The following is a 42,478-nucleotide window of genomic DNA, read 5'->3' on the forward strand; positions in this document are numbered from 1 at the left end:
CCAGGAACCTTGAATACCACGCATTTGATTTCAGCAGGCAATGCGGGACGGGAGGTGAACCACTCGGCATCGGCCCAGGATTGCAGCAGTTTCTTGGCCGCAGCATTGCCGGCCTTGGCTTTTTCTTCCACGTCGTGGAAAGCGTCGAACATCAGGATCGTGCTCGACAGCGCCTGAGCGGCTTGATCGGCTAACTCCGTATCAAGCAGCGCGACCAACGCAGGGACGTTATAGCCGCCCAGCATGGTGCCGAGCAGATGTACCGCACGCTCCGGCGAGACCAGCGGGGAATGCGAGTTGCTATTAGCGATATCGGCCAAAAAAGCCGCCTTGACGTACGCAGCTTGGTCCACGCCTGCCGGAATCCGATTTTCCAACAGGTCGATCAGCAGGGCTTCCTGCCCGACCGGCGGGGTTTTGAGCAAGTCCACCAGCTCGGCGGTTTGCTCTGCATTGAGCGGCAACGGCGGCAAGCCAAGCGCAGTGCGTTCGGCAACGTGGTCACGATAGGCGTTCAGCATATTTTCTACGTCAAAAATTTAAGTGATAAAAGTTGAATTATACAGGCACGCGTTCGCTTAAATTCAAGCAAAAGCAATGCCGGGAGTGCTAGCGCAGGCGACCTAGCCTGCATTCGGAAGTTCTCGATAGCATGAAAATGCAGGCGAGGCCGCCTACGTTACATTTCAAGTCAATAAAAGGAGCGGCTGAACGGAGACCCGCAGCTCGTGTTGGCCTTGGTCTCCATTTCAGTGAGCAGCGTCTGCTCGTAGCCCTTACCGTGTTTTGCTTCCAGATAAGCACGGATTTCGCTCACGCTGACCTGGCCGTCGTGGTCGGTGTCGATCAAGCGCAAGCGCTCGTCGACACTCAACTCCTGTGGTTGCACGGCATCGGCAGCCGTTCCCAATGCGGGCCACAAGCAGATCAGCAGGAGCAATCTCACTTTCATCAGCTGTAGACCTTGCGCGCGGCGGCAACCGCCACGCCCTTGTTAATGGATGCACCGAGACGCGACAACACGTCTTCCAACGCACCGAGACAGACCAGCACATTCCGCATATTGCTGGCATGGCCCATGAGACCGATACGCCAGATCTTGCCGGCCATCGCGCCCAAGCCCGCACCTATTTCCAGGCCATAGTCTTCGAGCAGCAAGCGACGTACGGCGGCATCGTCCACGCCTTCGGGAACGTAAATAGAGTTAAGCTGCGGCAGGCGATCCTGTTCCTTCACGACAAAAGATAACCCCATGGCCTCGATGCCGGCCTTAAGCGCCATATGGTTCTGGCGATGGCGCGCCCAGGCGTTTTCCAATCCCTCTTCCTGCAAAATGACGAGCGATTCATGCAGGCCGTAAAGCGCGTTGATCGGCGCAGTATGATGGTAGGCACGCTTGGCGCCAGTGCCCCAGTAACCCATCACCAGGTTGAGGTCCATGAACCAGCTCTGCACCTTGGTCTTGCGATTCTTGATGATCTCAAGCGCTTGCGCACTGAAACTTACGGGCGACAAGCCGGGCGTGCAGGACAGGCACTTTTGCGAGCCGGAATAAATCGCGTCGATGCCCCACTCGTCCACCTTGAGCGGGGAACCGCCGAGCGAGGTCACGGTATCGACCAGCGATAGCGCACCGTAACGATGTGCCAATGCCGAAATCGCTTGCGCGTCGGATTGTGCCCCTGTGGAGGTTTCAGCGTGCACGAAAGCCACGGCCTTCACGCCAGGATTTGCCTTGAGCGCGTCTTCGACCTTATTGGCGTCGACCGCGGCACCCCAATCGTCCATCACCATGATAGGCGTGGCACCACAGCGCTCGACGTTCTCTTTCATGCGTCCGCCGAATACGCCGTTCTGGCACACGATTACCTTGTCGCCAGGTTCCACCAGATTGACGAAACAGGTTTCCATACCCGCCGAGCCGGGGCCGGATACCGGCATGGTCAGTTCGTTCTTGGTCTGGAAAGCGTATTGCAGCAAGCCCTTGAGCTCGTCCATCATGGATACGAACACCGGATCGAGGTGGCCGATAGTCGGGCGTGCCATGGCGGCAAGAACGCGCGGGCTTACGTCGGATGGCCCGGGCCCCATGAGAATACGCTGCGGCGGGTTGAAAGATGCAGTCATTGCTATCTCCTAATTGATTAATTTTAAATTAATTTTGGTGTGAATTGCAGCTAAGGTTCAAGCAACTCTATCCAGTGTTTCACAGGCAGTTCCGCCTTCGTCGCCAAATGCATCTGGCAACCCACATTCGCCGAGACGATCATCTGCGGCTGGCCGCTCATCACGGCTTCCAGCTTCTGGTCGAGCAGGCGTTGCGACAGTTCGGGCTGCAACAGCGAATAAGCCCCTGCCGACCCGCAACATTGGCCGCCGTTGGGAACATGCGTCATCACGTAACCGCAATGGCTCAGGATGCCTTCCACCACGCCGCCCAGCCCGCTACCGTGCTGCAATGTGCATGGACATTGGAAGGCGACGCGCAGTCCGTTGCCGATCTCTGCCAGTGCTTCCAAGTTCTCGGCAGCGACGACTTCGGACAAATCCCTGGTCATCGCACTGATACGTCGGGCCTTATCCGCATAGTCATGATCATCATGCAGCAGTTTGTCGTATTCCTTAACCATAAGCCCGCAGCCGCTCGCCGTCATGACAATGGCTTCAGCCCCCGCTTCGATGTGCGGCCACCAGGCATCGATATTGCGGCGCGCATGGGCTCGGGCTTGCTCGTTGGCCGCCAGATGCAGGCTGATTGCGCCGCAGCAGCCGGCTTCCTCGATCTCCACCATGGAAATACCGAGGCGATCCAACACCCGCGCAGCGGCGGCATTGGTCTGAGGGGTGGCCGTGGGTTGCACACAGCCTGACAAGGCGAGCATGCGGCGCGGATGGATGGAATGGCGGTATTCAACCGCGGGCAGTGTGGCCGGCAGCCGCTGGCGCAAGCGTTCCGGCAGCGCCCATTTGAACGCACGCCCCAATTTCGCGGCCGCTGCGAAACCCGTGCGGCTGCTTACGACATTCAGCAGGAATAGCCGCGCCAGCCGCTCGCGCCATGAGCGCGGCACTCGCGCCTCTACCATTTCCCGCCCGATTTCCAGCAAGCTGCGGTACTGCACACCTGAAGGGCAAGCCGGTTCGCAAGCGCCGCAGGTCAGGCAGCGGTCGAGATGCGTTTGAGTGCGTGCGGTGACCGTTTCGCCCTCCAGCATCTGCTTCATCAGGTAAATACGGCCGCGCGGACCGTCGAGTTCGTTGCCGGTCAGCTGGTAGGTAGGACATGCGGAAGCACAGAAACCGCAATGCACGCAGGCACGCAGTATCTCCTGGGCTTTTTGAGCCTGCGGGTTGCTGTGTAACGTTTCGGCGAGAACGGTTTGCATCAGAGTTCCGGGTAAAGCCTGCCGGGATTGAGAATATTGGCTGGATCGAAAGCCTGCTTGAGCTGTCGATGCAGCGCGAGCAACGCAGGAGGCAGCGGATGGAACACGTCCTCACCGGCTTGGTCGCCTATTAGCGTGGCATGACCGCCGGCATCGGCAACAGTCTGCCTGACAACGTCGATCTCTTGTTCCGTTTTCAGCCAGCGCTGCGCCCCGCCCCACTCGATCAACCACTCGCCGTCCAGCGGCAGCATGGGCGCGGCGGCAGGCAGCGAAAGCCGCCAAAAAGGGCGCTCGTTGAACATCGGCAATTGCCAGTCGCGCAGGTGCTGCCAGAACAGTTCGTCGCCCGCCAGCACTTCGCCGCCGAGCCGGCGTTTGGCGGTTTCAACCGCTTCCGGGCTGCCCGAGAGCCGCAGATAAAGCCGTCCGTCGAGGTGGCAGCTAGCATCCACCGGCCACGGCTTGCCAGCCAGTTCGCGCATGCGCCGCAACGCCTGGTCGACGGGATACTCGCGAACAAGGGTGAGGCTGGCTGCGGGTTTAGGAAGTACTTTCAGACTCACATCGAGCAGCACGCCCAGCGTGCCGTAAGCACCTGTCATTAGTCGTGAGACATCGTAACCCGCCACATTCTTCATGACCTGGCCGCCGAACTTGAGAATTTCGCCCTTGCCGTTGACCACGCGACAGCCCAGCACGAAATCGCGAACAGCCCCGGCATAAGCCCGGCGCGGGCCGGAAAGTCCGCTGGCGATCGCCCCGCCCAATGTGGATTCCGCAGAAAACCTCGGCGGCTCGAAGGCGAGCATCTGGCCGGCGGCGTCTAGCGCGGCCTCGATCTCGGCCAGCGGCGTCCCAGCTCGGGCGGTGATGACCAGTTCCCGAGGTTCATAGTCGATGATGCCGGCATGTTCGGCGATTGATAAGGTTTCGCTCTCGACCGCACGACCGAGAAAGTGCCGGCTATTAGTCCCCTGCACTGCAAGCGGCGTCTTGGCCGCAGCCGCGGCGCGCACCTTTTCCGCGAGGACATCTGCAATATCGGCCATCAGAAACGCTCCAGCTCGGGATGCGCCAATTGGCCTTGATGGACGTGCATCGCGCCCAGTTCGGCACAGCGATGTAATTCAGGAACGGCTTTGCCGGGGTTGAGCAGGCCTTCAGGATCAAAAGCCGCCTTGATCGCGTGGAATTGGGCCAGCTCCAGCGGCGCGAACTGCACACACATCTGGTCGAGCTTTTCGACCCCCACGCCGTGCTCGCCGGTAATAGTGCCGCCTACCTTGACGCAAAGCTCCAGTATCCGGCCGCCCAGTTGCTCCGCGCGATGCAATTCACCGGGTTTTCCGGCATCGTAAAGAATCAGTGGGTGTAGGTTGCCGTCGCCGGCATGGAAAACGTTAGCCACTGGCAGGTTGAATTCCTTAGATAACTCGCTGATCTGGTGCAGCACCTGCGGTAGCGCCTTACGGGGAATCGTCCCGTCCATGCAGTAATAATCAGGCGATAAGCGGCCGATGGCGGGGAACGCCGATTTGCGGCCCTTCCACAATTTCTGGCGATCCGATTCCTCCACCGCGAGACGCACTTCGGTCGCGTCGCTTTGCATCAGCACTCCGCGAACTCGCGCCACCTGGGAAGCCACCTCGTCCAGTCCGCCGTCGATCTCGCAGAGCAAAATCGCAGCGGCATCGGTGGGATAACCGGCATGCGCGAAATCCTCCGCCGCACGAATCGCCGGGTTGTCCATCATCTCCAGCCCCGCCGGCACGATGCCCGCAGCGATGATGTCACCCACCGCCTGCCCGGCTTTCTCCACACTGTCGAATGCCACCAGCAGCACGCGCACCGCTTCGGGCAAGGGCAGCAGCTTGACGGTGACTTCCACCACGATGCCCAGCATGCCTTCGGAACCGTGTATCAGCGCGAGCAAATCGTAGCCGGGGCTGTCGAGGGCATCCGAGCCTATGGTCAGCAGCTCACCCTCGGCGGTTATCACTTCCAGCTTCAATACGTTGTGCACCGTGAGCCCATATTTCAGGCAATGCACTCCGCCGGAATTCTCGGCCACGTTGCCGCCGATGCTGCATGCGACTTGTGAAGATGGATCGGGTGCATAAAACAGCCCATAAGGCACGACGGCCTGGGAAATCGCCAGGTTGCGCACACCGGGCTGGACGCGGGCAGTACAGGCTTGAACATCGATATCGAGAATGCGATTGAATTTTGCGAGACTGAGCAGCACGCCGCCCGAATGCGGCAACGCTCCGGCCGAAAGTCCCGTACCCGCGCCACGAGCAACCACAGGCACTTGGAACTGATGACAGATGCGCATCACCTGCTGCACCTGCGCCACCGTTTCCGGCATCGCCACCAGCAGCGGCAGTTGCTTGAAAGCCGATAACCCATCGCATTCATAAGGCCGCAAGGCTTCCTCATCGGCCAGGATGGCTTCATCAGGAAGGAAGGCCTGCAATGCGCGGATCAGGTCGTGGCGGCTTGGGTTCACAACGGTTAAAGAGGCAATGAAAAGAGGGAAATACTATACCAGATCAGTCGGGTATTCACCTCTTTGCACACTAAGGAATTGCGCCCATGCCGAAATTCGCAGGAATATCTAGCCTTGGTTTTTGATCCTGGCCATGACATTCGCCACGATGCGATCGCAGCGCCAACCGCCGAACTCGTAAAGATCGTGCTGTACCGCCGCAATCTCTCGCGTCAGCGATTTACGCAGCAGGCCACGGGCCCGGAATTGGCGGCTTCGCACCGTCGCCTCGGGAATGCCTAGTAAATGGGCCGTCTCCTCCACGCTCATTTCCTCGACGCTGCGCAGCACGAATACTGTACGGAAATCCTCTGGGAGCTGATCGAGCTTGTGTTCGAGCAGGCTGCGGATTTGGGTACGCGCCAATGACTGTTCGGGAGTATCGGAATCAGAAATTGCCATGGCATCGATCTCCATGTCTGCTGGCAGCGCATCTATAGGCATTAGCCGCTCGCGTCTGGCTTGGCGACGCAGCCTCGCCAGGCATTCATTGATGAGGAGCCGCGCCAGCCAGGTGGAGATCGTTGCCTCTCCACGATACTGACTCATCGCGTCATAGGCGGAAATGTAGGCTTCCTGCAGCGCATCCTCAGCCTCTGCATCGTTGCGCAGCATGGAGCGTGCGAGGCGATAAAGGCGACGGTTGTGGCGACGCATCAACAATTCGAATGCATCTTGATCGCCGGCAGCGATAAGGTGGACAAGCGCCAAGTCCTCGTTTGATGGCGGCTGAGGCTGCGTTGAGACGTTTTGCATGAGCGTTTCCCTTTTTCAACGCACGATCAAGGTCCCATGCATGCCGGGATGCAGCTTGCAACGATAGGGATAGTTTCCCGATTTGCGAAAGACCATGCTCCACGAAGCTTCCGGCGCAATCTGCTGCGAATCGAAAGTTTCATGAGTCACGGTATGCGGCACCAAGTCCTGATTCTTCCAAACGATGCGATCGCCGGATTGCACTGTCAAGCGTTCCGGCACATATCGCATCCCTTCGATCGCTACCGTTTGGATCGCAGCCTCCGCCTCAACCATCCCGCACAGCATGGCAAAAATGAGCGATGCCAGTAAGCAACTTTTCATTGCGCCTGCCCCATGCTGGATTGCAAATGCTGGGCATGCTCCAGATGCGCTATGAAGCTGGGCCGCACCTTGACCAACAACGCTTTCAGCTCGGCATTCTGCGCGTTAGGAATCAACGTTTTGTCGAGCGCATCGATGACAGCCTGATGGTAGGCTACCTCGTGATCGACATAAGCACGATCGAAAGCCCCACCCTGAAGCTTTTTGATATTGGCCATGTTTTCATCGCCGCCCTTCTTGAGGCTATCACTGGTCGCATTGTTCTCGGGCGTGACCTTGAGCTTGTGTACAAGATCGCCGGCCGACTTGTTGACCGCGGTATGGTCGGTCACCATAAGCTTGGCAAACTGCTTGACTTCGGCCGACTGCGCTTTGCTTTCGGCCAATTTACCGGCGTCGATATCCACCTGGTTGGCAGTCACGACAATGGCCGCAATCTGCTGATCGGTAGGTCCCGCAGCCGCATGGACGGACGAAGCCGCGGCCGAGATGAGGATGGCGAAAATAGAAGGTATATGAGAAGTTTTCATGCTGGTCTCCTTTTGGTGAAATCGAAACAGGCTGCTGGCTTATGAAAGTCCGGCCCTGTCATGGAGATAGATGTCACGTCTCGTTTCTGCGTTTCCGATTTTTTGACGATGACATTTGTTCAAGATTTGCTGCCTAAAAGCACTTTAGCGACAGCTAGTTGGGAAGAACGCCGATGTAGCGTAAAATTACGGGTTCGCTCAATCACGTCTTCTGCATTATGGAACTCACTGCGCTTAACGCCTTATCCCCGCTCGACGGCCGCTATCAATCCAAGCTCGACGCTTTGCGTCCCTGCTTCAGCGAATACGCGCTGATTCATCACCGCGCGCTGGTCGAAGTGGAATGGCTGAAAGCGTTGGCCAGCGATCCGGCGATTGCTGAGATTGCCGCCTTCAGTGAATCGACTATCGCAGAACTCGACAAGGCGATTGCCGGCTTTGCCGAATGGGAAGCCTCCGAGGTGAAGGTGATCGAATCGAGCACTAACCACGACGTCAAGGCGCTGGAATACTGGCTCAAGCACAAGTTCGAAGGCAACCCAGAGATCCGCAAGGCGAGCGAGTTCATTCACTTCGCCTGCACTTCCGAAGACATCAACAACCTGTCGCATGCACTGATGCTGAAAAACGCACGCGACAACGTACTACTGCCGATGCTGGACAAGGTGATCGCTCGCTTGACCGAACAGGCACACGACCTGGCCGATGCCGCCATGCTGGCGCACACCCACGGTCAGCCTGCTTCACCCACCACGCTGGGCAAGGAATTGGCCAATGTGGTCTATCGCCTGCGCCGCCAGCGCAAGCAATTGGCCGAGACGGAAATCCTCGGCAAGATCAACGGCGCCGTGGGCAATTTCAACGCTCACCTGTCTGCTTATCCCGATTTCGACTGGGAAGCCTTCGCGCAGAAGTTCGTCACCGGTTTGGGCCTGACCTACAACCCCTACACTATCCAGATCGAGCCGCACGACTACATGGCTGAGCTGTACGATGCCATCGCACGCATCAATACCATCCTCATCGACCTGGACCGCGACGTCTGGGGCTATATCTCGATGGGCTACTTCAAGCAGAAAGTCAAGGAAGGCGAAGTCGGTTCCTCGACCATGCCGCACAAGGTCAATCCGATCGACTTTGAGAACTCCGAAGGCAACCTGGGCATGGCGAACGCCCTCTTGCGCCATCTGGCCGAGAAGCTCCCGATCTCCCGCTGGCAGCGCGACCTTACCGATTCCACAGTACTGCGCAACATGGGCGTGGCCTTCGGCTATGCCTTGCTGGGCTACGACTCCTGCCTCAAGGGCCTGGGCAAGCTGGAAGCCAATCGCGGCCGGTTGGCAGAAGACCTGGACAACTCCTGGGAAGTGCTCGCCGAGCCCATTCAGACCGTCATGCGCCGCTACGGCGTGGAAAACCCCTACGAGCAACTCAAGGCGCTCACCCGTGGCAAGGGCGGCATCACCAAGGAAAGCCTGCACGAATTCATCCGCAGTCTGCTGATCCCGCAGGATGCCAAGGATCGTCTGCTGGCGATGACGCCTGCCAGCTACATCGGCAAGGCGACCGAACTGGCAAAGCGCATTTAATGTAGCGCAGGCGGCCTCGCCTGCATTCGACCACATTCGCAGGCGAAGCTGCCTGCGCCACGAAAACCGGGAATATGGCCGACATCCTCGTCCTCTACTACTCGCAAAACGGCGCCGTGCGCGAAATGGCTCACCTCATCGCGCGCGGCATCGAGATGGTGGAAGGCGCGACGGCTCGGCTGCGCACGGTGCCCAAGGTTTCCACGGTTTGCGAAAGCGTCGAGCCGGATGTTCCCATGAGCGGCGCGCCGTATGTCGAGTTGAAAGACTTGGAAGAATGCGCCGGCATGGCACTGGGCAGCCCTACGCGCTTCGGCAACATGGCGGCATCGCTCAAGTATTTCCTCGATGGCACGACCGAGCTATGGCTCAAGGGCGCGTTGATCGGCAAGCCTGCAGCCGTATTCACCTCTACGGCCTCTATGCACGGCGGGCAGGAAACCACGCTGGTCTCGATGATGATGCCGCTGCTGCACCACGGCATGCTGATCGTCGGCCTGCCTTATTCCGAGCCGGAACTGGCGAGCACGACCTCGGGCGGCACGCCTTACGGCGCCAGCCACACTTCCGGTGCCATGGGCGAACACCCCATCACCGAGGCCGAACGCAAACTGTGCATCGCGTTGGGCAAACGTCTTGCCCAGACTGCGCTCAAACTCAATACCGGAGCCTCCGCATGACCATTACCGCGGCAGAAGAAGCCCGCAAGTTCCTGCGCAGCACTCGTAGCGCAGTGCTATCCACCCATTCGGCGCGTTTCCCAGGATATCCATTCGGGTCGATCGCCCCTTTCGTGCTGGACCACGACGGCAATCCGCTAATCCTGATTTCGACCATCGCGGAGCACACCAAGAACATCCAGACTGACTCGAAAGTTTCGCTGATCGCTTTCGATTCCAGTGTCTCCGACATGCAAGCCGCCGGCCGCTTGACGCTGTTAGGCACGGCAACGCCGACATCCAAAGAAGACGCGGCTGTTCGCGGCCGCTACCTGCGCTACTTTCCGCAGGCCGAGCAGTATTTCGACATGCACGACTTCCTATTCCATCGCATCGAAGTCGTCCAGGCGCGTTATATCGGCGGCTTCGGCAAGATTCACTGGATCGCCGGTGCCGATATCAAGCCGCAACCCAACCAATTGGCTGAGCAGGAGGCAGGCATTCTCGACCACATGAATGCCGACCATACGGACAGCCTCAAGGCTTATTGCCAGCATTGGCATCAGGTTCAGCCGCAAAACGCTGCCATGCTGGGCATCGATGCCGACGGATTCGACGTGCGTGCCGACGACAAAATCCTGCGCTTCGGCTTCGAGTCGCCTGTGACCGATGCCCAATCCGCGCGCATGGCCTTGGTTGCCATGAGCAAGCAATGCCGCCAGGATGCCGTGGGAGCGCCGCCCTCGGCGCGATAGTTCCTATTTATTAAAGCATCGCGCCGGGGCGGCGCTCCCACAGAACACATCCATGATCAAGAACCTGCAACTCGGCGCATCCTTCTGCCTCATCGCGCTCATCGCGCTGTGCCTCGCCTGGGAAGGCTGGCTCGCGCCGCTCCGTCCTGGCGGCTCGCTGCTGATCCTCAAAGCCGTGCCATTGCTGCTGCCGCTCAAGGGCATCCTGCGCGGCAACCGCTATACCTATCAATGGGCGTGCATGTTCATCCTGCTGTATTTCACCGAAGGCGCGGTGCGGGCTTGGGCGGACGGCGGAGTGGCGGCTCGCCTGGCCGGCATCGAGGTTGTGCTGTCGATCGCCTTTTTCGCACTGACGGTCGCCTACGCACGGCAAACTGCGCCGAGTCGCCAAGGTACACCGCACTAGCGGAATTCCATCCAGCCCACTCCTGCGCTGGGGCTTGCCTGGGTTATAATCGGGCTCACTATGCGCATATTGCTTTCCAACGACGACGGCTACTTCGCCCCCGGTTTGACTACTTTGGCAGAGGCCCTCGCTCCATTGGCCGAAATCACCGTCGTCGCACCAGAACGCAACCGCAGCGGCGCCAGCAACTCCCTGACGCTGGATCGCCCGCTGACCGTGCGGCAAGCGCACAACGGTTTCTACTTTGTCAACGGCACGCCAACGGATTGCGTGCACCTCGCCGTGACCGGCCTCATCGATTTCATGCCGGACATGGTGATCTCCGGCATCAACGACGGCGCCAACATGGGCGATGACACCATTTACTCCGGTACAGTCGCGGCCGCCATGGAAGGTTTCCTGCTGGGCGTTCCCTCGATCGCCGTTTCCATGACGCAGCACTCCGCCAAGTATTTCCAAACAGCTGCCCAAGTCATCGTGGACATGGTGAAGCACTATCAGCGCAAGCCTTTGCCGCAGCCTGTGCTGCTCAACGTGAACGTTCCCGATATTCCGCACGACCAGCTCAAGGGGGTGCACGTGACGCGCCTCGGCAAGCGCCATAAGGCAGAACCCGTCATCAAGGCCAACACCCCGCGGGGCGAAACAGTGTATTGGGTAGGTGCGGCCGGTGCAGCGCAAGACGACGGCGAAGGCACCGATTTCCATGCGGTGCGCCACGAGTTCGTCTCGGTCACGCCGTTGCAAATCGACCTGACCCGCTACCAGCAGCTCGACATGCTCAAGGGATGGCTGCCATGAGCGTACATGCAGGCATCGGCATGACTTCGCAACGCACGCGCGAACGCATGATCGGCCGCCTGCGTGAACAAGGCATCACGGACGAAGTCGTGCTCGCCGCCATGCTGGCCGTGCCGCGCCATATCTTCGTCGAAGAGGCGCTGGCCTCGCGCGCCTACGAAGACGTCTCGCTGCCAATCGGCCTCAACCAGACCATTTCGCAACCCTACATTGTGGCGCGTATGACCGAACTGCTGCGCGACAACAAGCCGCTCGGCCGCGTGCTCGAGATCGGCACCGGGTGCGGCTACCAGACCAGCGTGCTGTCGCGCGTCGCTAACGAAGTGTTTTCCATCGAACGCATCGCTCCGCTGCTGACCAAGGCCAAGTCGCATTTTCGCGAATTGCGCCTGCGCAATGTCAAGGTGAAGCACGGCGACGGCCACCAAGGATTGCCCGAAGTCGCGCCCTTCGACGGCATCATCGTCACGGCGGGCGCGACGCACATCCCCGAAGAACTGCTGCGCCAATTGGCCGTAGGCGGACGCCTGGTGATCCCGGTCGGCTCCGGCGGCGCGCAAATGCTGACACTGGTCGAGCGCCTGCCCGAAAGTTATCGCAAGACTGAATTGGAAGCCGTGAAATTCGTCCCTCTATTAAGCGGAGCCGTATGAGAATCGGTCTTTGGCTCATTGTTCTGCTGCTCGCAGCCTGTTCCGAAACCCCAACCCACAAAGCGCCCGTCATCGAGCGCTTGCCCCAAAGCACCAAAAAAACTGCGCCTGCGCCCGCAACCTCGGCAAAACCTGCCACGCCAGCCAAGGCCCCTGTCGCTGGCGAAAAAGATTGGCGGCCTGATACTTATACGGTGAAGAAGGGCGATACGCTTTACAGCATCGGCCTGGAATTCGGCTATGACTACAAGGATCTGGCCCAGCTCAACCACATCGTTCCGCCGTACAAGATTTATGTCGGCCAAACGCTGAAGATCAAGGGTAACGGAGCACCGGCACCCACCGCAGCAGCAGCCTCGCAAACCGATGCCGAAAGCGGTGCTGTCATCACGCCGATGAAGAGCGACGATGCCGTAACGGCCAAGCCACTGGATCAATCCGCCACTACGTCGCCCGCTCCCATCAAAGGCAAAGCGCTCAACGAGCCCCCCCTGATGACCGAACCCAAGGCCATCAAGGAACCCTACTCATTGCAGGCGATGCAAGTGCCGCCGCCAAAGGCGGCGACAGAAGCAAAGACTGACGATACCGCCAAGGCAACAGCTACAGTTGCTCCAAAAGTGGATAGCGCTAAGAGCGACGCCGCCAAATCCAACAGCGCCAAGCCCAAGCAAGAGAGCGCAAAAAACGAACCTGATAAGACTGAAACCGCCAAGACAGAATCCGGAAAGACCGAAACATCTTCCGAAAAACCCAGTCAAATGGCTGGGGATGACGACAGCGTGGACTGGGCCTGGCCGGCGCAAGGCAAGGTACTGGGTGGATTCGGCGAAGCCGGCGGCACCAAGGGCATCGATATCGCAGGCACTTCAGGCCAACCGGTGTATGCCGCGGCGGCGGGCAAGGTGGTCTATAGCGGCTCCGGTCTACGGGGTTACGGCAAGCTGGTCATCATCAAGCACAACAAGACTTATCTCTCGGCCTATGCCCACAACAACCAGATTTTGGTGAAGGAAGGCCAGGAAGTAACCAAGGGCCAGAAAATCGCGGAAATGGGCAATACCGACGCAGACCAGGTGAAACTGCATTTTGAAATACGCAAACTAGGAAAACCGGTAGACCCGACCAAGTACCTGTCTGAAAAACCATAGGCCAATCCGATCGCGAGGTTGAACCATGTTCAAATACCAAAACCAAAAAACCAAGAAACCTGATTCAATCGTCACTACGCTGCTGGCAGTGCTGCAAGCCGCGCTGGTACTCATCGGCATCATCGGCATATCGGTCAAGTTTTTCGACGAACAAAACGGCCTGCTCAGGCAGTGGTTCGACTACGCCATCAGCGCCAAACTTTCCAACCTCGTCGTAATCGGTATCCTGATCGTGGCCGGGGTCTATCTCTTCAATTGGTGGGTCAAGGGGAGCGACCAGAAGCACAGCGCCGTCGGCAATATCTTGATGTACGGCATGATGGCGGTCGGAGCCTACGTCCTGTTCAATTTTCTATCGAACTAGTCGCCCTGCATCCTGAACCAGACCTGGTCTGACCGGGGCCCAGCGCAAGGCCAGGCCCGGCAAAAGGAAGGGATTTACTTCTTGGCTGCGGCCAGCTTTTCCTGGTCGGCATAGTACTGGCGAACGGTGCTCATGTCGTAATCGCGGGCCCACTGGATCAGGGCATCCAGCGCTGGTGCACCGAGTTCGCCGACTTGAGCGTGAATACCGGCCTGCTCGCGGATCACCAGGATGCCCGGAATCTGTTCCACGTTGAAGTATTCGCCGATTTCGTTATCGACTTCGGTATTGACCATGCCGAACACGATATCGGGATTGGCAGCGGCAGCAGCTTCAAAAATCGGCGTGAAGGAAACGCACGGCGTACACCAGGGAGCCCAGAAATCGACGATGACGAAATCGTTGTTTTCGATGGTTTCCTTGAAGTTGGCTTTGGTGAGTTCTACGACGGCCATGACGATCCTTTCAAAAATGGAGCCAGCATTCTATCAGAACCTGTTGTCCCGGTCGGCAATGCGATATTTGGAATGGTACGCGCTAAAATAGCCCAATAAAATCAATCAAGAGGAAATCATGCTGCAAACGAAAAAATGGATGCTGGGCCTTGTTGCCGTCGCTACGGTGCTCGCTGCGCTGTTCGCGCTTTACACCTGGGCCATGCTGAGCTGGTCGTACTCATCGGGGGAACGTGCGGGTTATGTACAAAAGTTTTCGCACAAGGGCTGGGTGTGCAAGACCTGGGAGGGGGAACTGGCAATGGTCAACATGCCGGGCACACTAAGCGAGAAATTCTTCTTTACCGTACGCGACGAAGCCGTCGCCCAACGGATCAATCAATCGCTGGGCAAGCGGGTTTCGCTCACCTACGAACAGCATGTAGGCCTGCCTTCCACTTGTCTGGGAGATACCGAGTATTTCGTCACCGACATCCGGGTCGTCGAGTAATGCCTCTAACGCCCTTCTGTAATGCAGGCGGCCTCGCCTGCATTACGAGCAATTCAATTAGTTTAGATACTTGAGTTGATGCAGGCGGGGCGCCTGCGCTACATAAATCACTTCGCCTCGACTGCCGGGCATTTACTCACAAAATTCTCTTCCAAGGCGTCCAGAAATGCCCGCGTACGCGCCGGCATCAGTCGCCTTCCCGGAAACACGGCCCACGCCGTCACGCTGGGTAGCGTCCAGTCTTCCATGATCTTCACCAATTCTCCGCGACGCACGTGCGATGCGGCAAAGTGATCGACCAACACAGTAATCCCCTGGCCGGCAACAGCCAGGTGCATCAACAATCCTGGTGCATTTGCGGTAGCACGCGCAGGCGGAGCGCCCTCCCACTGCATCTCGCCCTTGGTTAAGCGCCAGGGCCGCGGCTCGCCGAAACGGCTCATCAGATGTAAGGCATCGTGATCCATTAAAGCCTCAGGCTCAGTAGGCGTGCCGCGATGCTTGAGGTAATCCGGGGATGCATAGAGCCCCACGCTGAGCGTCGCGATACGGCGCGCTGCCAGCGATGCATCGTCCGGCAAATCGCCCATGCGAATCGCCAGGTCGAAATTCTCGCCGATCAGGTCCACACGCCGCGGCGAGACATCGACATCAAGGGTAATCGCCGGATATCGAGCGACGAATGCTCCCAGCATATCGCCCAGCACTTCAGTCGCGAAATCCCCCGGCATCGAAATCCGCAAGCGACCGCTCGGCTCGGCCTGTCGATGCTGCATGAGCGCCTGGGCTGCTTCCACTTCGGTGGTCACTTGCTGCGCATGCGCCAGCAGCGCTTGGCCGAAGTCGGTCACGGTAAGTTTTCGGGTCGTGCGCAGTAGCAATCGTTCTCCCAGTTGGGCTTCCAGCATGGAAAGCCGTCGCGAAAGCGTCGATTTTGGAACATTCAGCCGCTCGGCAGCACGGGTAAAGCTGCCTTCCTCGACGACACGGGCAAATAACAGCAGATCGTTGGGGTCCAGGCTCATCCTAATTTTCCAAAAATGGAACAATGTTATCCATCATACCCACTCAATCTATTAATTTGGAATAGATAAAGTACACCCCATCGCAACCACTGATGAGGAGTGACACCATGAACATCCTGCAAATCAATTCCAGCGCACGCTCGCAAGGCTCTTATTCCACCCGTCTTGCAGGCGTTGTTGCAGAGCGCTTGGTAGACCAGCATCCACAAGCCAAGATCACCTTGCGCGACCTCGGCCGCAACCCGCACCCCATGCTGGACGAGCAAACCCTGGGCGCCTTGTTTACTCCCGCCGAGCAGCGGACGCCGGAACAAGCCGCACGCGTGGCGCTCGACGATGCGCTCATTAGCGAGGTGCAAGCAGCCGATGTGCTTGTGATCGGGGTGCCCATGTACAACTTCAGCATTCCTACGTTGCTCAAGAACTGGATAGACGCGATTGCTCGTGTGGGAGTGACCTTTCGTTACACGGAAAACGGCCCCGAAGGTTTGCTCAAGGGCAAGAAAGCGTATGTGGTTCAAGCCAGCGGCGGTGTCCATAGCCATACACCGACGGATACCATCACGCCTTATCTGAAAACCGTGCTGGCATTCCTGGGCATCGTCGATGTCGAATTCGTGTACGCTGAAGGCCTGTCGATGGGGCCGGATGCGGAACAGAACGGACTGGACGCAGCTTACCAACAGATAGAACAAGCGATTAGCGCTTGAAGGAGGTCATCATGACGACAACTATCACCCCGGAAATCGTTACCCGGCCTCGGGTCGTCGAACATGAAGTCATCGGCCAGGCCACTTCGGACGGTGCCGGCGTCAAGCTGACGCGCGTACTGACCCAGCACCTGCAACGCCGTCTCGACCCGTTCCTCATGCTCGATGCATTCGGCACGGACAACCCGGACGATTACATTGCCGGCTTTCCCGATCACCCTCATCGCGGTTTCGAAACCGTGACCTACATGATCGCCGGTAAGATGCGCCATCGCGACAGCGCCGGGCACGAAGGCTTGCTGGAAAACGGCGGCGTGCAATGGATGACCGCAGGCCGCGGAGTGATCCACTCCGAATTGCCGGAACAGGAAGAAGGCCGCATGGAAGGCTTCCAGCTCTGGCTCAACCTGGCTGCCAAGGACAAGATGAACCAGCCGTGGTACCGCGATTTTCAAAGTGCGGATATCCCGGAATTCGTAACGCCGGAAGGCGTAACGGTACGCGTCATCGCCGGTCGTAGCCATGGCGTCGCCGGTGCCGTGGAGCGCGCGGTGACCGAACCCGAGTATCTCGACCTGCATCTGCCGGCCGGGACAAGCTTTGGCCAAGCCTTGCCGCCGGAATTCAACGCCTTCGTCTACGTCTATCGCGGCGAGGTCGAGATCGGCGAGCGGACGATCCCGCAGCAGCGTATGGCGATCCTGCGCAATGCGCCGGACAGCGACGGCGTAGCTCTATCTGCGACGTCGGCCCCAGCCAGGGCCTTGTTGATTGCAGGGCGTCCGCTGGACGAGCCGATCGCGCAGTACGGGCCGTTCGTGATGAATACCCAGGAGGAGATTTTCCAGACCTTGAACGATTTCCGCGAAGGGCGTTTTGCCTCAGCAGAATAAGCAGCACCTATAAAAGCAACACTTATAAGCAGCAATAAACGACTAACGACAACGTCAAAAGGAGCAAAACATGCAAACTATCGAACGCTACGGCCCGCTGGTCGGCCGCATCCTCATCGCCCTCATTTTCGTCTGGTCCGGCTTCGGCAAGATCGTCGGCTTCGAAGCCACGGTAGGCTATATCGCCAGCAAGGGTCTGCCACTGCCGCAATTGGGCACCATCGCGGCCATCCTGGTCGAACTGGGCGGCGGCCTCATGCTGATCTTCGGCTTCAAGGCGCGTTGTGCTGCAGCAGCGATGTTCGTCTTCACCGCCATGGCCGCACTGATCTTCCACGACTTCTGGGCCGTACCGCCTGAGCAGGCGTTGAACCAGATGATCCACTTCATGAAGAACGTCTCCATGATGGGTGGATTGCTGTTCGTAGTGGTGTACGGTAGCGGACCGCTGAGCCTGGAAAACACGAAACGCTAGTCCCCGATTCCACTCGCCGGGCGGCAAACTTTGCCGCCCGCGCCTTTTACCCGCCTCGCCAAGATCAATATCAACATTACAATTCAATAGGTTACAAACAAAACCACAGCCGGAACAGTATTTGCATAGGGTCATCTCCGACCACGACTTTAAAAGCTGCTCGATCAAGCAGCGTGAGGAGACAAACCCATGCCTCTAGAACCTCGCAATATCGCCGGCAGCGAGTATGCCTTCGCGATTCCCAACCATCGCGCGGGACGCGAACAACAGCCGCGTCCATTATCGACCGGCCAGCATCGCTGGAACGCCGCTACGCTGAGCAACATCGACCACCCCTCGCACTGGTCGGTGCCATGGGCCGACCTCATGATGGTGATGATGGTGATGTTCGCCGTGATGTACGCCACCCAATTGCCGCCGCCCAAAGCTTCTCCGGTGTCGATCCATGATTCGGCCCCGCTCACCGCACAACTGCCGCCACCCAAGGCATTTCAGCCCAAGGCCGATGCGACAGCCCCCGCCGGCTTGTCTACGGATGAAATTTTCAAGCTCAGCGAAAAACTCGTGCGCGACGCCAACCTGGGCAACATCGACGTAGCGCTTACGGACGACAAGGCGATCAAGGTCAGTGTGCACGGTAACTTGTTCTTCGATCCGGGCATGGCAGAGCTCAAGCCCGATGCCGTCGCTTTCCTCGACCAACTGGCTGGCATCATCGCCGGCAATCACTTCAAGGTCGAAATCTCCGGCCATACGGACGACGTGCCCATCAGCAACCCAGCCTATCCCACCAACTGGGAGCTTTCTTCGGCGCGTGCTGCCAAGGTGGCGCGTTATCTGATCGAAACCGGCCATCTCGAACCCGGCCGCTTCACCGTCATCGGCCACGCCGCCTACCAACCGACCCTGCCCAACACCACGACCGAGAACAAGGCCAAGAACCGCCGCGTGGAAATCGTGATCAAGCGCGAAGAATACCGCCCATGAAAAAGCACACCCATTCGCTTTGGGGCATCGTGGTTTGCGTGCTGCTGCTGGCGGCTGTATTCATCATGAGCGACGGCCGCAACCTCATGCTCAACCTCGAAGGCCTGGTGGTGGTCGTGGCTGGCACCATCGGCGCGACCTTCATCAGCTATCCCAAGAACGCCATCCAGGCTGCGGTCAAGGTCGCGATCAACAGCTACAAATCGCGTATTCCATCAGGGGAAGAGATTGTCGATTCGCTGCTCGACCTCTCCATCAAATCCCGCATCGACGGCCTTTTAGCGCTGGAAGAAGAAGGCGAGCGCAGCAGCGTGCTGTTCCTGGAGCGTGCGCTTTCCATGCTGGTCGACGGTTTCAGCCAGGAAGACATGCGCGACGCGCTTTATACCGAGATCAACTTCTTTCAGCAGCGCCGCAACCAGCACGAACGCGTGTTCCGCCACATGGCCCTGCTGGCGCCGGCCTTCGGCGTCGCAGGCGGCGTCATCGGGCTGATCGGCATGCTGGGCGGCATCAAGGATAGCGCGGTCATCCTGCACACCATTCCAGTGGCGCTCACCTCGACTTTGTACGGCGTGCTGATGGCATACTTCCTGTGCATTCCCGTCGCCGAGAACATCCACGCCAAGACCGAGGAAGAATTACTCATCCTCAAGCTCATCACCGACGGCGTAACGCTGATCGGCCAGGAATACAACACGTTGCGGTTGCAAACGCGCTTGCAATCGTTCGTCACGCCGCAGCTACGTACCTTGCAGCACAAGAGCCTCAAGGAAATCCGCAGCCGCTACGCCCAGATGAAATCGGACAGCCTCAACCGCTAGCGCTTCCAATCCAGCCGTTCGTCAGCCTAATAAGATACATAAGCGCTTATGTGCGTTACCGCGCTTTTCGCGCATTAGTACTACTGTAACTTGGGTGTTTTCGAAGATGCCGCCCATGCCCTCAGATCCCTTCAACGAAAAGGAACGGCTGAAAACATTGCAGGCGTATCGCATCATGGATACGTCGCCGGATCCCAACCTCGATCGCATCACCCAGCTTGCCGCCACCATCTGCCGTACGCCCATGGCCTTGATTTCGCTGGTGGACGATCGTCGGCAATGGTTCAAATCCAGCGTCGGCGTAGAGGTGAAAGAGACGCCGCGTTGCGATGCGTTTTGCCTTCAAGTCATTCAGAATTGCGATTTCTATTTGATCGAAGACGCGACGGCCTCGGAAATGTTCGCCAACAACCCGCTCGTCACCGGCGGCTTCGGCTTGCGCTTTTATGCGGGTGCCCCGCTAGTCGGTGAACACGGCTACATCCTAGGCACGCTGTGCGTACTCGATACCGTGCCGCGGACGCTGGAACCGCATCAGATCAAGGCTTTGCAATTGCTCGCAGATGAGGTCATGGTGCACCTGGAACTGCACCGAAGACGCCTCCAACTCAAAGAAAAAACCCAACAACAGCAACAATCGGCCAGCGCATTGGAAATGCTCAACCGCGCCATCGCCATGCGCAATGCTTGCAGCGATGCCCTTATCCGGGCAAAAAACGAGCATGACTTGCTCTCGAGTATTTGCGATGTTGCGGTCAAGATCGGCGGCTATGCCATGGCCTGGGTGGGCTATGCGCAGTACGACGCCGAAAGGCGGGTGAAGCCCGCGGCGTTCTCCGGGCGTCCTGAAGACATCGACTTTCTGGAAGAACGATTGATCAGCTGGTCGCCTTTTTCGCCGCTCGGCAACGGCCCCGCGGGCTACACTATCCGCGAATGCAAGCCGATTCATATCAAGAATCTCGCCGAATCCGAACTCTTTCGGCCATGGGTCAAGTCGGCCGTCAAGCGCGGCTTTGTCGACCTCATCACCATTCCACTGCGTCACGAAAGCGAATGCCTGGGCATTTTCGCGCTGTATCGGCGCGAACCTCGCGATGTCTCGGACGACGAACTGGCGTTGTTACAAAAACTGGCCGACGACATGGTGTACGGCATCATGGCGCGTCGTACCGAGGCGGAACGGGAACGCATCTACGGCGCCGTGCTGCGCATTGCGGAGTCCGTCCCCACCAGCGACCTGGACCAATACCTGCAACAGTTGCTCGTGAACATGGTCTCCGCAGTCAATGCTGCCGGCGGGTTTTCTGCGCGGATGAACGAGGATTGCAGCCATCTCGACGTAATCAGGATCACTCCCGGTGGGCCGCCCAACCGCAAGACGCTCGCCGTGCCGGAACCATTGCAGCAACAGGTGTGCAAGGTCGATGGCGATGCGCCTGAAGTCTTGCCTGCACTCATCCAGCGCTTTATCCGATCGGAGTTGGCGCTGGATAAAAACGAAGTCAAGATCGAGGTGGAACTTGCCGGCGAGGAATACTTGTTTATGGGCGCCTACTTCACTGCCCCCCATAACAACAATGCGTTCATCGACACCACCATCAAAATTTTCGCCTCCAAGTGCGTAGCCGAACTCAAGCGTCATCGCTCCGAACGACAAATCCATGAACAGGCTGCACTATTGGACAAAGCCCGCGATGCCATCATCGTGGTCGACCTGGAGCGGCGCATCCAGTTCTGGAACGACGGCGCCACATACTTATACGGCTGGAGCAAGGAAGAAGCTGTCGGACAACCTGTGGCCATGCTGCTCAACGAAACGGATACTGAAATCCTGGCCCATGCCCGGCAAACACTGATCCAAACCGGCGAATGGTCGGGCGAGATCGAACGTCGCCATAAAAGAGGCAAGCTGCTCATGGTGGAATCGCACTGCACGCTGGTCCGGGACGAGCAAGGGAAGCCCGTTTCTGTCATGGCCATCGAAAACGATATCACCGAACGCAAGCGTGCCGAGCGCCAGATACACCGGCTTGCGTTTTACGACACGCTGACCAGCCTGCCCAACCGGCAATTGCTGATGGCGCGGCTGCAACAGGTGCTGTCCATCGAACTGCGCCACCATAACCGCGGCGCGCTGTTTTTTCTCGATCTCGACAATTTCAAGATATTGAACGACACCCTAGGCCACGACATGGGCGACATGCTGCTGCAAAAGGTCGCCTCGCGCTTGAGCGCATGCGTGCGCGAGAGCGACACAGTCGCACGATTCGGCGGCGACGAATTCGTCATCCTGCTGGTCGATCTCAGCGCGGAGGCAACCGAAGCCGTCAACCAGGCACGAACCATTGCCGAAATGGTGTTGGATAAGCTCAACCAACCCTACTTTTTCGGCGGCAAGGAACACCACAGCACGCCCAGTATCGGCATCACGCTGTTCGACGACAGCGGCGCCTCGGTCGAAGACCTGCTGAAGCAGGCTGACCTCGCCATGTACCAGGCCAAGGCCAAGGGCCGCAACCGCATCTGTTTTTTCGACCCGCAGATGCAATCGACCGTCTCCTACCATGCCAAGATCGAGTCGGATATTCGCATCGGCCTGCGCCAACAGCAGTTCGTCTTCCACTACCAGCCGCAGCTGTCCGACGAGCGCCGCGTCATCGGTGCTGAAGCCCTCGCCCGCTGGCAACACCCAAAACACGGCCTGATCCCGCCCAAGGATTTCATCCCCTATGCCGAATCCTCCGGGCTCATACTGTCGCTCTCCGACCAGCTCATCGATACGGCTTGCCGGCAAGTGTCCATCTGGTCAGAGAATCCAGCGACAGCCCACATCGTGCTGGCCCTGAACGTCAGCAGCAAGCAGCTCCGTCAACCGGATTTCGTCCAGGTCATGAAGCAGGCCATCCAACGCCACGGCACCGATCCCACCAAACTCAAACTGGAAATCACCGAATCGCTGCTGGTGGAGAACATCGACGACACCATCGGCAAGATGAAGGAGCTCAAGGCGCTGGGCGTCAGTTTTTCGCTGGACGATTTCGGTACCGGCTACTCTTCGTTGTCCTACCTCAAGCGCCTGCCGCTCGACCAGATCAAGATCGATCAATCGTTCATCAAGGACGCGGCGATCAACGAAAAGGATGCCGCCATCGCACGCACCATCGTTGCGCTAGGCGAAAACCTGGGGCTGGATGTGATCGCAGAGGGCGTGGAAACCGTTGCCCAGCAAGAATTCTTGCAAGATAGCAATTGCCGGCTGTACCAGGGATATCTGTTCAGCCACGCCATCCCGGCAGACGAATTCGAACGCTTCGTAACGCAAATGCTTCACTAAGTATCCCTATCCCAAACTCATTTCCAATCCCAGCCCCGACCCCGGCTGTGTTCGGCAGCAAACACTCTCCCTGGCGCATTCGTGGTATCAAAGCCTATCCAAGTCTTTGGACTTAGCCGGACGATGAAGCGCTTTGAAAATACAGACTTGCTTCAGCGCATGCTCGACGTCGTCCCGGCGGGCATCTCCATCATCGATGCCAAGGGAAACATGATTTTCGCCAATGACGTTTTCGAACGCATCTGGGGCGGGGTAAAGCTGGTCGGCATCGAGCAATATCATGTTTACAAAGGCTGGTGGCGCGACACAGGAGAATTGATCAAACCCCACGAATGGGCAGCGGCACGGGCCATCAAGCAGGGTTTGACCTCCTACGATGAAGAAATCGAGATTGAATGTTTTGACGGCACCCGCAAGGTTATCCTCAACTCTGCCGCTCCAATCCACGACGACTCAGGCGCGATTTTTGGCGCGGTAGTGGTCAATAGCGACATCAGCGATCGTGTGGCATTCGAGGATCACCTCCGCACCCTTTCCGAACAAGATCCCCTTACCCAAGCCTATACAAGACGCAAGTTGTTCGATCTGCTTAAACACGAAGTGCACCGCGCGGATCGCTATCACCACCCGCTATCGTCAATTTTGCTGGACCTGGACCACTTCAAAACCATCAACGACTCGTTCGGCCACAGCGTGGGCGACGAAGTACTGATCGCAGTGAGCCGGACTATCCGCGAGAACATCCGCGACACGGATATCTTCGGCCGCTTGGGCGGAGAGGAATTTTTGCTGGTATTGCCGGAATCAGACACGCAGGAAGCCATCAGCCTCGCCGACAAAATTCGCCACAACCTAGCCGAGCTTTCCATCGGCCCTGTATCGCAAATCACCTGCAGCATGGGCGTTTGCAAGCATATCGACGGTGAGCGGCCGAACGAACTGGTACACCGTGCGGACAAGGCCATGTACCAAGCCAAAATCAACGGGCGCAACCGCATCGAGCTGGACAGCTACTCACTCTAACCCAGCATTTCCTCTAATGTGCGCTGGGTGACATTAAGCTGCCGTTCCCCTTGCCACAATGACAGTATCTGAAAACACACCGGGGGAATCACATGGAATACGCCGAATTCGTCAGGATCTCGTCCGAGCACGATACAACCTCGCTCCTCAACAAGAAACGCCTGGCGGAAACCTACGGAGCCGAAGCCTCATTCGTGGAAGACAACATCCGCCTGGATTTCTTCGGCCAGCAACTCGCCCAGGAATACGACTACGTCAGCGCCGAACTTATGCGCCGCGTCTTCCTCGCCGCCAAGATAGTATTTTCTCGCCATCCCGGCGCGGCGTTCCTCTACGACGCCGCCAACGTCTACGACATGATCAGCACGCCTTACGCGGTCGAATGCAAAACGCCGGAACAATGGCTGCGAATGTACGTCAAGACGTTCCAGGACAAGCAGTGGAATCGGCAGCCTGAACCAGGCTGGGCAATGACCGTATCTGGCAGCGCATTCTGAGAAGCACATCCGACGCAATAGCGACAATCCGTAACGGGTTGATAGCTTTTCCGCCCGCTTTTACACTCCCTACCCTATCTCGCAACCAGCGTGAACGGCTATTGAGCCGCAATCCATAAAACAATTGGAATCCATCGCCAGCGGGCCGCTAGTCGGCATTGCCGCACGCGCCGTAGTCGTGCTCGACCGCGACGATACGGTAAAACACGTGGAATTGGTCAGCGCAATCGAGAACGAACCGGATTACGAAAAAGCGCTGGCTGGATTGAAGTAGTCGCTTGAAATAGTAGTTGTAGTAGGGAAAGTCAAAGGCAGGGTGACCGAGTGGCCAGGTCACGGTGTGCAAAACCGTGCAGGTTGGTTCGATTCCAGCACCTGCCTCCAAACTTCTATCTCAATAGACATCATCACTACCGCAGTCCAGTCGGTAGTTGAGATGGATTCAGGCTAATGCCGGCGGCTCAACTGATGATGATAAGCCTCGCAAGCCTCGTTCATCATCTCCACAAACATCTCGCGCAACTCCGCATCATCCTCAGCAGACTCCGCCAGCTTAGGCGCTACTTGCTCCAAATTCAGCGGAACGCCCACATAGCCGGGCTTGGCATCCACAGTAAGCGGCTGAAACTGCACCACCAGCCCAGAAGGATGCTGGGCAATGGCCTGCTCCAAATCGACTTGCCAGGAAGAAAGCTCGGGTTCGAATAGTGTGTTCATGCCTGAGATATAAGGGTGGGCCACGTTTTTTCAAGCGGTAAGCCCTCATCACCCTTCATCAAACATCACTCCTCGCCACTACAGCCGCCCCATCCCCTGTGCACCCGCCGAGCAGCACAGCCAAGCCGGGGCAGTCGGCGAGGACTGTTTGAGGGCTGCAAGCCCGAGTTCCAAAACCCCTGGATTCCGGATCAAGCCCGTAATGAGCCCCCTCACCCCGTCCCTCTCCCGCAAGGGGTGAGGGAGCCAAAGCACCAAGCCTTATTCCAACTTATCCCGAATTCCTCAGGATAACCCTGTGGACAACCCACAAAAAAGCCCGGCCATCAATAAGATGCCGGGCTGTTCATTTTTTAATGCGCTACTTCAAAACAGCGAACTCAGGCGATAGGCTTATCCCAAGTCCCGTTAAAACAAATCTCGCCTAATGCTTTACGCTTGCGCGGGGCGTTCTCGCGTTCCGCGACTTCCGGGCTGAAGCTAGCCGGGTCGGCCGCATAACCCACGGAAATCATCGCCATCAAGGTGAATTGTTCCGGCACATTGAAATCGGCCCGCGCCTTGGCGGCATCGAACCCGCCCATCTGGTGCGCCATCAATCCCAGAGCCTCGGCTTGCAGGCAAATGTTCTCCGCGGCAGCACCGGTGTCGTATTGAGCAAAGCGGTTAGGCTGGCCGTTGTGGTTGAACAAGGTATCCGCGATGGCAAGGATAAGAACCGGGGAGTCTTGCACCCAGCCTTGATTACCCGGAACCAGGCAGTCGAATCCGCGTTGCCAACTCGCCGCATCGGTGGTTTTATCCCAAACGATGAAGCGCCACGGTTGATCGCCGAAGCAGGACGGCGCCCAGCGCGCAGCTTCCAGCAGGCTGATGATCTGCTCACGGCTTACCGGTCTGGCAGCGTCATAAGCACGTCCGCTCCAGCGGTTGGCGATGACGTCATTGATGGATACTTGGGTCGTTGCAGGTTTTTTCATGCGTTTTCTTTCGTTGTTGTAGGTGGATCTAATCAGTCAAGCGCTCGAGGTCTTCCGGCGTGTCGATGTCCAGCAAGATACCGCGGTCGGTAATTTCGATATGTTGGGTCTGCATCTGGTCGCGCTGCAAAATCCGACGCCCGCCCTCGTCCCCGCTCAAAGCGGTCAGTTCGTCGTAATAGTGCCGGGAAAACCCAATCGGATGCCCACGCCTAGCGTTGAAGTACGGCGCGGCAAGCGCTGCACCGGCGGCTATTGCGGCATCGACCGCAGCAATTGCCGAGACCGGCACGCAAGGCATGTCGGCAAGACCTATCACCCAGCCGTTGGCACTGGCATTGGCAGCAACGCCGGCCCCCAGGCTCGCGCCCATCCCATCGTCGGCGCGTTCGCAGATGACAAACCCCAGGCGCTCCGGTCCATACTCCGCCTCCAGCAAGGCGCGCAGGGCAGCGCCTTGCCGACGCAGCACGATCGTCACGCGTTCGAACACTTCCAGCCATGGCCTGACCGCATGCACGATCAGCGGCGCTTCTCGGCCATCCAGCGAGAGGACGGTCGCGAGTTTTTCGCCGTCAAAGCGGCGGGCAGCGCCTGCAGCAAGGATGACGGCGGCGGGCATGACGTTCAGGCCAAGGTCGTTTTGTCGAACGGCATGCTGCGCAGACGCTTGCCGGTCAGGGCAAACACAGCATTGGCCACAGCAGGCGCAACCGGCGGTGTGCCGGGTTCGCCAATGCCGGTGGGCGCCGCTTCGCTCGGGACGATATGCACCTCGACCGTCGGCATCTCCGTGTACCGCAACGGTGGGTAGTTGTGGAAGTTGGACTGCTGCACGCGCCCCTTGTCCAGCGTGATTTCACCGTGCAACGCTGCCGACAAGCCGTACACCACCGCGCTTTCCAGCTGCTGGCGCACGCCGTCCGGGTTGACCACCCGGCCGCAATCGACAGCACACACCACGCGATGCACCCGCACCTTGCCGTCGTCGATGGAGACTTCCGCAACCTCGGCCACATAGCTTTCAAACGACTTGTGCACAGCAACGCCATAGGCACGCCCTGCAGGCAAGGGCTTGCCCCAACCGGCTTTTTCCGCAGCCAGGCGCAGTACGCCCTGATGACGCGGCGAACCTTCGAGCAAGTCAAGGCGGTAAGCCACCGGGTCTTGGCCGGCGAGATGCGCCATCTCGTCCATCATGGTCTCGACCACGAAAGCGGTATGCGAGTGGCCCACCGAGCGCCACCACAGCACGGGCACCTCATGACGCGGGCTGTGCAGGTCGACCTGCAGGTTGGGAATGGTGTACGGCAGGTCGGCAGCACCTTCGACGGATGTAGCATCGATACCGTCCTTGACCATGAAGCCCTCGAACGGCGTGCCGGTCGTGATGGACTGGCCGACGATGGTATGACGCCAAGCCACCGGTTTGCCGTCGGCACCGATGCCGGCCTCAATGCTGTCTACCCACATCGGGCGGTAGAAGCCCCCGTGGATGTCGTCTTCGCGCGTCCACATCACCTTGACCGGCTGCTTCAAGTGCTTGGCCACATGCATGGCTTCACCCACGAAGTCGGACACCGGATTGGCACGCCGACCGAAGCCGCCGCCCAGGAAAGTGGTATGAATTTGCACCTGCTCGGACTTGAGGCCGACGATCTTGGCCGCAGCCTCGCGGTCCACCGTCTGGAACTGCGTACCGGTCCAGATTTCGCAGCTGTCCTTGCGCAAATCCACCACGCAGTTGAGCGGCTCCATCGGTGCATGGGCGAGGTAAGGCACGGCGTAACTCGCACTGACGGTTTTGCCTGCCTCCTTGAGCGCCGACACCGCATCGCCGTGCTTATTGGCGACCTTGCCCGGCTGTTTTGCCAGGTCGGTGTATTCCGTCATGAGGCCAGCGGTGGACAACTGCCCGCCCGGGCCTTCGTCCCACTCCACTTCCAGCAAGTCGCGCGCCGTCTTGGCCGGCCAGAAACCGGTGGCAGCAACGGCAACGCCGGTCGGCACCTGGAACACCGCCTTCACGCCCGGCACCTTGCGCGCCTCATCGGCGTTGAAGCGTTTGACCTTGCCGCCGAACACAGGGCCGCGCGCAACGACCACGGTCAGCATGTTGGGCAAATACACATCCAGGCCGAACTGCGCCTTGCCGTTGACCTTTTCAGGGCTGTCGAGGCGTTTGGTACTCTTGCCGATCAGCTTGAAATCCTTGGGGTCCTTGAGCGGCACCACGGTCGGCGGCACCAGTTGGTTGGCTGCATCGGCCAGCTCGCCGTAGCTGAGTTTCTTGCCGCTCTTGTGCGTCACCACGCCGTTCTCGGCATGGCATTCGTCCACCGGCACCTGCCATTGGCGGGCTGCGGCTTGCACCAACATGATCCGCGCCGTGGCGCCGATGCGGCGCATCTGTTCCCAACTCGACGCCACGCTGGTACTGCCGCCGGTCAACTGGATGGGAAACACGGTGTGGTTATAGACGGGAGCCACTGGCGCGGATTCCACCTTGACCTTGCTCCAGTCGGCTTCGAGCTCTTCGTTAATAAGCATGGCGAGCGAGGTGTACACGCCCTGCCCCATTTCCGACTTGTTGATGAGCAGCGTCACCGTGTTATTCGGCGCGATTCGGATAAAGGCGTTGGGCGGATACTGAATCTGCTGTGCCGGCGCTTCTGCGGCGATAGCGCGGCCGCGCACGCCGGGTAGATAAAAGCCGATCACCAACCCGGCCGCACTAACGCCCGCAGCCTTGAGGAAACCGCGACGGGAAACGTTGATCTCGCTCATGCCGCACCGCCTTTCTTCAAGTCTTCAGCGGCTTGCTTGATGGCACTGTGAATACGGCCGTAGGTACCGCAACGGCAGATATTGCCGTTCATGGCCGTGGCGATCTGGTCGTCGCTAGGTTGCGGGTTTTGCTTGATCAACGCGGCGGCCGACATGATCTGGCCGGACTGGCAGTAGCCGCATTGCGGCACGTCCGCGTCCAGCCAGGCGGCTTGCAGCGCTTTGCCAGCCTGGGTTTCGCCGATGGCTTCGATGGTGGTGACTTGCTTGCCGGCAGCAGCGGAAAGCGGTGTCACACAGGAGCGAATCGCCTCGCCGTCGAGATGGATGGTACATGCGCCGCATTGCGCCATGCCGCAGCCGAACTTGGTGCCGGTCAGTTGCAGGTGGTCACGCAGCACCCACAGCAACGGAGTATTGGGATCGGCATCCACCTTGGTCGATTTGCCGTTGATGGTGAGAGAAATCATGGGTTCTCCGTTATTGATTAGAAGGTTTGTTTAGGTGTAACGCAGGCTGCTTCGCCTGCATTTAATTCAGTATCCCTGGCAGCGGATCGTGCCAGTCGCGCCCGTTCCTGAACTAGATGCGCCAGGATGGCGACGGCGATCTCGGGCGGCGTACGGCTGCCGATATCGAGTCCCACCGGGCCGTGCAGCCGTGCGATTTCCTGTGCACTCAGGTCGAACAGCGCCAGCCGTTCGCGACGCTTTTCGTTATTGCGTTGCGAACCCAACGCACCGACATAAAATGCCGGAGATTTTAGCGCTTCCAGCAGCGCCATGTCGTCCAGCTTGGGATCATGGGTAAGCGCTACCACGGCAGTTCGGACATCGACTTGCAGTTCCAGCACCACGTCGTCCGGCATACCTTTCACGATGCGGGTATCCGCGACATCCCACACCGAGGTGTATTCCTCGCGCGGGTCGCAGACGATCACTTCGTAATCCAATGCCAGGGCCATGCGCGCCAGATACGAGGAAGTCTGGCTGGCGCCGATGATGAGCAGACGCCAGCGCGGGCCGTGGACGGTCGTGAGCATTTCGCCATCGAAGACCAGGGCGGCGTCCGGGCCTGCCGGCATTAAATCGACAGATAGATTGGCCAGGTTCAATTGCCGGGCGGTGATCTGGTGACGCTCGACACGATGTAGCACGTCGCCCACCCAATACGCGTCCTGCACCGGCTCGACAACTAACTGCAAGGTCCCGCCGCATGGCAGGCCGAAACGCATGGCTTCCTCCTGCGTGACGCCGTAGGTCACGCCCTCGGCGCGATGCTCAGGCAAGCGGCCTTCGCGCGCCTTGCCGATGAGGTCGTCCTCGATGCAGCCGCCTGAGACCGAACCAACGGCAACCCCATCCTCGCGCAAGGCCAGCATTGCACCGGGGGGACGAGGGCTGGAGCCGAAAGTGCGTACCACCGTCGCCAGCCAGACGCGATGCCCTCCCGCACGCCAATCGCGTACGGCTTTCAGGACGGAAAGATCGACGCTATCCATTACGCCCCTAGCGCTGGATAGTCGGTGTAGCCATGACTATCGCCGCCGTAGAAGGTGTTCTGATCGGCTGTGTTGAGCGGCGCATCCTGGGCGAAGCGTTCCACAAGATCGGGGTTGGCAATGTAGGGCACGCCGAACGCAACGCAGTCGGCACGACCTTCGGCAATGGCCTGGTTGGCGCTCGATTTGGTGTAACTGCTGTTCGCCATATATAGGCCTTTGTAGGCGCGGCGCAATTCCTGATAATTGAACGCAGGCATTTCCTCGCCGCCGCCGATGCCGCCTTCCATCACGTGCAGGTAAGCCAGCCCGAAGGGGTTGAGCACTTCCGCCACGTGGTTGAACAGCGCTTGCGGATGGGAATCGCGCATGTCGTTGAAAGGGTTGATCGGCGAGATGCGCACGCCGACGCGGTCAGCGCCCCACACCTTGCACACGACGTTGACCACTTCGAGCAGCAAGCGCGAACGGTTGGGGATGGAGCCGCCGTACTGGTCGTCGCGGCGGTTGCTGCCGTCGCGCAGGAACTGGTCCAGCAGATAGCCGTTGGCAGAATGCACTTCCACGCCGTCGAAACCGGCTTCCATCGCGTTTTGCGCAGCCTTGCGGTAGTCCTCGATCACCCCCCCGATTTCTTCCAGCGTCAGCGCATGCGGCGTGACGAAGGGCTGCATGCCTTCCAGGGTGAAGGCCATGCCCTCGGGCTTGATGGCCGAAGGCGCCACCGGCAGGACATTGCCCGGCAGCAGCGAGGGATGCGAAATACGGCCCACGTGCCACAATTGCAGCACAATGCGCCCGCCCTTGGCGTGTACGGCGTCGGTCACCAGTTTCCAGCCGGCGACCTGTTCCGCGCTATGGATGCCCGGCGTCATAGGATAGCCCTGCGCCGTGGGCGAAATCTGCGTCGCCTCACTCACAATGAGCCCGGCCGAGGCACGCTGGGCGTAGTACTCGGCGTTGAGGGCGTGCGGCACGTTGCCGGCACCGGCGCGGTTGCGGGTCAGCGGGGCCATTACGATGCGATTGGGCATCTCGATGCGGCCCAGCCGCAGGGGAGAAAACAAATCCGTCATTGCGTACTCCTGTTAAAAATCCTATGGTGAAAGTCCTGTCGTTGAGGCAAACAAGCGGTGCTTGCTTGAAACGATACGAGGAGGCCGGGCTCGCGCCCGCCTCCTCAACTTTTGTTAAATCCTTGGCAGATCTTGATTACCAGGGCTTGAAATCCGGGTTGTTCTTCACGCCTTCGATAAACAGCGCAATCTCGATGTCGTTGCCGATCGGCCCGTTGGGCTGCGCCGCCCAGCCGAAGCCGAAATCCGACGCCTTGATGGTGGTATGCCCCTCGAAGCCCGCACGCTGACCGCCCCAGGGGTCCGGTCCAAAGCCCAGCACCTTGAACGGGAAGCTGATCTGCTTGGTCACGCCGTGCAGCGTCAGGTTGCCGGTGATCACGCCGGCGTCCTTGCCCGAAGCTTCCACCTTGGTGCTCTCGAAGCGCATGTCGGAGAAATGCGGTGCATCGAGATATTCCGGTTTCTCGCGGATGTGCTCGTCGCGCTTAGCGTTGCTGGTGTTGACCGACAACACGTTGATACGCGCTTCAACGCTGGATTTGGAGAGGTCGTTGCGGTCGATGACGATCTTGCCCTTGACGTCCGGGAAGGTGCCGGCGGTGCGCGAAACGACGTGGCGGATGGTGAAGTTGGCGAAGCTGTGGCTGTTGTCGATGCCGTAGATCTCGGCATCGGCCAGTGCGGCACCGGCCCACAGCATCAGGACGAGCGATGCGATTTTTTTCATGGTGTTTCCCCTATTGTTCTTAATAAGTCTTGGTGATGAATGTGGCAGGTCGATTACTTACCGCGCTGGAAACGCGCTGCGGTCTCGGCCACGCGGCGGCCCAAGTGCTCGGCGGTCTTAAGGTCGCTGGCAATCGGCCCGGCTTCCGGCCCTTGATCGGCGTTGGATTGCGCCATGGCGCCCAGGAAACTGCCCAGGCGGTTCAAGTCGTCCACCGAGCCCTTGCTGTTGTTGTTGCCGGGCATCAAGCCCGTGCCTACCCAGATCATGCTATGCTGGGCGGCGAAGATCGCCAGTTGGGTCAGCGTGCTCAGCTTGTCGCCGCTTTGGCTCGCAGAATTGGTGAAGCCGGCGGCGATCTTGTCTTTCCATTCCTGGGAAAACCAAAGCTTGGAACTCGCATCCATGAACATCTTGAACTGGGCGGAGGCGCTGCCCATGTAGGTCGGAGCGCCGAAAATAATGCCGTCGGCATCGTTCAGCGTTTGCCAGTCGGCATCGGCGATCTTGCCCTCGGCATTCACGGCGATCAGCGTGGCTGTCGTATCCGCTGCACTTTGCGCACCGCGCAGCACGGCCTTGGCTTGTTCCGCGGTATGGCCGTAGCCGCTATGGTAGATCACTGCAATCTTGGTCATGACGTGTTCCTCTTGTTGTTAATGCCGATTAAGTTAGGTTCAAAAAGAAAGATTTAAAGGTAGGTCAGGCCAAATCGAACAGCAGCACTTCCGCAGCTTTTCCGCCGGCCAGGCGAATCTCCGGTTCGCCCTCGATGGTCGCGCCGTCGCCGGCTTCCAGGCGCTGGCCGTTGAGTTCCACCGAACCGTGCGCCACCTGCAGATATCCGGCACGACCGGGGCCGAAGGCATGGCTTGCCTCGTCGAATTCATCGAACAGCCCCGCATACAGCAATGCATCCTGATGCACCGTCACCGAACCCTCGCGCCCATCCGGCGAGGCTACGACGCGCAACTTGCCTTGCTTTTCTTCCGGGACGAACAGGGTTTGTTCGTACGATGGCTCGAGCCCGCGCCGGGCGGGCAAAATCCATATCTGGAGGAAATGCACCGGCTCGCTCGCGGAGTGATTGAATTCGCTATGCCGGATGCCCGTGCCGGCCGACATACGCTGTACTTCGCCGTACCGCATGACGCTGCCGTTGCCCAAACTATCCTTATGCTCCAGCGCGCCACTCAGGACATAAGTGACGATTTCCATATCCTGGTGGCCGTGCGTGCCGAACCCCTTGCCGGACGCCACGGTATCGTCATTGATCACGCGCAGGCTGCGAAAACCCATATAGGCAGGGTCGTGATAATCGGCAAATGAAAACGTATGCCATGAATCGAGCCATCCATGCTCGGCGTGACCGCGTTCGCGTGCTTTTCGAATCCGGATCATTTAGCGCACCATATTCAAAAATTTGTTGCTATATTAGACGTGCACTTAGCGCAATTAAAGCGAATAATTCAGAGCATCTTATTCAAATTTTTTAAACATGAAAATCAGCCTCGACGCCCTGCTCATTCTCGACGCCATCGACCGGCGCGGCAGCTTTGCCGGTGCGGCTGAAGAACTGTTTCGCGTGCCGTCCTCGGTCACCTATAGCGTGCAAAAGCTGGAACAGGATTTGGGCGTGTCATTGTTTGACCGTTCCGGGCATCGCGCCGTTCTCACCGAAGCCGGCGAAGAACTCCTGCGCGAAGGCCGACACCTGCTGACAGCGGCAGGCGAGCTGGAGGCGCGAGTAAAGCGCGTCGCATCGGGCTATGAAGCCGAGTTGCGTATTGCGGTAAGTGATTTGGTAGATATGGAACGGCTCTATCCCATCATCGAGGCGTTCTACGCACAAAACTGCGGCACGCGGTTGTACTTGCTCAAGGAAGTCTATGGCGGCACCTGGGACGCGCTGGCGACCGGTCGTGCCGATATCGCCATTGGCGCGCCCAGCGACGGCCCAACGGGTGGTGGTTATTCGACCCATTTGCTGGGCATGCTGGAATTTGTCTATGCCGTAGCACCGCATCACCCGCTCGCCGATCTACCGGAGCCGCTCAGTCCGTGCGATATCGCCGGTTACCGGGCAGTCGCAGCTGCCGACAGCTCGCGCAACCTGCCGCCGCGCACCTCCGGCATCTTGACCGGACAGGACGTGTTCACCGTGCCCGACATGCAAGCCAAAGTGCTGGCCCAAATTCACGGCCTGGGCAGCGGCTACCTGGTCAAAAACGTCGCCATGCATTATGCGGCACAGGGCAGGCTCGTCATCAAGCAAGTCGCCGAACCCAAGCAGGACGTGCAGTTTTTCCTGGCTTGGCGCAGCCGCCAGCGCGGCCGTTCGCTGCAATGGTTTATCGAAGAACTCAAGCAGCGCAGCATCGGGGATTTGAGCTGGTGACGACCGCGACGCATTCCTCACCGCGCAGCGTTGCTTCGCCCCAAGGCGCTTGTAAAATAGCCGAATCCCATCCTTATCCGGACATCATGAACCAGGACCATTTTCCAGAAGAACTCAACGTCATCAACCGCTTCGCCATTCAGGCCATGCTGTGGCTCAACGGTATTGCACACCTCATTATCGGGCTGGCGCTGGCCGTCTCGGTGCTGATGTTCACCTGGGTATTTTTCCAGGATGTGCACGAGGCCGCCACCGCACACAATCTGGTGCATGGCTTCCTGCACGCGCTTGGTACCTTGATGCTGCTGTGGACGATTTCCGCGCTGATTACCGCCGAAATCCGCTACCTGCGCGGCAGTAAGCTCGAGATCGATACTTTCGTGGAGGTTGCCATGGTGGTGATGGTGCGCAAGCTCATCGTGTTGCCGGTACAGGATTCTTCCCCCAGCTGGGAGGAAGTCATGATGTGGGTAGGGGGTGCGCTGCTGCTGGGGCTGATGTTCCTGGTGGTGCGCTGGTCGCAGTGCTTCGACATTAACGGACGCGGTACCCCACGCCGCGATCAGGCCTGATCGTGCCAACGGCGCTGCCTCCGCTTTTTCTCACCGCGCAAATTCGCGCATCCGAGCGTCGCCATAGCAGTGCCGGCCTCATGGAAAAGGCAGGACTTGCGGCCGCGGATCTCGCTCGCAAGCTCATCGGCACCGGCAAGTGTGTGCTGGTCCTGGCCGGGCCGGGCAACAATGGCGGCGATGGTTTGGTCGCGGCGCGGTGGCTTAAGGAGCGGGGATTTTCAGTAGCCGTCGTTTTCAGCGGGAGTGCCACCAACCTGCCGCCTGACGCAAAGGCCGCCCACGACCAATGGGCAGCAGCAGGCGGGACGACACTGACAGAACTGCCGCAAGGTGATTTCGACCTCGTCATCGATGCATTATTCGGCATCGGTCTTGCTCGCGCTCCTGAAGGCATTTATCCCAAACTGATCGAATACATCAACGCCCAACCGGCGCCGGTGTTGGCGCTGGACATTCCTACCGGCCTGGATGCCGACACGGGGCGGGTAAATGGCCTTGCCGTCGAAGCCGACCATACCCTTACCTTCATCGGACTCAAGCCGGGGCTGTTTACCCTGGAAGGGCCGGACCATGCAGGCGAAGTGCATCTCGCCGACCTGGGCGTGCCGGCTGGGGAAGAGGTTGCTGGCTTTTTGATGGACAAGCCGCCGTGCCTGCCGCCCCGTCGTCGCAAAAACTCGCACAAGGGCAGCTACGGCGATGTCGCCGTGATCGGCGGCGCGGAAACCATGGTAGGCGCGGCCTTTATGGCAGCGCGCGCTGCCTTGCTCATGGGATCGGGCCGCGTGTTCGTCGGCTTGCTGGCCCAGCACGCGCCGACCGTCGACTTGCGCCAACCCGAACTGATGGTGCGTCAAGCGGCCAGTGTGGTCGCGCTCGAGCACCTGGACGTGCTGATCGTCGGACCCGGCCTCGGTCGATCCCCTGCCGCCCACGACTTATTGGCGCAAGCCTTGCAGCATTCCGCCGCCCTGGTACTGGACGCCGACGCGCTCAACCTGATCGCCGCCACGCCCGAGCTTCAAGCACTGCTGCGGCAGCGCCGTCCCGGCTCGACCGTCATCACGCCGCATCCGGGAGAAGCGGCTACGCTATTACACACCGATACCGCCGCCGTGCAAGCCGATCGCGTCGCCGCAGCCTGCCGACTCGCCTCAAGCTTCAATGCCGTGACCGTGCTCAAGGGCTGCGGCAGCCTTGTCGCAACGCCAGACGGGCGCTGGTTCCTCAACACCAGCGGCAATCCGGGCATGGCAGCAGCGGGCATGGGCGATGTATTGGCCGGCATCATCGGCGGGCTGATCGCACAGAGGCTGGACGCCGAATCTGCCACGCTAGTCGGCGTGCATCTGCACGGTGCGGCGGGCGATGCGCTGGTCGCAGACGGCATCGGCCCGGTCGGGCTGACGGCCTCCGAAGTGGCGCAGGAAGCGCGCAACCTGCTCAATCTATGGATGAAAACGAATGGATGACCACTTGATGGAATCCGCCCCGACCATGCATCAAACCCTGCAAAACATCATCGCCGCGTGTAACCGCGTCATCCTCGGCAAGGAGCCGCAGATCCGGCTGGCGCTGGCCTGCATCCTTGCACGCGGGCATTTGCTCATCGAGGATTTGCCGGGCATGGGCAAGACAACGTTGGCGCATACCCTGGCGCAGGTGCTGGGGCTGGAATTCCGCCGCGTGCAATTTACGAGTGATTTATTGCCGGCCGATATCCTCGGCGTCTCGGTGTACGACCGCAACGCGGCGGCGTTCAAGTTCCACCCCGGCCCGGTGTTCACCCACGTGCTGCTGGCCGACGAGGTCAACCGCGCCACGCCCAAGACGCAAAGCGCACTGCTGGAGGTGATGGAAGAACGCCAGATGACCATGGAAGGGGAAACGCGCAAGCTGCCGGAACCGTTCTTCGTCATCGCCACGCAAAATCCGACGACCCACATCGGCACCTTTCCGCTGCCGGAATCGCAGCTCGACCGCTTTCTCATGCGCATCCGGCTGGGTTATCCCGACGCCCGTTCCGAGCGGCATTTGCTGGCGGCCCAGGGCGGCCGGGCCATTCTGCCCACCGCAGCGGCCGTGACCGACGCAGCGGGATTGATTCGCCTGCAAGCCGCCGTTACAGAAATCCGCGTGGCCGATGCCCTGCTCGACTACCTGCAAGCCTTGCTGGAAGCCAGCCGCCGCGACCCGCGCCTCGAAATGGGCTTGAGTCCCCGTGCCGGCCTCGCCCTCAAGCAAGCCGCCCAAGCCTGGGCGCTGATGCAAGGCCGCGATTTCGCCATTCCCGAAGACGTTCAAGCCGTGCTGCCCAGCGTGGCCGGCCATCGTCTCATCAATGCCGAGGGCGGTCCTGCAGACGCTTCAGTCTTGTTGAATTCGGTGGCGATTCCCTAAGGGCGAGCCCGTTTCCCTCCATCGTTAAGGATAACCTTCCATGAAACCCTGGCTGACCTATGCCTTTACGGCCATGCTATTCGCGGGGGTGACCACCGTGATCGCCAAGCATGGGCTCAACGGCATTACTGGCGAGATGGGCGTGGTGCTGCGCTCGCTCTACGTGGCGCTGTTCGTCGGCACGTTTGCGGTATTTTTCGTCCCCATGGGCGAGTGGCAAACCGTGCAACGTGAAAACCTGTTCTGGCTGGCGATTTCGAGCTTCACCACGGCCGTCTCGTGGATCTACTTCTACAAGGCGTTGAAGGAGGGCGACATCGCCACCGTCACCCTCATCGACAAGGGCAGCACCGTGGTCGCCATCGTGCTGGCCTGGCTGATCTTCAAGGAGGCCATCACCTTGCGCATCGCCCTGGGTGCGGGCCTCATCATCGCCGGGTTGTTGGTGATCTCCCGACGCTGATGGCGAGTCTGTTCCGCAACTGGCGCAGCCTGCTGCGCACCGCGCGCCAACGCCAGGACCGGGCCACGCTGGATCGGCGCCATGTCTATATCCTGCCCACCCGTTCCGGCCTCTTGTTCGGGCTCATCCTGCTAGGCATGCTGCTGGGCGCGATGAACTACACCCTGAGCCTGGGGTTCGTGCTGGTGTTCTGGCTGGGCGGGCTTTCCGTGGTAGCCATGCTGCACACCTGGCGCAACCTCGCGCATTTGGTAGTGACGCCGGGCCGCGTCAAGCCGGTATTTGCGGGAGAAACGGCCGAGTTCCATTTCGTCCTCAAGGAGCATCATCACCGCACGCGGCACGCCATCGGTCTGCAACGCGGCGAAGATCCTCCTGCACTGGACGATGTACCTGCCGACGGCGAGATAGATATTTGCCTACCGGTGCCCGCCTCCCGGCGCGGTTGGCTCAAGCCCGGCCGCATCAGCGTGTTCACGCAGTTTCCGCTTGGGCTGTTCCACGCCTGGGGCTATGTCGAGCTGGATATGGCATGCCTGGTCTACCCGCACCCGGCCCCGCCGGGATCGCTATTGCCGCCGACGTCGCTCGAAGCCAAATCGCGCGGCAGCCATATCGCCGGGGGCGAGGAAGATTTTTCCGGTTTGCGCGGCTACAAGCTGGGCGACTCCATGCGCCGCATCGACTGGAAAGCCTCTGCGCGCGAACAAGGCCTGTACACCAAGGAGTTTCAAGGCGAAGGCCAGCAGGTCCTGTGGCTGAGCTGGGACATGACCGCCGGACGCGATACCGAAGGACGTGTCTCCTTGCTGGCACGCTGGGTGCTGGATGCGCATGACGCCGGGCTGGCCTGGGGATTGCAACTGCCCGCTGTCACCTTGCCGCCGCAAAGCGGCGACGGTCACCTGCACGAATGTTTGAAAGCGCTGGCGTTGCTGGGGAGCTCCGATGTCTTCTAGAGCAGCCCAACTTGTAGCGCAGGCGGCCTCGCCTGCATCGCAGAGCTTCAATCAATTCTGCAGAGCTGCAGGCGAGGCCGCCTGCGCTACAGTTTGGAGGCTTGCGGCATGACGGAGCAAAAGCTCATGCTGCATCTGCGCTGGCTGCTGCGCGCCCTGGCATTGGTGCTGGCGCCCTTCATGTTCCAGCTCACCCCTTGGGTGCCCCTCATGGCCTTGCTGCTCGGCATTTGGCGTTACTGGCTCGCCTACCGTCAGCAGCCCTTGCCCGGCATGAAAATCCTGGCGCCGCTAACCATCGTCGGCGCCTTAGGCATCCTTGCCAGCCACGGCGGCATTTTCGGGCGCGACGCCGGCGTGGCACTGCTGGTCCTAATGGCGGCGCTCAAGACCATGGAAACCCGCACCCGACGGGATATTACGCTGGCCGTGTTCCTCGGCTATTTTCTCTGCGTATGCGTGTTCCTGTTCACGCAATCCATCCTGGTGGCGGGCTATATCGTCGTACCGCTCGTCATGCTCACCGCTACCCTGGTCAGCCTGAGCCAGCCGGGTGGCGGGTTATCTGGAGGAGCCAAGCTCAAACTGGCCGGCCTGATGCTGATGCAGGCGGTGCCGGTGATGTTGGTGCTGTTCGTGCTGTTCCCCCGCGTGCCCGGCCCGTTGTGGGGATTGCCGGAGGACATGGCACGCGGCCAGACGGGGCTTTCGGAAGATATGTCGCCGGGCAGCATCAGCGAATTGTCGAAGTCCGACGCGGTAGCTTTCCGCGCCGTGTTCAAGGGACAAGTGCCGGAATCGTCCAAGCTGTACTGGCGCGGGCCAGTGTTCTGGCACTACGACGGCCGCACCTGGCGCGCAGGCCAGCCGCCAAAACCGGCGGGCGAAACCCACCTCCAGCCGCTCACCGCACCGATGGAATACACGGTGACGCTGGAGCCGCACAATAAATCCTGGCTGTTTTTCCTGGATCTCCCGACGCACTGGCAAACCGCCGGGCAACTCACGGCGGATTACCAGGTTTTATCCCGTGAGCCGGTGCGACAACGACTGCGCTATGACGCGGCCTCGACCCTGCATTATCTGGAACGCAGCCAGCTGGATGCGACGACACGCCATCGCGCCTTGCAACTGCCCACCGTCGGCAACCCGAAAACGCGCCAGCTCGCCGCGCAATGGAAAGCGGAATCGCCGACGCCGCAGGCCATTATTCAACGTGCACTCCAGATGTACCGCGACGGCTTCACCTACACGCTCAACCCGCCGCAATTGGGCGCAAGCCCCATCGACGGTTTTTTGTTCGATACCAAGCGCGGTTTTTGCGAACACTTTGCCGGCAGCTTCGTCTTTCTCATGCGTGCCGCCGGCATCCCGGCTCGCGTCGTCACCGGCTACCAGGGCGGGCAGAGCAACCCCATGAGCGATTACCTCATCGTACGGCAATCCGACGCCCACGCCTGGGCCGAAGTCTGGCTGCAGGACGAAGGCTGGATTCGCATCGATCCCACCGCGGCTGTGGCGCCTCAACGGGTCGAACGCGGCATCGCCGCCGCCATTCCCGCCACCGAGCCACTCCCCGCCCTCGCTCGCCCGGAACTCACCTGGATTAAGCGTTTCAACCTGGGATGGGACGCCGTCAACAACGGCTGGAACCAGTGGGTGCTGGGCTACAACGACCAGCGCCAGGCCGCGTTTCTGTCCAAACTCGCCGGAACCAAGGTGGATTGGGGCGACATGGCGCGCTGGCTGGTGATCCTGCTGAGCCTGGTTGTCGCAGCCATCGCCGGACTCATGCTGCGGAACATGCCCCGGCAAACCGATCCGGTACAGCGGCAATGGCTGCGCTTCGTCGAAAAGCTCGCACGCGTCGGCATCGTGCCGAAACCGGCCGAAGGCCCCAAGGATTTCGCCGCGCGCGCCGCCTTGCAATTGCCGGGCAAACAAGCCGCAATCGAGCACATCACCCGACTGTACCTGCAATCGCGCTATGGCGGCAGGAAGGGATTGGCGGACCTGCACCGCCGCGTGCGGGAGTTCCAGCCGCGATGAAATGGTATTGGGGAATTGCGGGCAGCTTTCTGCTCGTGCTGGTCGGCCTGATGCTCGGCAAGAAACTTACATCGACCGTCCTGGCGATTTACCTCGCGGCCAGCCTGTTCGCCTACCTCGTTTACGCCTACGACAAATCCGCCGCGAGACGGCAACAGTGGCGCATCCCGGAACGCAACCTGCACCTGATTGCCCTAATAGGCGGCTGGCCCGGCGCCTTGCTGGCGCAGCAGCGCTTGCGGCACAAATCGAAAAAAGGGGAATTCCTGCTGGTGTTCTGGGCGACCGTCGCCCTCAATTGCGGACTGTTGTGGTGGTGGGTGCGATAAAATCCGCTTTTTATCCATCGCGAAACATCTTGGACGCCGACACCCAACAACAGCAAGACGAACACTACATCCGCCTCGCCCTTGAGCTCGCCCGCCAAGCCGAACAAGCCGGGGAAGTGCCGGTAGGCGCCATTGTCGTCAAGGATGGCGAAATCGTCGGCAAAGGCTACAACGCACCGATCTCAGGCCACGACCCCACCGCCCACGCCGAGATCCAGGCCATGCGCGACGCCGCGCAAAAACTGGGCAATTACCGCCTCGTCGGCTGCACCCTCTATGTCACCCTGGAACCTTGCGCGATGTGCAGCGGGGCCATCCAGCACGCCCGGATCGCCCGGCTGGTTTTCGGCGCTTCAGATCCCAAGACCGGCTGCTGCGGCAGTGTGATTAATTTAATGGACGAAGCGCGGCTTAACCATCACTGCGAGGCGACGGGCGGCGTGCTGACTGAGGAATGCGGGAAGGTGTTGTCAGCGTTTTTTGCCGGGCGGCGCAAAAAATAGACAGTTGGGATAGCCTAGAGAATCACTGTAAACGTTAGGCTGAACAACGGACAGTAGCGCTGCTCCATCGCACCGCCCGTTGCGATTAAATTACGTAGATACTGCTCGCCGAGAGGTTTGCGGCGCCTACCAATGTCGCAAATTGCACCGCATCAGCCGCGCCATTACCATCCTCGTCGTAGTAGAGCGCTCCCGTCAGAGTATTGAACAAGATATGCTGGTCAGCTGTGGTTGCAACAGGCATGCCGGCGCTGGCCAAAAATTGATTTGCACCGAGGGTATGGTCCAGGTTGATGCTGGAAATAGCGCTGAATATCGAGGAATCAAGCTGCATGTGATCCACGCCCACGGCGAAATCAGTGATGTT

Annotated in this window: 48 protein-coding genes, 1 tRNA gene and 1 pseudogene; 28 read left to right on the forward strand and 22 right to left on the reverse strand. The window is 59.6% G+C overall.

Going from position 1 to position 42,478, the window contains the following annotated elements; genetic code table 11:
• The 9 genes from NMK_RS16525 to NMK_RS16565 form a co-directional block, all read right to left on the reverse strand.
• A partial coding sequence (locus NMK_RS16525; protein WP_503128373.1) for an aconitate B occupies positions 1-521 on the reverse strand: 521 nt, incomplete at its 3' end.
• 170 nt (positions 522-691) lie between these two features.
• Positions 692-952 carry an EF-hand domain-containing protein gene (locus NMK_RS16530; RefSeq protein WP_109016883.1) on the reverse strand — a complete coding sequence of 87 codons (261 nt, stop codon included), beginning with the start codon at positions 950-952 and terminating at the stop codon, positions 692-694.
• Complete coding sequence (locus tag NMK_RS16535; RefSeq protein ID WP_109016884.1) at positions 952-2,127, reverse strand: pyridoxal-phosphate-dependent aminotransferase family protein; 1,176 nt, start codon at positions 2,125-2,127, stop codon at positions 952-954. The genes NMK_RS16530 and NMK_RS16535 overlap by 1 nt, the downstream gene beginning before the upstream one ends.
• 50 nt (positions 2,128-2,177) lie before the next feature.
• The gene (glcF, locus tag NMK_RS16540; RefSeq protein ID WP_109016885.1) at positions 2,178-3,386 is read right to left on the reverse strand and encodes a glycolate oxidase subunit GlcF; all 1,209 of its coding nucleotides are present in this window, start codon (positions 3,384-3,386) and stop codon (positions 2,178-2,180) included.
• Positions 3,386-4,438 carry a glycolate oxidase subunit GlcE gene (glcE, locus tag NMK_RS16545; protein ID WP_109016886.1) on the reverse strand — a complete coding sequence of 351 codons (1,053 nt, stop codon included), beginning with the start codon at positions 4,436-4,438 and terminating at the stop codon, positions 3,386-3,388. The genes glcF and glcE overlap by 1 nt, the downstream gene beginning before the upstream one ends.
• Positions 4,438-5,898, reverse strand: coding sequence for an FAD-linked oxidase C-terminal domain-containing protein (locus NMK_RS16550; protein WP_227871545.1), 1,461 nt, complete (start codon positions 5,896-5,898; stop codon positions 4,438-4,440). The genes glcE and NMK_RS16550 overlap by 1 nt, the downstream gene beginning before the upstream one ends.
• A gap of 108 nt (positions 5,899-6,006) precedes the next feature.
• Positions 6,007-6,693 (reverse strand): RNA polymerase sigma factor, encoded by a 687-nt coding sequence (locus NMK_RS16555; RefSeq protein WP_109016888.1) that lies wholly within the window; start codon positions 6,691-6,693, stop codon positions 6,007-6,009.
• A gap of 15 nt (positions 6,694-6,708) precedes the next feature.
• On the reverse strand, positions 6,709-7,017 hold the full coding sequence (locus tag NMK_RS16560) for a cupredoxin domain-containing protein (protein ID WP_109016889.1): 309 nt from the start codon (positions 7,015-7,017) through the stop codon (positions 6,709-6,711).
• Entirely contained in the window at positions 7,014-7,547 is a 534-nt protein-coding gene (locus tag NMK_RS16565) for a DUF4142 domain-containing protein (protein WP_109016890.1), read from the reverse strand. The genes NMK_RS16560 and NMK_RS16565 overlap by 4 nt, the downstream gene beginning before the upstream one ends.
• 218 nt (positions 7,548-7,765) lie before the next feature.
• Here NMK_RS16565 and purB point away from each other — a divergent pair, with 218 nt between their 5' ends.
• The 8 genes from purB to NMK_RS16605 all read left to right on the forward strand — a co-directional run bounded on the left by purB (position 7,766) and on the right by NMK_RS16605 (position 13,928).
• A complete protein-coding gene (purB, locus tag NMK_RS16570) occupies positions 7,766-9,136 on the forward strand; it encodes an adenylosuccinate lyase (RefSeq protein ID WP_109016891.1) in 1,371 nt (456 codons plus the stop codon).
• A 74-nt stretch (positions 9,137-9,210) separates the two neighbouring features.
• On the forward strand, positions 9,211-9,816 hold the full coding sequence (wrbA, locus tag NMK_RS16575; RefSeq protein ID WP_109016892.1) for an NAD(P)H:quinone oxidoreductase: 606 nt from the start codon (positions 9,211-9,213) through the stop codon (positions 9,814-9,816).
• Positions 9,813-10,550 (forward strand): HugZ family pyridoxamine 5'-phosphate oxidase, encoded by a 738-nt coding sequence (locus tag NMK_RS16580; protein WP_109016893.1) that lies wholly within the window; start codon positions 9,813-9,815, stop codon positions 10,548-10,550. The genes wrbA and NMK_RS16580 overlap by 4 nt, the downstream gene beginning before the upstream one ends.
• 52 nt (positions 10,551-10,602) lie before the next feature.
• On the forward strand, positions 10,603-10,959 hold the full coding sequence (locus tag NMK_RS16585) for a DUF2069 domain-containing protein (protein ID WP_109016894.1): 357 nt from the start codon (positions 10,603-10,605) through the stop codon (positions 10,957-10,959).
• Positions 10,960-11,019: 60 nt separating this feature from the next.
• Entirely contained in the window at positions 11,020-11,760 is a 741-nt protein-coding gene (gene surE / locus NMK_RS16590) for a 5'/3'-nucleotidase SurE (RefSeq protein ID WP_109016895.1), read from the forward strand.
• Complete coding sequence (locus tag NMK_RS16595) at positions 11,757-12,413, forward strand: protein-L-isoaspartate(D-aspartate) O-methyltransferase (protein ID WP_227871546.1); 657 nt, start codon at positions 11,757-11,759, stop codon at positions 12,411-12,413. The genes surE and NMK_RS16595 overlap by 4 nt, the downstream gene beginning before the upstream one ends.
• Positions 12,410-13,564: a peptidoglycan DD-metalloendopeptidase family protein gene (locus tag NMK_RS16600; protein ID WP_109016896.1), complete on the forward strand. Its 1,155-nt coding sequence runs from the start codon at positions 12,410-12,412 to the stop codon at positions 13,562-13,564. Before NMK_RS16595 ends, NMK_RS16600 begins: the two co-directional genes overlap by 4 nt.
• A gap of 25 nt (positions 13,565-13,589) precedes the next feature.
• Complete coding sequence (locus tag NMK_RS16605) at positions 13,590-13,928, forward strand: hypothetical protein (protein ID WP_109016897.1); 339 nt, start codon at positions 13,590-13,592, stop codon at positions 13,926-13,928.
• 74 nt (positions 13,929-14,002) lie between these two features.
• Here NMK_RS16605 and NMK_RS16610 read toward each other — a convergent pair whose 3' ends face one another.
• Positions 14,003-14,383: a thioredoxin family protein gene (locus NMK_RS16610; RefSeq protein ID WP_109016898.1), complete on the reverse strand. Its 381-nt coding sequence runs from the start codon at positions 14,381-14,383 to the stop codon at positions 14,003-14,005.
• Positions 14,384-14,501: 118 nt separating this feature from the next.
• Here NMK_RS16610 and NMK_RS16615 point away from each other — a divergent pair, with 118 nt between their 5' ends.
• On the forward strand, positions 14,502-14,873 hold the full coding sequence (locus tag NMK_RS16615; protein WP_109016899.1) for a DUF8785 domain-containing protein: 372 nt from the start codon (positions 14,502-14,504) through the stop codon (positions 14,871-14,873).
• Between the two features lie 107 nt (positions 14,874-14,980).
• Here NMK_RS16615 and NMK_RS16620 read toward each other — a convergent pair whose 3' ends face one another.
• Complete coding sequence (locus tag NMK_RS16620; RefSeq protein WP_109016900.1) at positions 14,981-15,898, reverse strand: LysR family transcriptional regulator; 918 nt, start codon at positions 15,896-15,898, stop codon at positions 14,981-14,983.
• 107 nt (positions 15,899-16,005) lie between these two features.
• Here NMK_RS16620 and NMK_RS16625 point away from each other — a divergent pair, with 107 nt between their 5' ends.
• The 10 genes from NMK_RS16625 (at position 16,006) to NMK_RS16665 (ending at position 25,028) form a co-directional block, all read left to right on the forward strand.
• The gene (locus NMK_RS16625; protein ID WP_109016901.1) at positions 16,006-16,608 is read left to right on the forward strand and encodes an FMN-dependent NADH-azoreductase; all 603 of its coding nucleotides are present in this window, start codon (positions 16,006-16,008) and stop codon (positions 16,606-16,608) included.
• An 11-nt stretch (positions 16,609-16,619) separates the two neighbouring features.
• Positions 16,620-17,501, forward strand: a complete 882-nt coding sequence (locus NMK_RS16630; protein WP_109016902.1) for a pirin family protein — start codon at positions 16,620-16,622, stop codon at positions 17,499-17,501.
• 70 nt (positions 17,502-17,571) lie between these two features.
• The gene (locus NMK_RS16635; RefSeq protein WP_109016903.1) at positions 17,572-17,976 is read left to right on the forward strand and encodes a DoxX family protein; all 405 of its coding nucleotides are present in this window, start codon (positions 17,572-17,574) and stop codon (positions 17,974-17,976) included.
• Positions 17,977-18,165: 189 nt separating this feature from the next.
• Positions 18,166-18,963, forward strand: coding sequence for an OmpA/MotB family protein (locus NMK_RS16640; protein ID WP_109016904.1), 798 nt, complete (start codon positions 18,166-18,168; stop codon positions 18,961-18,963).
• The gene (locus tag NMK_RS16645; RefSeq protein ID WP_109016905.1) at positions 18,960-19,787 is read left to right on the forward strand and encodes a motility protein A; all 828 of its coding nucleotides are present in this window, start codon (positions 18,960-18,962) and stop codon (positions 19,785-19,787) included. Before NMK_RS16640 ends, NMK_RS16645 begins: the two co-directional genes overlap by 4 nt.
• A gap of 115 nt (positions 19,788-19,902) precedes the next feature.
• The gene (locus NMK_RS16650) at positions 19,903-23,124 is read left to right on the forward strand and encodes a sensor domain-containing phosphodiesterase (RefSeq protein WP_181376322.1); all 3,222 of its coding nucleotides are present in this window, start codon (positions 19,903-19,905) and stop codon (positions 23,122-23,124) included.
• Between the two features lie 123 nt (positions 23,125-23,247).
• Positions 23,248-24,147, forward strand: a complete 900-nt coding sequence (locus tag NMK_RS16655; protein WP_109016907.1) for a sensor domain-containing diguanylate cyclase — start codon at positions 23,248-23,250, stop codon at positions 24,145-24,147.
• Between the two features lie 92 nt (positions 24,148-24,239).
• Entirely contained in the window at positions 24,240-24,644 is a 405-nt protein-coding gene (locus tag NMK_RS16660; RefSeq protein ID WP_109016908.1) for a hypothetical protein, read from the forward strand.
• Positions 24,645-24,768: 124 nt separating this feature from the next.
• Positions 24,769-24,918 carry a hypothetical protein gene (locus NMK_RS18585; RefSeq protein WP_181376323.1) on the forward strand — a complete coding sequence of 50 codons (150 nt, stop codon included), beginning with the start codon at positions 24,769-24,771 and terminating at the stop codon, positions 24,916-24,918.
• Between the two features lie 36 nt (positions 24,919-24,954).
• A tRNA-Cys gene (locus NMK_RS16665) sits at positions 24,955-25,028 on the forward strand.
• 63 nt (positions 25,029-25,091) lie between these two features.
• On the opposite strand, the gene NMK_RS16670 is transcribed toward NMK_RS16665, so the two are convergent.
• The 10 genes from NMK_RS16670 to NMK_RS16715 form a co-directional block, all read right to left on the reverse strand.
• A complete protein-coding gene (locus NMK_RS16670) occupies positions 25,092-25,361 on the reverse strand; it encodes a hypothetical protein (protein WP_109016909.1) in 270 nt (89 codons plus the stop codon).
• A gap of 380 nt (positions 25,362-25,741) precedes the next feature.
• Positions 25,742-26,341 (reverse strand): nitroreductase family protein, encoded by a 600-nt coding sequence (locus NMK_RS16675; protein WP_109016910.1) that lies wholly within the window; start codon positions 26,339-26,341, stop codon positions 25,742-25,744.
• 28 nt (positions 26,342-26,369) lie between these two features.
• Entirely contained in the window at positions 26,370-26,963 is a 594-nt protein-coding gene (locus NMK_RS16680) for a nucleotidyltransferase family protein (RefSeq protein ID WP_109016911.1), read from the reverse strand.
• 5 nt (positions 26,964-26,968) lie between these two features.
• Positions 26,969-29,128, reverse strand: a complete 2,160-nt coding sequence (locus NMK_RS16685) for a xanthine dehydrogenase family protein molybdopterin-binding subunit (protein ID WP_109016912.1) — start codon at positions 29,126-29,128, stop codon at positions 26,969-26,971.
• The gene (locus NMK_RS16690; RefSeq protein ID WP_109016913.1) at positions 29,125-29,598 is read right to left on the reverse strand and encodes a (2Fe-2S)-binding protein; all 474 of its coding nucleotides are present in this window, start codon (positions 29,596-29,598) and stop codon (positions 29,125-29,127) included. Before NMK_RS16690 ends, NMK_RS16685 begins: the two co-directional genes overlap by 4 nt.
• A gap of 17 nt (positions 29,599-29,615) precedes the next feature.
• Positions 29,616-30,629: an XdhC family protein gene (locus NMK_RS16695; protein WP_109016914.1), complete on the reverse strand. Its 1,014-nt coding sequence runs from the start codon at positions 30,627-30,629 to the stop codon at positions 29,616-29,618.
• Entirely contained in the window at positions 30,629-31,705 is a 1,077-nt protein-coding gene (locus NMK_RS16700; RefSeq protein WP_109016915.1) for an alkene reductase, read from the reverse strand. Before NMK_RS16700 ends, NMK_RS16695 begins: the two co-directional genes overlap by 1 nt.
• 136 nt (positions 31,706-31,841) lie before the next feature.
• Positions 31,842-32,435, reverse strand: a complete 594-nt coding sequence (locus NMK_RS16705) for a YceI family protein (protein WP_109016916.1) — start codon at positions 32,433-32,435, stop codon at positions 31,842-31,844.
• Between the two features lie 53 nt (positions 32,436-32,488).
• Positions 32,489-33,073 (reverse strand): flavodoxin family protein, encoded by a 585-nt coding sequence (locus NMK_RS16710; RefSeq protein WP_109016917.1) that lies wholly within the window; start codon positions 33,071-33,073, stop codon positions 32,489-32,491.
• Between the two features lie 64 nt (positions 33,074-33,137).
• Positions 33,138-33,836, reverse strand: a complete 699-nt coding sequence (locus NMK_RS16715; protein ID WP_109016918.1) for a pirin family protein — start codon at positions 33,834-33,836, stop codon at positions 33,138-33,140.
• A 97-nt stretch (positions 33,837-33,933) separates the two neighbouring features.
• Here NMK_RS16715 and NMK_RS16720 point away from each other — a divergent pair, with 97 nt between their 5' ends.
• The 9 genes from NMK_RS16720 to tadA all read left to right on the forward strand — a co-directional run bounded on the left by NMK_RS16720 (position 33,934) and on the right by tadA (position 42,111).
• Positions 33,934-34,833 (forward strand): LysR family transcriptional regulator, encoded by a 900-nt coding sequence (locus tag NMK_RS16720; RefSeq protein ID WP_109016919.1) that lies wholly within the window; start codon positions 33,934-33,936, stop codon positions 34,831-34,833.
• An 86-nt stretch (positions 34,834-34,919) separates the two neighbouring features.
• The gene (locus NMK_RS16725; protein ID WP_109016920.1) at positions 34,920-35,405 is read left to right on the forward strand and encodes a phosphate-starvation-inducible PsiE family protein; all 486 of its coding nucleotides are present in this window, start codon (positions 34,920-34,922) and stop codon (positions 35,403-35,405) included.
• A 2-nt stretch (positions 35,406-35,407) separates the two neighbouring features.
• Positions 35,408-36,880: an NAD(P)H-hydrate dehydratase gene (locus tag NMK_RS16730; protein WP_227871547.1), complete on the forward strand. Its 1,473-nt coding sequence runs from the start codon at positions 35,408-35,410 to the stop codon at positions 36,878-36,880.
• Between the two features lie 25 nt (positions 36,881-36,905).
• Positions 36,906-37,808, forward strand: a complete 903-nt coding sequence (locus NMK_RS16735) for an AAA family ATPase (protein ID WP_109016927.1) — start codon at positions 36,906-36,908, stop codon at positions 37,806-37,808.
• 40 nt (positions 37,809-37,848) lie between these two features.
• On the forward strand, positions 37,849-38,271 hold the full coding sequence (locus tag NMK_RS16740) for an EamA family transporter (protein WP_109016921.1): 423 nt from the start codon (positions 37,849-37,851) through the stop codon (positions 38,269-38,271).
• Positions 38,271-39,230 carry a DUF58 domain-containing protein gene (locus NMK_RS16745; protein ID WP_109016922.1) on the forward strand — a complete coding sequence of 320 codons (960 nt, stop codon included), beginning with the start codon at positions 38,271-38,273 and terminating at the stop codon, positions 39,228-39,230. The genes NMK_RS16740 and NMK_RS16745 overlap by 1 nt, the downstream gene beginning before the upstream one ends.
• A 108-nt stretch (positions 39,231-39,338) precedes the next feature.
• Positions 39,339-41,279, forward strand: coding sequence for a transglutaminase TgpA family protein (locus NMK_RS16750; RefSeq protein ID WP_109016923.1), 1,941 nt, complete (start codon positions 39,339-39,341; stop codon positions 41,277-41,279).
• Positions 41,276-41,608, forward strand: coding sequence for a DUF1294 domain-containing protein (locus NMK_RS16755; RefSeq protein WP_109016924.1), 333 nt, complete (start codon positions 41,276-41,278; stop codon positions 41,606-41,608). Before NMK_RS16750 ends, NMK_RS16755 begins: the two co-directional genes overlap by 4 nt.
• Positions 41,609-41,637: 29 nt before the next feature.
• A complete protein-coding gene (gene tadA / locus NMK_RS16760) occupies positions 41,638-42,111 on the forward strand; it encodes a tRNA adenosine(34) deaminase TadA (RefSeq protein WP_109016928.1) in 474 nt (157 codons plus the stop codon).
• An 85-nt stretch (positions 42,112-42,196) separates the two neighbouring features.
• Here the strand turns inward: tadA and NMK_RS18590 are convergent.
• Positions 42,197-42,478 (reverse strand): annotated as a pseudogene (locus NMK_RS18590) (hypothetical protein); the annotation flags it as partial.

The organism is Novimethylophilus kurashikiensis, from assembly GCF_003112435.1.
GTDB lineage: Bacteria > Pseudomonadota > Gammaproteobacteria > Burkholderiales > Methylophilaceae > Novimethylophilus > Novimethylophilus kurashikiensis.

What these genes read in the sequence shown, in the direction of transcription:
- NMK_RS16530 (WP_109016883.1), bottom strand. Translation starts at nt 952, where the DNA reads ATGAAAGTGAGATTGCTCCTGCTGATCTGCTTGTGGCCCGCATTGGGA.
- NMK_RS16535 (WP_109016884.1), bottom strand. Translation starts at nt 2,127, where the DNA reads ATGACTGCATCTTTCAACCCGCCGCAGCGTATTCTCATGGGGCCCGGG.
- glcF (WP_109016885.1), bottom strand. Translation starts at nt 3,386, where the DNA reads ATGCAAACCGTTCTCGCCGAAACGTTACACAGCAACCCGCAGGCTCAA.
- glcE (WP_109016886.1), bottom strand. Translation starts at nt 4,438, where the DNA reads ATGGCCGATATTGCAGATGTCCTCGCGGAAAAGGTGCGCGCCGCGGCT.
- NMK_RS16555 (WP_109016888.1), bottom strand. Translation starts at nt 6,693, where the DNA reads ATGCAAAACGTCTCAACGCAGCCTCAGCCGCCATCAAACGAGGACTTG.
- NMK_RS16560 (WP_109016889.1), bottom strand. Translation starts at nt 7,017, where the DNA reads ATGAAAAGTTGCTTACTGGCATCGCTCATTTTTGCCATGCTGTGCGGG.
- NMK_RS16565 (WP_109016890.1), bottom strand. Translation starts at nt 7,547, where the DNA reads ATGAAAACTTCTCATATACCTTCTATTTTCGCCATCCTCATCTCGGCC.
- purB (WP_109016891.1), top strand. Translation starts at nt 7,766, where the DNA reads ATGGAACTCACTGCGCTTAACGCCTTATCCCCGCTCGACGGCCGCTAT.
- wrbA (WP_109016892.1), top strand. Translation starts at nt 9,211, where the DNA reads ATGGCCGACATCCTCGTCCTCTACTACTCGCAAAACGGCGCCGTGCGC.
- NMK_RS16580 (WP_109016893.1), top strand. Translation starts at nt 9,813, where the DNA reads ATGACCATTACCGCGGCAGAAGAAGCCCGCAAGTTCCTGCGCAGCACT.
- NMK_RS16585 (WP_109016894.1), top strand. Translation starts at nt 10,603, where the DNA reads ATGATCAAGAACCTGCAACTCGGCGCATCCTTCTGCCTCATCGCGCTC.
- surE (WP_109016895.1), top strand. Translation starts at nt 11,020, where the DNA reads ATGCGCATATTGCTTTCCAACGACGACGGCTACTTCGCCCCCGGTTTG.
- NMK_RS16595 (WP_227871546.1), top strand. Translation starts at nt 11,757, where the DNA reads ATGAGCGTACATGCAGGCATCGGCATGACTTCGCAACGCACGCGCGAA.
- NMK_RS16600 (WP_109016896.1), top strand. Translation starts at nt 12,410, where the DNA reads ATGAGAATCGGTCTTTGGCTCATTGTTCTGCTGCTCGCAGCCTGTTCC.
- NMK_RS16605 (WP_109016897.1), top strand. Translation starts at nt 13,590, where the DNA reads ATGTTCAAATACCAAAACCAAAAAACCAAGAAACCTGATTCAATCGTC.
- NMK_RS16610 (WP_109016898.1), bottom strand. Translation starts at nt 14,383, where the DNA reads ATGGCCGTCGTAGAACTCACCAAAGCCAACTTCAAGGAAACCATCGAA.
- NMK_RS16615 (WP_109016899.1), top strand. Translation starts at nt 14,502, where the DNA reads ATGCTGCAAACGAAAAAATGGATGCTGGGCCTTGTTGCCGTCGCTACG.
- NMK_RS16620 (WP_109016900.1), bottom strand. Translation starts at nt 15,898, where the DNA reads ATGAGCCTGGACCCCAACGATCTGCTGTTATTTGCCCGTGTCGTCGAG.
- NMK_RS16625 (WP_109016901.1), top strand. Translation starts at nt 16,006, where the DNA reads ATGAACATCCTGCAAATCAATTCCAGCGCACGCTCGCAAGGCTCTTAT.
- NMK_RS16630 (WP_109016902.1), top strand. Translation starts at nt 16,620, where the DNA reads ATGACGACAACTATCACCCCGGAAATCGTTACCCGGCCTCGGGTCGTC.
- NMK_RS16635 (WP_109016903.1), top strand. Translation starts at nt 17,572, where the DNA reads ATGCAAACTATCGAACGCTACGGCCCGCTGGTCGGCCGCATCCTCATC.
- NMK_RS16640 (WP_109016904.1), top strand. Translation starts at nt 18,166, where the DNA reads ATGCCTCTAGAACCTCGCAATATCGCCGGCAGCGAGTATGCCTTCGCG.
- NMK_RS16645 (WP_109016905.1), top strand. Translation starts at nt 18,960, where the DNA reads ATGAAAAAGCACACCCATTCGCTTTGGGGCATCGTGGTTTGCGTGCTG.
- NMK_RS16650 (WP_181376322.1), top strand. Translation starts at nt 19,903, where the DNA reads ATGCCCTCAGATCCCTTCAACGAAAAGGAACGGCTGAAAACATTGCAG.
- NMK_RS16655 (WP_109016907.1), top strand. Translation starts at nt 23,248, where the DNA reads ATGAAGCGCTTTGAAAATACAGACTTGCTTCAGCGCATGCTCGACGTC.
- NMK_RS16660 (WP_109016908.1), top strand. Translation starts at nt 24,240, where the DNA reads ATGGAATACGCCGAATTCGTCAGGATCTCGTCCGAGCACGATACAACC.
- NMK_RS16670 (WP_109016909.1), bottom strand. Translation starts at nt 25,361, where the DNA reads ATGAACACACTATTCGAACCCGAGCTTTCTTCCTGGCAAGTCGATTTG.
- NMK_RS16675 (WP_109016910.1), bottom strand. Translation starts at nt 26,341, where the DNA reads ATGAAAAAACCTGCAACGACCCAAGTATCCATCAATGACGTCATCGCC.
- NMK_RS16680 (WP_109016911.1), bottom strand. Translation starts at nt 26,963, where the DNA reads ATGCCCGCCGCCGTCATCCTTGCTGCAGGCGCTGCCCGCCGCTTTGAC.
- NMK_RS16685 (WP_109016912.1), bottom strand. Translation starts at nt 29,128, where the DNA reads ATGAGCGAGATCAACGTTTCCCGTCGCGGTTTCCTCAAGGCTGCGGGC.
- NMK_RS16690 (WP_109016913.1), bottom strand. Translation starts at nt 29,598, where the DNA reads ATGATTTCTCTCACCATCAACGGCAAATCGACCAAGGTGGATGCCGAT.
- NMK_RS16695 (WP_109016914.1), bottom strand. Translation starts at nt 30,629, where the DNA reads ATGGATAGCGTCGATCTTTCCGTCCTGAAAGCCGTACGCGATTGGCGT.
- NMK_RS16700 (WP_109016915.1), bottom strand. Translation starts at nt 31,705, where the DNA reads ATGACGGATTTGTTTTCTCCCCTGCGGCTGGGCCGCATCGAGATGCCC.
- NMK_RS16705 (WP_109016916.1), bottom strand. Translation starts at nt 32,435, where the DNA reads ATGAAAAAAATCGCATCGCTCGTCCTGATGCTGTGGGCCGGTGCCGCA.
- NMK_RS16710 (WP_109016917.1), bottom strand. Translation starts at nt 33,073, where the DNA reads ATGACCAAGATTGCAGTGATCTACCATAGCGGCTACGGCCATACCGCG.
- NMK_RS16715 (WP_109016918.1), bottom strand. Translation starts at nt 33,836, where the DNA reads ATGATCCGGATTCGAAAAGCACGCGAACGCGGTCACGCCGAGCATGGA.
- NMK_RS16720 (WP_109016919.1), top strand. Translation starts at nt 33,934, where the DNA reads ATGAAAATCAGCCTCGACGCCCTGCTCATTCTCGACGCCATCGACCGG.
- NMK_RS16725 (WP_109016920.1), top strand. Translation starts at nt 34,920, where the DNA reads ATGAACCAGGACCATTTTCCAGAAGAACTCAACGTCATCAACCGCTTC.
- NMK_RS16735 (WP_109016927.1), top strand. Translation starts at nt 36,906, where the DNA reads ATGCATCAAACCCTGCAAAACATCATCGCCGCGTGTAACCGCGTCATC.
- NMK_RS16740 (WP_109016921.1), top strand. Translation starts at nt 37,849, where the DNA reads ATGAAACCCTGGCTGACCTATGCCTTTACGGCCATGCTATTCGCGGGG.
- NMK_RS16745 (WP_109016922.1), top strand. Translation starts at nt 38,271, where the DNA reads ATGGCGAGTCTGTTCCGCAACTGGCGCAGCCTGCTGCGCACCGCGCGC.
- NMK_RS16750 (WP_109016923.1), top strand. Translation starts at nt 39,339, where the DNA reads ATGACGGAGCAAAAGCTCATGCTGCATCTGCGCTGGCTGCTGCGCGCC.
- NMK_RS16755 (WP_109016924.1), top strand. Translation starts at nt 41,276, where the DNA reads ATGAAATGGTATTGGGGAATTGCGGGCAGCTTTCTGCTCGTGCTGGTC.